At 69.2% G+C, this 57,671-nt stretch carries 46 protein-coding genes (1 of these 46 running past the window's edge); 30 read left to right on the top strand and 16 right to left on the bottom strand.

Features of this window, described 5'->3' with window-relative positions:
• Positions 1-339, top strand: partial view of an amidohydrolase family protein gene (locus tag DJ74_RS11220; protein ID WP_094527305.1) — the 3' end only. The gene continues 825 nt to the left of window position 1, outside the view; the window shows 339 of its 1,164 coding nt (coding positions 826-1,164); its start codon lies beyond the left edge, outside the window; the stop codon is at positions 337-339.
• Positions 340-432: 93 nt separating this feature from the next.
• On the top strand, positions 433-2,613 hold the full coding sequence (gene ligA / locus DJ74_RS11215; protein WP_094527304.1) for an NAD-dependent DNA ligase LigA: 2,181 nt from the start codon (positions 433-435) through the stop codon (positions 2,611-2,613).
• Positions 2,614-2,668: 55 nt separating this feature from the next.
• Here the strand turns inward: ligA and DJ74_RS11210 are convergent, their stop codons facing one another.
• Positions 2,669-4,084: a GntP family permease gene (locus DJ74_RS11210; protein ID WP_094523772.1), complete on the bottom strand. Its 1,416-nt coding sequence runs from the start codon at positions 4,082-4,084 to the stop codon at positions 2,669-2,671.
• 306 nt (positions 4,085-4,390) lie between these two features.
• Here DJ74_RS11210 and DJ74_RS11205 point away from each other — a divergent pair, with 306 nt between their 5' ends.
• Both DJ74_RS11205 and DJ74_RS11200 read left to right on the top strand, forming a co-directional pair.
• The gene (locus DJ74_RS11205) at positions 4,391-5,419 is read left to right on the top strand and encodes an ABC transporter ATP-binding protein (protein ID WP_254921635.1); all 1,029 of its coding nucleotides are present in this window, start codon (positions 4,391-4,393) and stop codon (positions 5,417-5,419) included.
• Positions 5,416-6,246, top strand: a complete 831-nt coding sequence (locus DJ74_RS11200) for an ABC transporter permease (RefSeq protein WP_094527303.1) — start codon at positions 5,416-5,418, stop codon at positions 6,244-6,246. Before DJ74_RS11205 ends, DJ74_RS11200 begins: the two co-directional genes overlap by 4 nt.
• A 25-nt stretch (positions 6,247-6,271) precedes the next feature.
• Here the strand turns inward: DJ74_RS11200 and DJ74_RS11195 are convergent, their stop codons facing one another.
• On the bottom strand, positions 6,272-7,576 hold the full coding sequence (locus DJ74_RS11195; protein WP_094523770.1) for an O-acetylhomoserine aminocarboxypropyltransferase/cysteine synthase family protein: 1,305 nt from the start codon (positions 7,574-7,576) through the stop codon (positions 6,272-6,274).
• Between the two features lie 143 nt (positions 7,577-7,719).
• Here DJ74_RS11195 and DJ74_RS11190 point away from each other — a divergent pair, with 143 nt between their 5' ends.
• Positions 7,720-8,949 carry an SPFH domain-containing protein gene (locus tag DJ74_RS11190; protein ID WP_094527302.1) on the top strand — a complete coding sequence of 410 codons (1,230 nt, stop codon included), beginning with the start codon at positions 7,720-7,722 and terminating at the stop codon, positions 8,947-8,949.
• A 183-nt stretch (positions 8,950-9,132) separates the two neighbouring features.
• Here the strand turns inward: DJ74_RS11190 and DJ74_RS11185 are convergent, their stop codons facing one another.
• The 5 genes from DJ74_RS11185 to uvrB all read right to left on the bottom strand — a co-directional run bounded on the left by DJ74_RS11185 (position 9,133) and on the right by uvrB (position 15,885).
• Positions 9,133-10,821, bottom strand: coding sequence for a ribonucleoside-diphosphate reductase subunit alpha (locus DJ74_RS11185; RefSeq protein WP_094527301.1), 1,689 nt, complete (start codon positions 10,819-10,821; stop codon positions 9,133-9,135).
• A 2-nt stretch (positions 10,822-10,823) separates the two neighbouring features.
• On the bottom strand, positions 10,824-11,852 hold the full coding sequence (locus DJ74_RS11180) for a ribonucleotide-diphosphate reductase subunit beta (protein ID WP_094522870.1): 1,029 nt from the start codon (positions 11,850-11,852) through the stop codon (positions 10,824-10,826).
• A gap of 548 nt (positions 11,853-12,400) precedes the next feature.
• Positions 12,401-13,000: a hypothetical protein gene (locus DJ74_RS11175; protein WP_094527300.1), complete on the bottom strand. Its 600-nt coding sequence runs from the start codon at positions 12,998-13,000 to the stop codon at positions 12,401-12,403.
• Between the two features lie 124 nt (positions 13,001-13,124).
• A complete protein-coding gene (locus tag DJ74_RS11170) occupies positions 13,125-13,655 on the bottom strand; it encodes a hypothetical protein (protein WP_094527299.1) in 531 nt (176 codons plus the stop codon).
• A gap of 175 nt (positions 13,656-13,830) precedes the next feature.
• Complete coding sequence (gene uvrB, locus DJ74_RS11165) at positions 13,831-15,885, bottom strand: excinuclease ABC subunit UvrB (RefSeq protein ID WP_094522864.1); 2,055 nt, start codon at positions 15,883-15,885, stop codon at positions 13,831-13,833.
• Positions 15,886-16,012: 127 nt separating this feature from the next.
• Between uvrB and DJ74_RS11160 the strand changes: the two genes are divergently transcribed.
• Positions 16,013-16,420, top strand: a complete 408-nt coding sequence (locus DJ74_RS11160) for a hypothetical protein (protein WP_094527298.1) — start codon at positions 16,013-16,015, stop codon at positions 16,418-16,420.
• A gap of 482 nt (positions 16,421-16,902) precedes the next feature.
• Positions 16,903-17,793, top strand: a complete 891-nt coding sequence (hisG, locus tag DJ74_RS11155) for an ATP phosphoribosyltransferase (RefSeq protein ID WP_094527297.1) — start codon at positions 16,903-16,905, stop codon at positions 17,791-17,793.
• 49 nt (positions 17,794-17,842) lie between these two features.
• On the opposite strand, the gene DJ74_RS11150 is transcribed toward hisG, so the two are convergent.
• The 3 genes from DJ74_RS11150 to larB form a co-directional block, all read right to left on the bottom strand.
• Positions 17,843-18,115, bottom strand: a complete 273-nt coding sequence (locus DJ74_RS11150; RefSeq protein ID WP_094522858.1) for a GIY-YIG nuclease family protein — start codon at positions 18,113-18,115, stop codon at positions 17,843-17,845.
• Positions 18,116-18,232: 117 nt separating this feature from the next.
• Positions 18,233-18,385, bottom strand: a complete 153-nt coding sequence (locus DJ74_RS19210; RefSeq protein ID WP_170938278.1) for a hypothetical protein — start codon at positions 18,383-18,385, stop codon at positions 18,233-18,235.
• A 125-nt stretch (positions 18,386-18,510) separates the two neighbouring features.
• Entirely contained in the window at positions 18,511-19,296 is a 786-nt protein-coding gene (gene larB, locus DJ74_RS11145; protein ID WP_094522856.1) for a nickel pincer cofactor biosynthesis protein LarB, read from the bottom strand.
• A gap of 188 nt (positions 19,297-19,484) precedes the next feature.
• Between larB and DJ74_RS11140 the strand changes: the two genes are divergently transcribed.
• Complete coding sequence (locus tag DJ74_RS11140; protein WP_004047560.1) at positions 19,485-19,652, top strand: DUF1931 family protein; 168 nt, start codon at positions 19,485-19,487, stop codon at positions 19,650-19,652.
• A 94-nt stretch (positions 19,653-19,746) separates the two neighbouring features.
• On the opposite strand, the gene rpiA is transcribed toward DJ74_RS11140, so the two are convergent.
• From rpiA to DJ74_RS11125, 3 genes are all read right to left on the bottom strand, one after another.
• Positions 19,747-20,469 carry a ribose-5-phosphate isomerase RpiA gene (gene rpiA / locus DJ74_RS11135; RefSeq protein WP_094527296.1) on the bottom strand — a complete coding sequence of 241 codons (723 nt, stop codon included), beginning with the start codon at positions 20,467-20,469 and terminating at the stop codon, positions 19,747-19,749.
• Between the two features lie 43 nt (positions 20,470-20,512).
• Positions 20,513-21,640 (bottom strand): ORC1-type DNA replication protein, encoded by a 1,128-nt coding sequence (locus tag DJ74_RS11130; RefSeq protein WP_094522852.1) that lies wholly within the window; start codon positions 21,638-21,640, stop codon positions 20,513-20,515.
• A 168-nt stretch (positions 21,641-21,808) separates the two neighbouring features.
• Positions 21,809-22,921, bottom strand: a complete 1,113-nt coding sequence (locus DJ74_RS11125) for a methyltransferase domain-containing protein (RefSeq protein ID WP_094522850.1) — start codon at positions 22,919-22,921, stop codon at positions 21,809-21,811.
• 87 nt (positions 22,922-23,008) lie between these two features.
• Between DJ74_RS11125 and DJ74_RS11120 the strand changes: the two genes are divergently transcribed.
• Positions 23,009-23,566, top strand: a complete 558-nt coding sequence (locus DJ74_RS11120; protein WP_094527295.1) for a TATA-box-binding protein — start codon at positions 23,009-23,011, stop codon at positions 23,564-23,566.
• A 72-nt stretch (positions 23,567-23,638) separates the two neighbouring features.
• Complete coding sequence (locus DJ74_RS11115; RefSeq protein WP_094527294.1) at positions 23,639-23,998, top strand: hypothetical protein; 360 nt, start codon at positions 23,639-23,641, stop codon at positions 23,996-23,998.
• Positions 23,999-24,102: 104 nt separating this feature from the next.
• On the opposite strand, the gene DJ74_RS11110 is transcribed toward DJ74_RS11115, so the two are convergent.
• Entirely contained in the window at positions 24,103-26,328 is a 2,226-nt protein-coding gene (locus DJ74_RS11110) for an ATP-dependent DNA helicase (RefSeq protein WP_094527293.1), read from the bottom strand.
• Between the two features lie 201 nt (positions 26,329-26,529).
• On the opposite strand from DJ74_RS11110, the gene DJ74_RS11105 reads away from it, so the two are divergent.
• The 15 genes from DJ74_RS11105 to DJ74_RS11035 all read left to right on the top strand — a co-directional run bounded on the left by DJ74_RS11105 (position 26,530) and on the right by DJ74_RS11035 (position 45,925).
• Complete coding sequence (locus DJ74_RS11105; RefSeq protein ID WP_094522842.1) at positions 26,530-27,009, top strand: histidine kinase; 480 nt, start codon at positions 26,530-26,532, stop codon at positions 27,007-27,009.
• A gap of 86 nt (positions 27,010-27,095) precedes the next feature.
• A complete protein-coding gene (locus DJ74_RS11100; RefSeq protein ID WP_094527292.1) occupies positions 27,096-27,596 on the top strand; it encodes an ACT domain-containing protein in 501 nt (166 codons plus the stop codon).
• A 206-nt stretch (positions 27,597-27,802) separates the two neighbouring features.
• Positions 27,803-28,834: a DNA repair and recombination protein RadA gene (gene radA, locus DJ74_RS11095; RefSeq protein WP_094522838.1), complete on the top strand. Its 1,032-nt coding sequence runs from the start codon at positions 27,803-27,805 to the stop codon at positions 28,832-28,834.
• 505 nt (positions 28,835-29,339) lie between these two features.
• On the top strand, positions 29,340-31,058 hold the full coding sequence (locus tag DJ74_RS11090) for an ammonium transporter (RefSeq protein WP_176451168.1): 1,719 nt from the start codon (positions 29,340-29,342) through the stop codon (positions 31,056-31,058).
• Positions 31,059-31,228: 170 nt separating this feature from the next.
• Complete coding sequence (locus DJ74_RS11085; RefSeq protein WP_094527291.1) at positions 31,229-32,566, top strand: glutamate-1-semialdehyde 2,1-aminomutase; 1,338 nt, start codon at positions 31,229-31,231, stop codon at positions 32,564-32,566.
• Between the two features lie 381 nt (positions 32,567-32,947).
• Positions 32,948-34,177 carry an argininosuccinate synthase gene (locus DJ74_RS11080; protein ID WP_094527290.1) on the top strand — a complete coding sequence of 410 codons (1,230 nt, stop codon included), beginning with the start codon at positions 32,948-32,950 and terminating at the stop codon, positions 34,175-34,177.
• The gene (gene argH, locus DJ74_RS11075) at positions 34,178-35,650 is read left to right on the top strand and encodes an argininosuccinate lyase (protein ID WP_094527289.1); all 1,473 of its coding nucleotides are present in this window, start codon (positions 34,178-34,180) and stop codon (positions 35,648-35,650) included.
• A gap of 223 nt (positions 35,651-35,873) precedes the next feature.
• Complete coding sequence (gene lysW, locus DJ74_RS11070; protein WP_094522830.1) at positions 35,874-36,062, top strand: lysine biosynthesis protein LysW; 189 nt, start codon at positions 35,874-35,876, stop codon at positions 36,060-36,062.
• A gap of 41 nt (positions 36,063-36,103) precedes the next feature.
• Complete coding sequence (gene lysX, locus DJ74_RS11065) at positions 36,104-37,012, top strand: lysine biosynthesis protein LysX (RefSeq protein ID WP_094527339.1); 909 nt, start codon at positions 36,104-36,106, stop codon at positions 37,010-37,012.
• The gene (gene argC / locus DJ74_RS11060; RefSeq protein WP_094527288.1) at positions 37,009-38,097 is read left to right on the top strand and encodes an N-acetyl-gamma-glutamyl-phosphate reductase; all 1,089 of its coding nucleotides are present in this window, start codon (positions 37,009-37,011) and stop codon (positions 38,095-38,097) included. Before lysX ends, argC begins: the two co-directional genes overlap by 4 nt.
• On the top strand, positions 38,094-39,020 hold the full coding sequence (locus DJ74_RS11055) for an acetylglutamate/acetylaminoadipate kinase (RefSeq protein ID WP_094527287.1): 927 nt from the start codon (positions 38,094-38,096) through the stop codon (positions 39,018-39,020). The genes argC and DJ74_RS11055 overlap by 4 nt, the downstream gene beginning before the upstream one ends.
• The gene (locus DJ74_RS11050) at positions 39,017-40,144 is read left to right on the top strand and encodes an aspartate aminotransferase family protein (RefSeq protein WP_094522824.1); all 1,128 of its coding nucleotides are present in this window, start codon (positions 39,017-39,019) and stop codon (positions 40,142-40,144) included. The genes DJ74_RS11055 and DJ74_RS11050 overlap by 4 nt, the downstream gene beginning before the upstream one ends.
• Complete coding sequence (locus tag DJ74_RS11045; RefSeq protein ID WP_094527286.1) at positions 40,144-41,337, top strand: [LysW]-lysine hydrolase; 1,194 nt, start codon at positions 40,144-40,146, stop codon at positions 41,335-41,337. The genes DJ74_RS11050 and DJ74_RS11045 overlap by 1 nt, the downstream gene beginning before the upstream one ends.
• 75 nt (positions 41,338-41,412) lie before the next feature.
• Positions 41,413-42,312: an ornithine carbamoyltransferase gene (argF, locus tag DJ74_RS11040; RefSeq protein ID WP_094527285.1), complete on the top strand. Its 900-nt coding sequence runs from the start codon at positions 41,413-41,415 to the stop codon at positions 42,310-42,312.
• Positions 42,313-42,820: 508 nt separating this feature from the next.
• Positions 42,821-45,925, top strand: a complete 3,105-nt coding sequence (locus DJ74_RS11035; RefSeq protein ID WP_094527284.1) for a hypothetical protein — start codon at positions 42,821-42,823, stop codon at positions 45,923-45,925.
• 382 nt (positions 45,926-46,307) lie between these two features.
• Here DJ74_RS11035 and DJ74_RS11030 read toward each other — a convergent pair whose 3' ends face one another.
• Positions 46,308-47,489, bottom strand: a complete 1,182-nt coding sequence (locus DJ74_RS11030; RefSeq protein ID WP_094527283.1) for a twin-arginine translocase subunit TatC — start codon at positions 47,487-47,489, stop codon at positions 46,308-46,310.
• Between the two features lie 124 nt (positions 47,490-47,613).
• On the opposite strand from DJ74_RS11030, the gene DJ74_RS11025 reads away from it, so the two are divergent.
• The 4 genes from DJ74_RS11025 (at position 47,614) to DJ74_RS11010 (ending at position 54,459) form a co-directional block, all read left to right on the top strand.
• Positions 47,614-49,860 (top strand): twin-arginine translocase subunit TatC, encoded by a 2,247-nt coding sequence (locus DJ74_RS11025; RefSeq protein WP_094527282.1) that lies wholly within the window; start codon positions 47,614-47,616, stop codon positions 49,858-49,860.
• Positions 49,861-50,039: 179 nt separating this feature from the next.
• Positions 50,040-52,991 carry an excinuclease ABC subunit UvrA gene (gene uvrA, locus DJ74_RS11020; RefSeq protein WP_094527281.1) on the top strand — a complete coding sequence of 984 codons (2,952 nt, stop codon included), beginning with the start codon at positions 50,040-50,042 and terminating at the stop codon, positions 52,989-52,991.
• A 97-nt stretch (positions 52,992-53,088) separates the two neighbouring features.
• Complete coding sequence (locus DJ74_RS11015; protein ID WP_094527280.1) at positions 53,089-53,961, top strand: hypothetical protein; 873 nt, start codon at positions 53,089-53,091, stop codon at positions 53,959-53,961.
• A 117-nt stretch (positions 53,962-54,078) separates the two neighbouring features.
• Entirely contained in the window at positions 54,079-54,459 is a 381-nt protein-coding gene (locus DJ74_RS11010) for a RidA family protein (protein WP_094527279.1), read from the top strand.
• A gap of 17 nt (positions 54,460-54,476) precedes the next feature.
• On the opposite strand, the gene DJ74_RS11005 is transcribed toward DJ74_RS11010, so the two are convergent.
• Positions 54,477-56,486 (bottom strand): helix-hairpin-helix domain-containing protein, encoded by a 2,010-nt coding sequence (locus DJ74_RS11005; RefSeq protein WP_094527278.1) that lies wholly within the window; start codon positions 56,484-56,486, stop codon positions 54,477-54,479.
• Between the two features lie 104 nt (positions 56,487-56,590).
• Here DJ74_RS11005 and larE point away from each other — a divergent pair, with 104 nt between their 5' ends.
• Entirely contained in the window at positions 56,591-57,616 is a 1,026-nt protein-coding gene (gene larE / locus DJ74_RS11000; protein WP_094527277.1) for an ATP-dependent sacrificial sulfur transferase LarE, read from the top strand.
• Positions 57,617-57,671 lie beyond the last annotated feature (55 nt).

Raw genomic sequence — 57,671 nt, 5'->3', positions numbered from 1 at the left:
AAGGCCGAAGACGCCGCCGACCGCTTCGACGACGCGTGGGACCACGCGCTCGACGCCGACGTGCCGATCGCGATGGGCACCGACGCGGGCACGCCGTTCAACTTCTTCGAGGACATTCCCCAAGAGCTGGCGTACATGGTCGACTACGGCCTCTCCCCGGAGGCGGCGCTGGAGGCCGCCACCGTCAACGCCGCCGACCTGCTCGGGCTCGACGACGTCGGCCGGGTCGAGGCCGGGTACCGCGCCGACCTCGTCCTCCTCGACGCGGACCCGACCGAAGACGTCGAGGCGTGGCGGGAGCCGGCGGCGGTGTTCGCCGCCGGCGACCGGGTCGCGTAGGGCGGGGACCGGACCGCGACCGGGGGCGGTCGACTGGAGTCCGATCGCCCGCGAACGGTCGCTTTTAACCCGAGCCGCCGCAAGGATCGGTCGATGACGAGCGCGCAATCCGGGTCGTCGCCCCGGCACGCGGACCCGGACGAGAACCCCTACGTCGAGTCGCCGCCGACCGACTTCGAGCCGGTCGAGGAGCTCTCGACCGAGGACGCCGCCGAGCAGGCCTCCCTGCTCCGGGCGGCGGTCCGGGAGCACGACCACCGGTACTACGTCGAGGCGGACCCGCTGGTCTCCGACGAGACGTACGACCGGCTGTTCGCCCGGCTCGAGGAGTTGGAGGACGCGTTCGACCTCCCGACCGACGGCTCGCCTACCCGCCGCGTCGGCGGCGAGCCGATCGACGAACTGGAGACCGTCGAGCACGTCGCGCCGATGCGCTCCATCGACAACGCGACGGAGGCGGAGGCGGTCCGCGAGTTCGACGAGCGCGTCCGGCGCGGGCTCGACGCCGAGGGGGTCGACCCCGACGACGTCGCGTACGTCTGCGAGCCGAAGTTCGACGGCCTCTCCGTCGAGGTGGTGTACGAGGACGGCGTCTACGCCCGCGCCGCGACTCGCGGCGACGGCCTCGAGGGCGACGACGTCACCGAGCAGGTGCGGACGATCCGCTCGGTTCCGGGCCGGCTCCGCGGTGACCCGCCGGGGACGCTGGCGGTCCGCGGCGAGGTGTACATGCCCCGCGACGCGTTCGACGCGTACAACGAGGAGCGGATCGAACGCGGCGAGGAACCGTTCGCGAACCCCCGCAACGCCGCGGCCGGGACCCTCCGACAGCTCGACCCCGCGGTCGTCGCCGAGCGCCCGCTCGACGTCTTCTTCTTCGACGTGTTGGCGTGGGAGGCCGGCGACGGGGCGGCGGAAGGGGCCGAGGGCGGCGACGACGCCGAGCCGCCGGAGCGCCCCGACACCCACTGGGCGGAGTTCGACGCGTTCGACGCGTTCGGGCTCCGCCGCGCCGACCGGGTCGAGCGCGTCGGCGACATCGAGGGCGCGCTCGACTACCGCGAGCGCCTCATGGCCGAGCGCGACGACCTCGACTACGAGATCGACGGCGTCGTGATCGCGGCCGACGACCGGGCGCACCGCGAGGCGCTCGGGTCGACCTCGCGGGCGCCGCGCTGGGCGTTCGCGTACAAGTTCCCGCCCCGAACCGCGACGACGACGGTGGAGGGTATCACCGTGCAGGTCGGGCGGACGGGCCGGCTCACCCCCGTCGCCGAGCTCGCCCCCGTCGACGTCGGCGGCGTCACCGTCTCGCGGGCGACCCTCCACAACCCCGCCGAGATCGAGACGCTCGGCGTGAACGTCGGCGACCGCGTGCGGATCTACCGCGCCGGCGACGTGATCCCGTACGTCCCCGAGGTCGTCGAGAAGCGCTCCGAGGGCGCGTACGAGTTCCCCGAGGCGTGTCCGGTCTGCGAGGCCCCCGTCGAGCGCGACGGCCCGCTCGCCTTCTGCACCGGCGGGCTCGGCTGCCCGGCGCAGCTGGAGCGGGCGGTCGAACACTGGGCGCGGCGGGACGCGCTCGACGTCGAGGGGCTGGGTCCCGAGCGCGTCGAGCAGCTCCGCGAGGCCGGGCTCGTGGAGTCGCTGCCGGACCTCTACGACCTGACCGTCGAGGAGCTCGCCGCGCTGGAGGGGTGGGGGGAGACGAGCGCCGAGAACCTCGTCGCGGAGCTGGAGGCGACGAAGGAGCCGCCGCTCGGCGACTTCCTCGCCGGGCTCGGGATCCCGGACGTGGGCGCGACGACCGCCCGCGCGCTCGCGGCGGCGTTCGGCGACCTCGACGCGGTCCTCGACGCCGACGAGGCGGCGCTTCGCGAGGTCGACGACGTCGGTCCAGAGGTGGCCGAGTCGATCCGGACGTTCCTCGACAGCGACGAGAATCGGGCGGCCATCGAGGGGCTCCGCGAGCGCGGCGTCGAGCCCGAGTCGGTCGAGGTCGAGGCCGGCGACGCGCTCGACGGGCTCACGTTCGTCTTCACCGGGTCGCTGTCGACGACGCGGAGCGAGGCGCAGGCGCACGTGGAGGCGCACGGGGCGAACGCCACGTCGAGCGTGTCGGGCAACACAGACTACCTCGTCGCCGGCGAGAGCCCCGGGCGGTCGAAGCGAAGTGACGCCGACGCGGAGGGCGTCCCCGTGCTCGACGAGGACGCCTTCGCCGACCTCCTCGCCGAGCGCGGGGTCGCGTGGCCGCCCGAGGACGACGGGTAGCGCCGAGGGTCACCCGGTCGGCGTCGGCGGGAAAACGGACGCCGAGTCGGCCGCGTCAGGCCAGGGGGAGGACCGCGGAGACGATCAGCACGGTGACGAGCCCCGTCACCGAGATGATCGTCGTCAGCGCGGTCCAAGTCTTCAGCGTCTCCGTCTTGGTGAGCCCCCCGATCTCGCTGACGAGCCAGAACCCGGAGTCGTTGAACCACGAGAAGATGTTCCCGCCGGCGCCGATGACCATCACGAGGTAGGCCGGGTGGACGGTCAGCTGCCCGGTAAGCGGCGCCATGATCCCGGCGGCGGTGAGCATCGCGGCCGTGGCCGACCCCTGTGCGATGCGCACGATCGCGGCGATGAGCCACGCCGTGACGAGCAGACCGACCCCCACCTCTTGGAGCGCGCCGGCCAGGTAGTCACCGATGCCGGAGGCCGCGAGCAGCGCGCCGAACGCGCCGCCGGCCGCCGTGATCGCGGCGATGTTCCCGCCGCTTTTCAGGGCCTCGGTGAGCTCGTCGCTCCACTCGCTCCGGCTCATGGTGTCGTAGCGGTAGAACGTGTACGCGGCCGCGAGCGCGGCGACCGTCAGCGCGACGTTCTTGTTTCCGATGAAGTCCGTGATCGGCTGTACCGAGGCCAGGGCCGGAATCGCCTCCTGGAACGTGTTAACGAACGTCGACGACGCTATCAGCAGGACCGCCAGTAGGATCGGCGCCAGCGATTCGAGCATTCCCGGAAGCTCGCTGGTCGGCCGGTCCGCGACCGCCTGTAACTCCTCCGTCGAGGTCGCCATCGTGTCACGCAGCGGGATGTCGAGTCGGCTGTTGATCCAGCGTCCGTACACGAGCCCGGAGACGATCGCCGCCGGAATGGCGGTCACCAGTCCGATGACGATCGTCGTGAACAGGTTGCTTCCGATCTGGTCGGCGACCGCGAGCGGGCCGGGCGTGGGCGGGACGAACACGTGCGTCGTCGCGGCCCCCGCGCCGACGACGACGATGAACAGGGTGTAGTCGCGGCCGACTCGGGCGCGCATCGACCGTGCGAGCGGCGCCATCAGGTAGAACACGCTGTCGAAGAAGACCGGAACCGCGAGCACCGAACTGCTCCCGAGCAGCGCGATATCGGAATTACTCTCGCCGAGTACGCCCTGGAACCCGCGAACGACCCGCTGTGCCGCGCCGCTCTCCAGCATTCCCTTCCCGATGACCGCCGCCATGAGGATCGGTATCCCGATCCCAGCCATTCCGTTCCCGAACGCCGTCGCGACCTCACTCCCGGCGTCCGCGGCGGTGAAGTCCGCGACGAAGATCGTGTTTACCACGCCGACTAGGAACGCCGAGATGATCAGCCCGATGAACGCCGGGAGGTCCAGCCACACGAGCAGCGCGACGACAAGTATCAAACTAATTATAAATGTTAATAATGGACTGTGAGCGAACTGAACAGTCGACTGGAGTGGTACGGGAAGCATCCCGATCGACCTCCCGAAGAGTATTAATTAAAATTTGTGGACTCTACCCGCCGAGTCGGCCTAAAGGTCTCAAATTCTAAATGCGTTCGATCCGTCGTCGAAGCGTCGACGGTGAGGTACGAGTAATAGTCATATTATGTAGGTGTATTTTTTACTTCAACTGAGCAATCACTTTCGGTTTCCGAGTCCGAGCGTCGCGGGCGTCCGGCGCGTGCTGCACCGCTCGGCTTCGCGACGCCGCTACGCGCCGCTGCCTCGCCGACGAGACCCGCAACCCTTTATCGCGAGACGCGGGAACGGGAATGTATGACCGCCATCGAGCTGCGTGGCGTGCGGAAGGAGTTCGGCGACGTCACGGCCGTCCGTGACCTCGACCTCACCGTACAGGAGGGCGAGGTGTACGGGTTTCTCGGCCCGAACGGCGCCGGCAAGTCGACGACGATCGACATGCTGCTCGACCTCGTCCGCCCGACCGCGGGGACGGTGCGCGTCCTCGGACGCGACGCCACCGGCGACGGGGTCGCGATCCGGCGGCGGACCGGGGTGCTCCCGGACGGGTTCGCCGTGTACGACCGGCTCTCCGGGCGGAAGCACGTCGAGTTCGCGGTCCGATCGAAGGAGGCCGACGACGACCCAGACGCCCTGTTAGAGCGCGTGGGGCTGCTCGACGACGCCGACCGGAAGGCCGGCGGCTACTCGAAGGGGATGCGCCAGCGGCTCGCGCTCGCGATGGCGCTCGTCGGCGAGCCCGACCTGCTCGTCCTCGACGAGCCCTCCTCCGGGCTCGACCCCGCGGGCGCGAAGGAGATGCGAGAGATCGTCCAGCGCGAGGCCGACCGCGGCGCGACCGTCTTCTTCTCCTCGCACATCCTCGAACAGGTCGACGCCGTCTGCGACCGCGTCGGGATCCTCCGCGACGGCGAGCTCGTCGCCGAGGACTCCGTCGAGGGCCTCCGCGAGGCCGTCGGCGGCGAGGAGACGCTGGAGATATCGGTCGGCGACGCGAGCGGGACGGGCGGTGCGAGCGACGCGGCAGTCGAGGCGGTCCACGCGGTCGACGGCGTCAGCCGCGTCGACCGCGACGGCGACGCGCTCGTCGTGAGCTGCGCCGACGGCGCGAAGACACGCGTCATCGCCGCGCTGGAGGACGCCGGCGTCGACGTCGCCGACTTCCACACCCGGGAGGCGTCGCTGGAAGACCTGTTCCTGGCGTACACGGAAGGCGACGCGGCGGAAGGCGACGCGGCGGAGGGCGACGCGGCTGAGGGCGACGCGGCGGGATCCGACGGCGGACGGCCCGGCTCGGTCGCTCCGGACGAGGAGGTGGCCGAATGACCCTCGCCGCCATCGCGGAGAAGGACTTCCAGGACGCGGTGCGCTCGCGGGGGATGATCGCTCTCGTGGCGCTGTTCTCGCTACTCGTCGCCGTCTTCGCGTTCGTGATCAGGCCGACGGGACAGGGCGAGCAGTTCGCGACGGAGCTCCTCCTCCGCTTCTTCGTCAGACCGTTCCTCGTGACGACGCTCGTCCCCCTCGTCGCGGTCGTGATCGGCTACAACGCCGTGAGCGGCGAGCGCGAGTCCGGCTCCCTGAAGCTGCTCCTCTCGCTGCCGCACTCGCGGGCCGACGTCGTCTTCGGGAAGGTCGTCGGCCGCGGCGCCGCGCTGTCGGTCGCGGTGTTCGTCGGGTTCCTGCTCCCCGCCGCCGTGCTGGCCGTGCTCGCGCAGACCGGGGGGATCGCGGCGTTCAACGTCGGCTCGTACTTCGGGTTCACCGTCTTCGCCGCGGTGCTCGGGGTCGTCTTCGTCGCGATCGCGGTCGGCTGCTCGGCCGCCGCGTCGACCCAGCGGCGCGCCCTGATCGGCGGCGTCTCGATCTACGTCCTGTTCGTGCTGCTGTGGGGTGCCGTCACCGGCCAGTTCCTCGGCGCTGCCGGCGGGATCGTCGACCCGCTCCCGGTGTCGACGGAGCAGGTCCGGGCGTTCCTCCGGGTGTCGAACCCGACGACCGGCGTCGAGATCCTGTCGAACGCGTTCCTCGGCGGGCAGCTGTTCGCGGGCGAGACCGTCAACCGACAGATATCGGCGGCGTCGATGCTCGTGTTCTGGACGGTCGCGCCGCCGCTGGTCGGGCTCTGGAAGTTCGACGCCGACGACTTATAAACGAAGGCGGCCGTCTCGCGGCCGGTTACGCCGTCGCGCGCTCGATCGCCGCTTCGAGGTCGGCGACGATGTCGGCGGGGTCCTCGATGCCGACGGAGAGCCGCACCATGTCACCGGTGACGCCGGCGTCCTCCTGTTCTGCTTCGGTCAACTGCTGGTGAGTCGTCGACGCCGGGTGGATGACGAGCGTCTTCGCGTCGCCCACGTTCGCCAGCAGCGACGCGAGGTCGGCGTTCTCGACGGTGCCCTTCGCGGCCTCGTAGCCGCCCTCCAGCCCGAAGGTGATCATGCCGCCGTAGCCGCCCTCCAAGTACTCGCTCGCCTCCGCGTGGGTCTCGTGGCTCTCCAGTCCGGGGTAGTTCACCCACGCCACGTCCCCGTGCTCGTCGAGGTACTCCGCGACGATGCCGGCGTTCTCGCAGTGGCGGTCCATTCGGAGGGGAAGCGACTCCGTCTGCTGGAGCGTGTTCCACGCGTCGAACGGCGACTGCTGGTTCCCCAAGTCGCGCAGCCCGCGGGTGACCGCCGCGAAGGTGAACGCCGCCTCGCCGAACGCGTCGACGTAGTTGATCCCGTGGTACGCGGGGTTGTCCTGCGCGATCTCCGGGAACTTCTCGGGGTACTCGCCCCACGGGAAGGAGCCGCCGTCGACGAGGACGCCGCCGACGGTGGTGCCGTTGCCGGTGAGCCACTTCGTCGTCGACTCCCAGACGAGGTCAGCGCCGTGGTCGAGCGGGCGGCAGAGGGACGGCGTCGCGAACGTGTTGTCGACGAACAGCGGGGCGCCGTGCTCGTGGGCGATGTCGGCGATCCGCTGGATGTCCGGCGTGACGAGGGCGGGGTTCCCGATGGTTTCGATGTGGACGTAGGCGGTGTCCTCGTCGATGGCGTCGGCGTATCCCTCGTAGTCGAGCGGGTCGACGAACCGCGTCGAGACCCCGCGCCGCTCGACGGAGTGGGTGAGGTAGGTGTAGGTGCCGCCGTACAGCGCCGACGAGGAGACGATGTTGTCGCCCGCGGACGCGAGCATGAACGTCGCCAGGTCGAGCGACGCCATCCCGGAAGCGGTGGCGATCGCGCCGACGCCGTTCTCCAGGGAGGCGAGCCGCTCTTCGAGGGCGCCGTTCGTCGGGTTCATGATCCGGGAGTAGACGTTGCCGGCCTCCTCCAGCGCGAACAGCCGGGCGGCGTGGTCGGCGTCCTCGAACTCGTAGGACGTCGTCTGGTAGATGGGCGTGGCCCGGGCGCCGGTCGCCGGGTCCGGGTCGGAGCCGGCGTGGACGCTTCGGGTGCGGAACTCGCGGTCGGGCTGGTCCTCGTCGGATGGCATGGATCGACGTGGGCCCGCCACGTATTTAACTGCGCCCGCAGTTGCCGGCGTTACCGGTTTCTCGGAGACGGCATCGTGGCGTGGCACCGCTGCCGCGCCCGACTCGTGCGAACCGTTAACAGCGTCGAACCGTAACTCAAGTTATGGGAACCCAAGGTCCGCGCGGCGAGACCCTCGAGCTAGAGGACGCGGTCGGCGGTATCCCGGACGCCGTCTGGCAGTACACGGCGCTCGGCGCCGCCCTCCTCGTCGGTTTCGCCCTCCTCAGCCAGAGCCTCGTCTTCGGCGTCGGAGCGCTCGCGGTGTTGCTGGCGGCGGTCACGGTCGTCAGCGCGGTCGAGATCGTCGACGCCTACGAAAAGGAGGCGCTCACGGTGTTCGGCGAGTACCGGAAGCTCCTCCAGCCGGGCGTCCACCTCATTCCGCCGTTCGTCTCCCGGACGTACGCGTTCGACATGCGGACGCAGACGCTCGACGTCCCGCAGCAGGAGGCGATCACGCGGGACAACTCGCCGGTGACGGCGGACGCGGTCGTCTACATCAAGGTGATGGACGCGAAGAAGGCGTTCCTCGAGGTGGACGACTACAAGAAGGCGGTCTCGAACCTCGCGCAGACCACGCTCCGGGCCGTCCTCGGCGACATGGAGCTCGACGACACGCTCTCCCGTCGCGACCAGATCAACGACCGCATCAACGAGGAGTTAGACGAGCCGACCGACGAGTGGGGGATCCGCGTCGAGGCCGTCGAGGTCCGCGAAGTGAGCCCCTCGCAGGAGGTCCAGCGGGCGATGGAACAACAGACCGGTGCCGAGCGCCGCCGCCGCGCGATGATCCTCGAGGCGCAGGGGGAACGCCGCTCGGCGGTCGAGCAGGCCGAGGGTGACAAGCAGTCGAACATCATCCGGGCGCAGGGTGAAAAGCAGAGCCAGATCCTCGAGGCGCAGGGGGACGCGATCTCGACGGTCCTCCGGGCGCGGTCCGCGGAGTCGATGGGCGAGCGCGCCATCATCGAGCGCGGGATGGAGACGCTCGAGGAGATCGGCAAGGGCGAATCGACGACGTTCGTCCTCCCGCAGGAGCTCACCAGCCTCGTCGGCCGCTACGGCAAGGCGCTCTCCGGCTCCGACGTCCAGCAGATGGAGGGGTTAGAGAGCAAGGAGTTCGACGAGGAGACGGAGAAGATGCTCGGCTTGGAGGACATCGAGAGCGCCCTCGAACAACTCGACACCGTCGCCGACAGCGATCTACGGACCGACGAGACCCGCGACGCGGACACGGCCCGCGACGTCGACCTCGCCCGTCAGGAGGGAGAGACCCGCGAGGCCGACCGGGATGTCGAGCTGGAGGCCGAGAGCGAGCGCCCGGGGACGTAAGCCCGACTCGCGGCTGCCGCACGTCGTCGACAGAGAAGCTCGCCGGAACCACGATCGCGCCGCCGCACGGGTCGCTGACGTTCCCAGAGCCGAAGACGCCCACCTCGAGGCGGACCGGGACATCGATCTGGAGTCGGAGTCTGGGAGTGACTGAGACGGTAGGCGAGCCGCCACGAGTAGCGATCAGCTTTCACAGGCTCTACACTCGAGAATATCTCGACTGAATTTCTGTGCGGCATTCACGCTGTGCTGATAGTAGAGGCTCTTGACCCCTTTTTTCCAAGCTTCTATGTAGAGCTGATTGATCTCCTTGACGCTCACTTCACTCGGATCGATCGAGATGTTCACGCTCTGTGCTTGGTCTATGTGTTTCTGTCTCTGTGCCGCCTGATTGATGATCGCCATCTGCGGTATCTCGGCGAAGGTCTTGAACACCTCTTTCTCTTCGTCCGTCAGACACTCGAGATGTCGAACGCTCCCGTCCTTATTGGCGATGCTGTCCCAGACTTCGCGGGTGTCTTTGCCCCGCTCCACCAGTATCGCCTGAAGGAATCTGTTTTTTTGCGTCGACTTTAGCTTCGCACCGTCTCGCACGAAGTAGTTCGATTTCAGCGGCTCGATGCTCGGACTGACCTGACCCAGAATGACGCTGCTCGATTTCGTCGGAGCCACGCTCATCGTCGTCGTGTTCCGCCTGCCGTAGCCCTCGAGAACCTCCGGCTCCCCGAACTCATCCGCAAGCGCTTCACTCGCCTCGTAGCTCCGCTCTTTGATGATCCGGAAGATCTCCCCGTTCTTCTCCATCGCCTCCATGCTGTCGAAGGGGATCATGTTGCTCTGGAGGTAGCTGTGCCACCCGAGGACGCCGATCCCTATCGCTCTGTGTCTCTTCGCGAACCGCACGGCCCGCTCCATGAACTGTACTCCCTCCGTGCGCTGGATGAATTCCTCCATCACCGCGTCCAGGAATCGCGTCAGAGTCTCCACTGCATCGGTATCCTTCCATTCGTCGTAGTGGAGAGCGTTCATACTTGAGAGACAGCAGACGAAGCTCTCGTCCGCCGTGGCCGGCAGCGCTATCTCGGTACACAGGTTGGACGCGTTTATCTGGTAATCCTTGTCCTTGTAGACCTGTGGCTTCCCCTCGTTCATGTTCCCCCGGAAGATTATATACGGAACGCCGATATTGATCCGGGTCTCGATAATGTCCGCCCAAGTCTCTCGCTTCTCTTCATCGCCGTCAATCATCGCCTGAAACCAGTCGTCACCGATGATGACTCCGTAGTAGATGTCCTGTACTGGGTCCCCTTCGGTTTTGATGTTAAGCCATTCTTCCAGGTCGTCGTGTTCGACGTCGATGTAGCCGGCGAACTGCCCCCGCCGGGTTTCGCCCTGGCTGATGACGTTGATGATCGTATCGAACAGCTCTGTGAAGCTGTAACTCCCGTTGCTCTTGCCGTTGTTCGTTATCGGACTGCCTCGCGGCCGCAGCTCACCGAAGTACCCGCTCGTGCCGCCGCCCTGCTTGGTCATCTCACCCACCTCGGCTTGGGTGTAGAGAATGCTCTCGATGCTATCCTCCATGTAGCTGCCGAAGCAACTGATAGGAAGGCCTCTGTCCAGTCCGAAGTTGGACCACACCGGGCTCGCGAGACTATAGAAGCCCCGACTCATGTACTCGTAAAACTTGTCCGCGAAGCCCTCCTCACCGAGGATCTCTTCGGCGCGCTCCGCTATCTGTCTGACTCTCTCTTCCGCTTCGACGCCCTCGATCAGGTACCCCTCTCTGAGAAACTCCCTACTGTCCTCGTTCAGCCAGTAGAACGGTTCCGTATGCTGTTGCTCAACGCTTTCGAGTTCTGTTTGTGCCATTGTTAGAACATGTCCTCGGCGGTAACGCTCTGCGTGTGTTTGTTGTACGTGGTCGACCGCTTGCTGAAGAAGTCGTTATCCTTGGTCATCATAATGTCCTCGTCGAACCAGCGCGTCTCCTCAAGCAGGTCGTCGTCCGTCTCGAATATCGGTTCCACGCCGACGGTTTCTAGGCTCTGATTGAACCGGTCTCGCAGAAACGCGTCGACGTGCGCTCGAGGAAGGAACTCCAGCTCGCCGTCAGCGAATATCCAATTCAGAATCTCCAGCTCTGCCTCGTAGGCCTGCCGACAGGCCTCTTGGACGTCCTCCTCGAAGTCGTCATCGAAGAGGTCCGGGTTCTCCTCGCTGATCGTCTCCACCAGCTCAATCCCGAACAGACCGTGAATCTGCTCCTCTTTGCTGGTTGCTTCGACGGCGTTCGCTATCCCCGTGAACTTCTTTTCGTGCTTGTCGAAGCTCGTCATTATGAGGAACTGGCTGAATAGCGAGACGTGTTCGACGAACGTACTGAACAGCAGGATGCTCATCACGTACTCCCGTTCGTCGTCGCTCTCGCTCTTCTCCAGATACTCATCGAGATACTCGATCCGCTCTTTGATCGCCGGCTCCTCAGTTACCTGCTCGAAATCGTCCGTGATTCCTAAGACGTCGAGTAGGTGACTGTAGGCGTCCATGTGCCGCACCTCGCTTTCCGCAAAGGTCATACCCACGTTCCCGACCTCGGCTTTGGGCATCTCCTCGTAGATATCCGACCAAAACGTCTTCACTTGCACCTCGATCTGCGCGATAGCCAACATCGTCCGCTTGATAACGGTCTGCTCAGCAGGAGTCGTGTTGACCCTGAAGTCTTGGACATCTCCGTCGAAATTAAACTCCGTGTGTACCCAGTAGCTGTTCCGGATCGCCTCGACGTAGTCGAGAAACTCGCTGTACTCGTAGGGCTTCAGCTGTTTTCTCTCCGAGAAGATGTCCGTCTCTATGTCTGCGCCTGTACTCGCGTTCGTGTTTGCGTTTTCGCTTTCACTCATCGTTGGTCATCTCAAACGTGACCGATTGCGTTGGATTGGCTCTGCCACTGTCTAGCATCAGTCTGGTGAGTCCGACCGCAGTCGTGTCGCTCGGGAGACGGTCTTACAGCGTGACGTGAGTGTAGCCGTGTGAACCGTATCGGACCACACAGACTCCACCGGTATAAGTATTACCAACAAAATTGCAGTATAACAAGTTCACTTTCACACTAGAAGGGCGGAGTCGTTCCTCCGATCCACGAATGGGCGGTGCCGAGACGGGGACTGAGCGGTAATCTCCGGTTACGGGTGGTCGCTACAGTGCCCAACTGGCGGCGTCAAGCACCCGCGTAGTCCAATCGCGATGACTCCGCCGAGCAGTTCGGCGAGGAGCGCGAACCCGGAGCCGGGCGCGAGCGAGAGACCGACGAGACGTGAGACTCGGACGACGTCGACCTCACCCGGCAGGAGGAGGAGACCTGCGAGGCCGACCGCGACGTCGAGCTGGAGGCCGAGAGCGAGCGCCCGGGGAACTAGGGTCGGAGTCGGCCTCGAACGAACCCGGGCCGTCAGGGGCGCCAGTTCGCCGGATCGACCGCCCAGAGCGCGCCCACCGCGAGGACGCCGGCGACGCCCCCGGCGACGAGAGCGAGCACCGAGCCGGGGACGGCGACGACCGAGGCGAGCAGCAGGACCGCGGCGACGAGCAGCGCGACCGTGTCCTCCGTGGTCGACGCGCGCACGACGGGCGCCACCGCCCCGCCGACGACGGCGCCGGCCGCGACCGCGGCGGGCGGACCGGAGCGCAGCGCCGCGAGCGACTCCGGAAGGCCAAACGCGGCGAGGGACGCCCCGGAGCCCGCACCGATCCCCGCGCCGAGCGCGAGCGCGCCGACGGCACCGAGCGCGGGCGCGAGGAGGGCGGTCCGCGCGGAGAGGTCGGCGTCGACGAGCGCGGCCCCGCCGGAGACCACCAGTACCGATCCGGCCGCGAGGAGCGCGGGCGCGACCAACAGCGAGACCGGGGACGGCACGACGAAGTCTGGGGTGCCGGACGCGGTCGCCGATCCGGGGACGACCGCGGGCGCGACGGTGGCGGCGCCCGCGAACGCGGCGCCGGCGACCGCGAGCAGGACGAGTCCGAGGAGGCGGCGGCGGAGAGCTGTCATACCGACGGGAACGCCGCCGGGACACAAAACGATCGCGGGACTGAGACGGGATCGGTGCCGGGATGCGAGGGGCGCGACGCGGGTCGGCGGCGCGCGATCTGAACGCGTCGCCCGCGGCGGGGCCCTACACGGTCACGCCGGCGCGGTCGCCGTCGATCGAGACGACGACGCGCTCGGGCGGTCCCCGCTCGTCCGTCAGTCGGATCAGGAGGGTCTTGACGACCGGGTCGTCGGTGTCGACGTCGCCGCGGACGCCGACTCGGTCGACGGCGATCCGGAGCGAGCGGTCGCCGATGCGGCTGATCGCACCGAGTCGGAGCGCGACGGCCGGCGCCGTGAGCCGCTGGGCGACGACGAGCACGGCCTCCCCGTCGTCGTCGACGAAGGCGGTCGCGTCGACGAACGCTCGCGTCTCCGTCGCGTCGGGACGGAGCGCGCTCCTCGCCTCCGCGCTCGATCGGAAGGAGGCGGCGTGGGTGATGATCTCCGCGGGACGGTCGAGGACGCTCTGTCCGTCGACCAGCGGGTTCCCGTCGATGGAGCGGCTCCGGACGCCGAGGTCGCGGGGCGTCGACGCCGCGAGGTCGTGGAGGCGGTCGACGCACCCCGCCGTGGCGGCGGTGAGGGCGCCGACGACGACCGCGCGGCGGTGCATGTGACGGGCTCTGACGGTCGGGAATAAAACCCCGTCGTCGCGCGTCTCGGCGCGTGAGAATCGGGCGGACGCGGGGCGATCGGAGGCGTCGAACCGAGGGCGTGGAAGCGGGACGGTCGAGCCGGGTCGAGCGAGACGGTCGAGACGGACGGCCGAGACGGATCGGCGCGCCGGCCTACTCGTCGACCATCGGCGCGGGCACGCCTCCGTCGTCGGCGTCGAGTTCGAAGGCCCGGCGGAGCTCGGCGATCCGGTCGCGGATGTCCGCGGCGAGTTCGAACTCCAGGTTGCTCGCGGCCTCCTCCATCCGGTCTTCGAGCGCCTCGATCTGCGCTTCGGCCTCGTCTTCGCTCTCGACGTCGCCGACGCTGACCGACGAGGTGTCCGTCTTCGACCCCGGGAGGTTCGTCTCGCCGACCGGCTTGTCGATCGTCGTCGCCTCGTAGCCGTGCTCGGCGTTGTACTCCAGCTGGATCTCGCGGCGGCGCTGGGTCTCCTCGATCGCCGCCTCCATCGAGTCGGTCATCCGGTCGGCGTAGAGGACGACCTCGCCGTTGACGTTGCGGGCGGCCCGCCCCATCGTCTGGACGAGAGTCGTCGTCGAGCGGAGGAACCCCTCCTGGTCGGCGTCGAGGATCGCGACGAGCGAGACCTCCGGAATGTCGAGCCCCTCGCGGAGCAGGTTGATCCCGACGAGCACGTCGATGTTGCCGAGCCGGAGGTCGCGGATGATCTCGTGGCGCTCGAGGGTGTCCGTCTCGTCGTGCATGTACGCCACGTCGACGCCGGCCTCCTCGAAGTACTCCGTGAGGTCCTCGGCCATCCGCTTGGTGAGCGTGGTGACGAGGACGCGCTCGTCGCGCTCGATCCGGTCGTCGACCCGATCGAGGAGGTCCTCGACCTGCCCGGTCGCCCCCGTCACCTCCACCTTCGGGTCGACGAGATGGGTCGGCCGGACGATCTGCTCGACGATGCGGTCGGAGGTCTCGCGCTCGTAGTCGCTCGGGGTCGCCGAGACGTAGAGGGTCCGGTCCGTCTTCTCCTCGAACTCCTCGAAGGTGAGCGGACGGTTGTCGTAGGCGGTCGGGAGCCGGAACCCGTTCTCGACGAGCGAGTCCTTCCGGGACTTGTCCCCCTCGTACTGCCCTTTGATCTGGGGGATCGTCTGGTGGGACTCGTCGATCACGGTGAGGAAGTCGTCGGGGAAGTAGTCGAGGAGGGTGTAGGGGGCGTCGCCCGACTCCCGGTCGTCCATGTGCACCGAGTAGTTCTCGATCCCCGAGCAGTAGCCCGCCTCCCGGAGCATCTCGATGTCGAAGGTGGTCCGCTCCTCGATGCGCTGGGCGGCGACCAGATCGCCCTGCCGCTCGAAGTAGCTGACCCGTTTCTCCATCAGGTCCTCGATCTCCGCGATCGCCTGCTCCAGCTGGTCGTCGGGGATCGAGTAGTGCTCGGCGGGGTGAAGCATGACCGCGGGCTCCTCGCTCACGACCTCGCCTTTCATCGGGTCGACCTTGATCATGCGGTCTATCTCGTCGCCCCACAGCTCCACCCGGACCGCGTACCGCCCGTACATCGGGTAGATCTCGACGGTGTCGCCGCGGACGCGGAAGGTGCCCTGCGTGAAGTCCACGTCGTTGCGCTCGTAGTTCAGGTCGACGAGCCGGGCGAGCAGCTCCTCGCGGCCGACCTCCTCGCCGACCTCCAGGCGGAGCGCCATGTCGCGGTAGTTCTGCGGGTCGCCGAGCCCGTAGATGGCCGAGACCGAGGCGACGACGATCACGTCGTCGCGGGTGAGCAGGGAGCGGGTCGCGGAGTGGCGGAGGCGGTCAATCTCCTCGTTTATCGACATCTCCTTGTCGATGAACGTGTCCGTCTGCTCGACGTACGCCTCCGGCTGGTAGTAGTCGTAGTAGGAGACGAAGTACTCGACGGCGTTGTCCGGGAACAGCTCGCGGAACTCCTCGTACAGCTGGGCCGCGAGCGTCTTGTTGTGGGCCAACACGAGCGTCGGCTGGTCCAGCTCCTCGGCGACCCACGAGACGGTGTTCGTCTTCCCGGAGCCGGTGACGCCGAGGAGGGTCTGCTTGTCGGCGCCCGACTCGTACCCCTCGACCAGCTGTTCGATCGCCTCGGGCTGGTCGCCCGCGGGCTCGAACGGGGCGTCGACCCGGAGCGGGCGGTCGACGGTCGGGCGGTCCTCCGAGAGGGGAGAGTCGGCGTCGCTCACGATACGCGTCGTTGGGTGGCGAGACACTTGAGCGGCGCGGCTAGGTAAGTGACTGCGGCGAAATCGTCTCGCGCGGACGGTTCCGCTCCGGAGAAGACCCATTATCGATCGGGCTGAACACCAGATCGTGTCCCTCCCGTTCTCACCCGCCGTCGCGTTCGGCATGGCCCTCTTCCTGTTCGTTCTGTTGGCGACAGGCGTCTGGGTGAACTTCGACGCACACGCTCGCGGAAGCGATTATCCGACCGTCTGGGCCGTCTTCGCACCGCTCTCGGGGATCGTACTGGCGTACTACCTCCTCTGGTGGCGTCGCGGGCGGCCCCGCGAGCGGCCGCCGGGCCGAGTGGAGCGAGCCGCCGTTACCGTCGTCGTCGCCGGAATCGGCGGGATGATCGCCGGAAGCCTCGTGTCGCCGCCCGACCCGGCCGCGCAGCTGACCGTCTGGCCGATCGCGTTCGCCTGCTGTCTCCCCGTCGCGTATTGGGTGGTCAGACGGCGGTTTGGCGCGGCCGGAGGCGGGAACGCCGGTCGGTAGAGAGGATCGAGGTCTCCAAAGTCCCGGCCGCTCGGTTATAAACCGTTGGCTGCCGATCGACGGTGAACACCGCCGAAGCCCCAGCCGCGAGGACTCGCGCGCTTTGCTGCGCTCCTCACTCGCGTTGTTCGCTGCGGTGCTTGCTGCAGCGTGCTTCGTCCTCGCGACAGCGAGGCGCTTCGCGCCTCTGGCAGCCGGCGGCGACTGCCCCTTTGAGTCCCGCCCCCGCACGGCCACCGTACCTCACGCCTCCCCAGCCTCGTCACCGGCGCTACGCGCCGGTTGCAAGCGAGAGCTTTGCTCTCGCCCTGTCGCTGGCGCGTCCCACGCCAGCGACTCCCTCGCGCGCGCTGACTCACGGCCTGTCGGCCGCTCGTCGGCACGCGCCGCCGCCACGGTGTCTGATTAGTCGGCTGCGCATGGATCCCGTCCGCCGCTCACCGGACGAAAACGTTTCCCCGTCGCCCCGCGACGCTCTCCGTATGCGCATCGCCGTCCCCAACAAGGGCCGCCTGCACGACCCGACGCTCTCGCTGTTAGAGCGCGCGGGGCTCCACGTCGAGGAGACCGCCGACCGCCAGCTGTACGCCGACACCGTCGACCCCGACGTGACGGTGCTGTTCGCGCGCGCGGCCGACATCCCCGAGTACGTCCGGGACGGCGCGGCCGACCTCGGGATCACGGGGCTCGATCAGGCGGCGGAGTCCGGCGGCGTGGCGGACGGCGCCGCGTCCGCGGCCGACGGCGACCTCGTCGACCTGCTCGATCTGGGGTACGGCTCCTGTAAGCTCGTCCTCGCGGCCCCGGAGGACGGCGCGGTCGAGACCGTCGGCGACCTCGCCGGCGGGACCGTCGCCACCGAGTTCCCGGCGGTCACCCGCGACTACCTCGATCGGGTGGGCGTCGACGCCGACGTGGTCACCGTGACGGGCGCGACGGAGCTGACGCCCCACGTCGACATGGCCGACGCCATCGTCGACATCACCTCGACGGGGACGACGCTGAAGGTGAACCGCTTGGCCGTGATCGACGACGTGCTCGACTCCTCGGTGCGGCTGTTCGCGCGCCCCGACGTGGTCGACGACCCGAAGGTCGAACAGGTGTTGACCGCGTTCGAGTCCGTGCTCGCGGCCGACGGCCGGCGCTACCTGATGATGAACGCGCCGACGGAGCGGCTCGACGAGGTCAAAGACGTGATCCCCGGGCTCGGCGGCCCGACGGTGATGGACGTCGAGGCCGACGAGGACGGGAACGGGATGGTGGCGGTCCACGCCGTCGTCGAGGAGCGCGACGTGTTCGCGACGATCTCGGAGCTGAAGGCTGTCGGCGCGAGCGGCATCCTGGTCACCGAAATCGAACGGCTCGTGGAGTAGCCGGGAGCCGACCGACACCGGCCGAGCCCCGCGGATCGGCCGCCGTGATTCAGTCGTTCTCCGCCCCGATCAGCGCCTCCTTCTGCGCGCGGGTGAGCGACTTGATCTCGTGTTCCCGCGACATCGCCGCCGACTTCGAGTCGAACGACTCGACGTGCCGTAAGGTCACGGGAGTCCGTCCCCTGGTGTACTTCGCGCCCTCTCCGGCGTCGTGCTCGGCAACGCGCCGCTCCACGTCGGTGGTGTAGCCGGTGTACAGCGTCCCGTCCGCGCACTCGATCACGTAGACGTGGTGCGGCGCGTCCTGACTCGGCGTCGACACGGCGCCCGGTCGGCGCGGGCGCGAGGAATACCTGCCGGTCTCGGCGCGGTCGGGGAAGCCGGACGCGCGGGCGGCGCGAACGCGGTCGGGTGCGGTGTCGCGGCGGGATCGACCGGGTCAGTCCCCAGTACGAGCGCGTTCTCGGGAGACTTCGGCGATCCCGGCGTTCGCGGAACAGTCCGGACAGGCGTTCAGGTCGCCGTACTCGTCCGCGAAGACGCGTGCGAAGCGGTCCGAGACGTGCGACCCGCAGTGGTCACAGAGTGGCATTCGGTACCGGTGGTTACCGGCGATAGATCGTAAGGTTTCGACGGACAAATACCCTTTCTCACCCCCGCCAGCTTCCGGAAATCTACATATAAAGCCCCGTCATGAGACGGGTGGGGAGCCGGCGGTCAGTCGCGCCGCGCCGCGTCGACCGCGCGCGCTATCAGCCCCGCCTGCGCCCCGGCGACGAAGCCGGCGTCGACGTTCACCGTCGTGAGCACCGAACAGGACTGGAGCGCACCGTGGAGCGCGGCGACGCCCTCGCCGCCGACGCCGTATCCCGTCGACACCGGGAGCGCGATCACCGGCGCCGCGACGAGTCCCGCGACGACCGTGGGGAGCGCCCCCTCGCGGCCCGCCGCGACCACGACGACGTCGGCCTCGCGGACCCGGTCGCGCTGGTCCAGGATCCGGTCGAGGTTCGCGACGCCGACGTCGTCCACGCGGTCGACGGTCGCGCCGATCTCGCCGGCGACCACCGCCGCCTCGCCCGCGGCCGCCGCGTCGGCGGTGCCCGCCGCGACGACCGAGAGCGTCGCGTCGAGCGCGGGCGGGTCGAAGTCGGCGGCGTGGACGACGACGGTCCCGGCCCGCTCGTCGTGGTCGACGGTGGGGTCGAGCGACGCCGCGGTCTCGAGATCGAGGTCCGCCATCGCCGTCCGGATCGCCGCCGCGTCCTCGGCGTCGGCCCGGGTGACGAGCGCGCGGCCGGTCGTCTCGACCGCGGTCGCCGTCAGCGCCGCGACCTCCGCCGGCGTCTTCCCCTCCGCGAGGATCGCCTCGGGGATCCCTCGTCGGTGCTCGCGGGCGGCGTCGAACCGGCCGGCCGCCGTCGTCGCGTAGCCCGCGAGCCGCGATTCCGCCTCCGCGACGCCGATATCGCCGGCGTCGAGCGCCTTGAGCGTGTCGCGCATGCGTCCCCGTCAGGGGCCGAACGGGTCGAACCTATCGGTCCGCGGCGGGCGAGCGGCCCCGCTCGCCGAGCGGTCTCACAAAGCTTATAAGGAAGCATTCCGGCACCCCCTCGCGAACGGGCCGCAGGGCGCCCCTCGCGGTCGAATTCAGGAACTCTTATTAACTGTCGATGGATATCACCGATCGCATGGCAGACCTTATTGTCAAAGCGGCCGTCAAGGAAGCGCTGGACGACAAGAACGTCGCTTCGGACTTCTACGACGCGCTCGACGACGAAGTGGACGAGCTGCTCGAAGACGCCGCGCGCCGCGCCGAGGCCAACGACCGGAAGACGGTCCAGCCGCGCGACCTCTAAGGCGGACGCGACTCTCGACCCGATTTTTTGACCGCGCGCCGACCGCAGAGCGGCGCGACCGCCGCGCACGTCGGTAGCGACCGCGTCCCGGAGATCAGCGCGTGAGCACCCGAACCCCCGAGTCCGTTCCGACGTGGACCTCGTCGGCGAGGTCGACGAAGAGGCCGTGTTCGACGACGCCCGGCGTCGCGGAGAGGGTCGTCGCGAGCGCCGAGGGCTCCGCGATTTCGCCGAACGAACAGTCGAGCACGAGGTTCCCGTTGTCGGTGACGACCGGGCCGTCCTTCCGCTCCGCGCGGCGGAGGGTCGGCTCGCCGCCCGCCGCGCGGACCGCCTCGGCCACCGCGGATCGGCCGGCGGGAAGCACCTCTACCGGAACGGGGCGGTCGAGAGCCGCGGCCTCCTTCGACGGGTCGGCGACGACGAGGAAGCGGTCGGCCGCGGCGTCGACCAGCTTCTCGCGGGCGTGCGCGGCGCCGCCGCCCTTTATGAGCGGGCCCGCGGTCGGCCCGCCGTCGCCGACCGCGACCTGGTCCGCGCCGTCGATCGCGACGTCGATCCCGGGCGCGTCGGGCCCCGTCGCCTCGTCGAGGCCGAGCAGCGGGATCCCGCGGTCGGCGGCGAGTTCGCGGCTCGCGAACGAGGTCGGAACCCCGCGGACGTCCAGCCCGGCGTCGACTCGTTCGCCCAGTCTGCGGATCGCGTGGGCCGCGGTCGAGCCCGTTCCGAGGCCGACGACGTCGCCGTCGTCGACCGCCGCCGCCGCCGACTCGCCGGCGCGTCGCTTCGCCGCGTCGCTCCCGCCGCTCGTCTTCATACCACCGACTCGACGGGGAGAACCGAAAAGGCGTCGGCGTCGATCACTCCAGCCGGTCCAGCACCGCCTCCGCGTCGTAGGCCAGGGAGAGCTCGCGGGAGCGGCCGCGCCCCTCGACGTCGGCGTACTCGGCCTCGATCACGCCGAGCTGGTCGAGCTTGTTGATGATCTCGGAGTAACGGGTGTAGCCGAGGTCGGTCTCGTCGCGGAACGCCTCGTACACCGTCCCGGCGCGCTCGCCGTCGTTCTCCGCGAGGACGCGGACGAGGGCGCGCTCGGACTCCGAGAGCCCGCGGAGCGACCGCGAGAGGTGGACGTGTTTCGACTTGTCGTACGCCGACTCGACGTCCTCGTCGGCGATCGTCTTCGAGGCGCGCATCTCGGCGTTCAGTCCGGCGCGGCGGAGCAGGTCGATCCCGACCCGGAGGTCGCCGCTCTCGGCGGTGAGGTCGGCGACGCGCTCCAGTTCGGCGTCGGCGATGACGCCGTCGTGGAAGCCGCGCTTCGCGCGCTCGAAGAGGATGTCGTAGATCTCGGTGGCGTCGTAGACGGGGAAGTACACCTCCTCCGGGCGGAACACCGACTGCACGCGGGTGTCGAGGTCGTCGATCACGTCGAGCCCGAGGTCCGAGGAGACGACGATGACGCCGATCTTCGCGCCCGAGTGCGCCTCGTGGGCGCGCAGAAGCGAGTAGAGGGTGTCCGACGCCTCGTTCTCGTAGAAGAGGTAGTTCACGTCGTCTAAGGCGACGACGAGCACGTCGTCCTCCTCGACGAGCCGGTCGGTGATCTGACCGAACAGCTTCTTGAAGGAGATCCCCGAGGAGGGCGGCTCGTAGTCGAAGATCCCCTCGAACAGCCGGGAGAAAACGGCGTACCGCGTCGAATCGACCTGGCAGTTGACGCGGACCGTCCGGACGTCGGTGCGGGCGCCGAGCTCGCCGAACAGCTTCTGGACCGCGGTCGTCTTGCCGGTGCCGGGCGGGCCGCGCACCATCGTGTTGAGGGGGCGAGAGCCGCGCACCGCGGGGCGGAGCGCGTACTTCAGGCTCTCCAGCTGGCTCTCACGGTGGCGGAACGTCTCGGGGACGTGGTCGATCTCGAACACCGACTCGTCGCGGAACACCGACTCGTCCCACGAGAGCATGTCGCCGCCGGCGTCCCCGGTCATGTGCACACCACGAGAGGCCGTCCACTTAACCGTTGCCCGGAGGGAGAGTGAAACTGAAACTTGTCGGTTGCGACGCTCAGATGCCGAGTATCACCGACCGGTCGTTCACTCTCGGGACGGTGCGAACGCGGCGTTGTCGCGGCGGTCACGGGCCGAGATCGGACGCGCTCACGACCGATCGAGCACCAGCACGTGTCGGGTGAGCGATCGGTGGACGCGGCGCTCGAAGGCGGCGTCGACCGTCCAGCCCGCCGCGCGGGCCGACCCGCGCCAGTCCCGGTCGGCGACGACGACGGCGCGGGGCGCGACCCGGGCCGCCTCCGCGAGCGCGCCCGAGACGAGGTCGGCGAGGTCGTGGGTGGCGATCTTCGACTGGCGGCCGTACGGCGCGTCGAAGGCGACGCCGTCGACGGCGTCGTCGCGGAGCGGGAGGGCCGTGGCGTCGCCGCGGGCGACGTGCCAGCTCGGGTGCTCCGGGGAGTCACCCACGTACTCGCGGAGGTTCTCCCGCGTCCCGCGGACCATCTTCCGCTGGGCGTCGCAGGCGACGACGTCGGCGCCGACGAGCCCGGCCTCCAGCGGGAGCCCGCCGGTCCCGCACATCGGGTCGAGCAGGGTCCGGCCGGGCGCGGCGCCCGCGAGGTTGGCGTACGCGCGGGCGTCGGCCGGCGCCATGCTCCCCGGCTGGAAGAACGGGCGGTCGGTCGGTTTGGGGGCGAAGTCGCGAGCGGCCTCCGCGGCGACCCAGCCGAGCGCGCAGACGGACGCGTCGCCGCCGTCGGCGCCGGGAATCGCGTCGTGAACGGCGCGCTCGCCCGCCGCGAACAGCGCGCGCAGGACGTGGTCGGGGTCGTCGAGGTCGACGTCGAACCCGCGGTCGACGAGGACGCCCCCGAGGGCGCGCTCGGCGTCGCTCGTCGAGACGGTCGCCGTGTTCCGGACGTTCCGGGCCCGCACCGCGACCGTCCCCGAGCGGTCGAGCGGCGCCGCGTCGAGCGCGGCGACGGCGGCGGCGAGGTCGGCGTCCGTGCGGGCGACCGCCTCGTGGGCGGCGCGGGTGTAGGCGAGCCGGCGCACTCCGGCGCGATCGGTCGCGGCACTCGCGGCGCCCGGGGCGTCGCCGCCGGCGCGTGGGTCGTCGCCCGCCGCGTCGCTACGGGTGAGTCCGACGCTGCCGGCGGCGGCGACCCCGGGCGCGAGCAGCTCCACGCCGGTCGCGGCGGTGGCGGCCTCGCGGGCGGCGAAGGCGTCCGTCTCCCCGGCGAGTTCGAGCCAGTACACGCCCCGGAGTCGGGGAGCCGCTCGCAAGAGGATAGCGGTTCCGACCACGCACCTTTTTAAATGAATCAACCGATCGTGTTAGTAGTAATGGCCGATCCGAAGGAGACGATCACGATAGAGAACGTCGTTGCCTCCACGGGGATCGGGCAGGAGCTCGATCTCCAGAGCGTCGCGATGGACCTGGAGGGCGCCGACTACGACCCCGAGCAGTTCCCCGGGCTCGTGTACCGCACCACGGACCCGAAATCGGCCGCGCTGATCTTCCGGTCCGGGAAGATCGTGTGCACGGGCGCGAACTCGATCGACGCCGTCCACGAGAGCCTCGCCATCGTGTTCGACGAGCTCCGCGCGCTCCAGATCCCGATCGAGGACCCCGAGATCACGGTCCAGAACATCGTCACGTCCGCCGACCTCGGCGAGAGCCTCAACCTCAACGCGATCGCGATCGGGCTCGGGCTCGAACACATCGAGTACGAGCCGGAGCAGTTCCCCGGGCTCGTCTACCGGCTGGACGAACCGGACGTCGTGGCGCTGTTGTTCGGCAGCGGGAAGCTCGTCGTCACGGGCGGGACGAGCCCGGACGACGCGGCGGCCGCCGTCGACGTGATCGTCGAGGAGCTGGACGGCCTCGGGCTGTTGGCGTAGGCGGGCGACGCCGCGCCGCTCGCGACGGACCGATCCCGCGACCACTTTTACCCGCCGTCCCGTAGGTCGGGTATGCTTCTTCAGACGGTGACGCCGATCACGGTGCTGGGGACGACCATCCTGTTCGCGCTGTTCCTCTCCGTGACCGCACACCTCGCCGCCCGGAACGTCCTCGGCGACGTCGACCCGCGCCGCGCCCTCTACGTCGGTCCGCTCCCCGCGGTGATCGGCGTCGTCGGTGGGGCGTTCGCCGTCTCCGAGGCGCTCCTCGTCCCGGCCGCGCTCCTCGTCGACGGCGCGATGTTCGCGTGGAGCTACGACCAGCCCCGGCGGGTCGTGGCCGGGATGACCGTGATCCACGCCGTGATCACGACGCTGCTGTCGATCGTGCTGTTCGGGATCACGGCGCTGCTCGCGACGATGCCGGGGTAGCCGACGTCCGGTGCGGATCCGGCACGGCCGCGGCCCCACAGCCTCACCCCCGGCGCGGCGGCGGCCCCACAGCCCATCCCCTGCTCGGCGGCGGCCCCACAGCGTCACGGCTCCGGTGGCGACCCGTCGTACGCGTCGTGGTCACCGTAGAAGTTGAGCATCGCGAACTTCAGCTTCTCGGGGTCGACGTCGAGCAGCTCCTCCCGCTCCTCCGGCGGGAACGCGCTCCGGACCGAGTACTTGCCCATGTCCGCCGTCGTGTACCGGCGGTCGGCGAGGATCCGGACGCCGAAGTCGTCTGGACCGCGGACCACGCGGCCGAGCGCCTGTCTGGTCTTGCGGATCGTCGGGATCTCGACGGCGTACGCCCAGCCGGGGTCGCGGGCGCGGTCGCGATCGGCGAACGCCCGGTCATAGGCGTCCTGAACCGCCTCCGTCCGGTCGGAGAGGTACGGGTAGGGAACGCCGACGACCACCACCGTCCGGGCGTCGTCGGCGTCGAAGCTCACTCCCTCCGCGAGCGTTCCCCACAGCGAGGTGAACAGCGCGGCGTCGTCGCTGTCGACGAACGTCCGGCGCAGGTCCTCCTCGTCCTGATCGGGCCCGTCGAGGTAGAGGGAGCCGAGGTCGGCGCCCGCGAGTCCGGCTCCGGCCCCGACGTCGCCTCCGGCACCGGTCCCCGCCGAGCCGCCGAGCCGCTCGTAGTACCGTTCGGCCTCGGCGTACGAGGGGAAGAAGGCGAGCGTGTTGCCCGGAGTGAAACGGATCGCGTCGCGCAGCAGCGACGACACCGCCTCCTGGGTCTCCGGGTCGTTGCGCTCGGAGGCGAACAGCGGCGGGGCGTCGACCGCGAACGTCCGACGGTTCTCCTCCGGGTATCCCATCTCGTACGCGAGCGACACCGCGTCCTCCAGCCCGAGCACGTCCTCGGTGACATCGAAGGGGCGGAGCGTCGCGCTCATCAGCACCGAGGCGGCGACCTCGTCGAACAGCGCCTCGGTCACTCGACGGGGGATGCAGGTGTACAGCTCGGCGCGGCCGTACACCTCGTCGGTGGCGCCGTCGCGACGCACGGAGACGACCGGGTACTGACCGAGCTCGGTTCCCTCCTCCATCCACGTCGAGACGAACCGAGCGACCTGCAGGGTCTGACACTCGGTCCGGGTCGTCGTCTCGCCGTCCCGGTAGCGCCGCTCGTACTCCTCGTCTAACGCCTGCCCGAGCTGGACGGCGAGCTCCGTCTCCGTGTCGATCCCCTTCCCCTCGTAGTTCCGGAGGAACGCCAGCGTCAGGTCGTCGCGGCGGTCGTCGTTGGCGACGGAGAGGTCCTCCCAGTTCTCGCCGACCGACTCGCGCTCGCCGAACCCGAGCGCGTCGTCGTACGTCTCGACCACGGCGTCGCGGAACGCGCGGACGACGTTCTCGGCGGCCTCGGCGCGGGAGTCGTCGCTGTCGGCGAGCTCCTCCAAGGCGGCGTCGAGGGTGGTCTCCGTGAGCGTGCGGGTGGCGTGGTCGCGGGCGGCGTCCTCGACGTTGTGCGCCTCGTCGAAGACGGTGATTATCTCCGACGGGTCGCGGTCGATCCACCGGAAGAACTGCTCGCGGATGTTCGGATCGAGCAGGTGGTGGTAGTTGCAGACGACCAGGTCCACTCCCTCCATTCCCTCCTTGAGCAGCTCGTAGCCGCAGAGCTCGCGCTCGTCCGCGTACGCGTACACGTCCTCTGGGGTGCGGACGTCGTCGAACAGCCACCCGAAGAACTCGTCGGTGTCCTCGACGAGGTTGTTCCGGTAGTGCGCGCAGACGTTCGCGGCCTCGTACTCGTCGATCGCCGTCTCCAGCTCGTCGAGCTCGTCCATGATCGCCTCGCGGGCCTCGGCCGCGCCGGCGTCGCCCTCGCGGCTCTCGGCGAGCAGCTCGCGCTGGCGGGTCTCCAGCTCGCGGACTTCGCTCTCCGTTTCGACCAGCTCGCGGGTGGTGTCGCGGAGGGTCTGACACTCCTGGTAGTCGACGTCGATGTGACACATCGACGACTTCCCCTTGAACACGACCGCGCGGATGGGCTCTTCGCCGGTGATCGCGCGGGCGTCCTCGACGAACTGCCGCATCTGCTGGTGGACGTTAGTCGTGATCACGACCGTGCGGTCGTGCTCGCGGGCGTGCTCTAAGGCGGGCACGAGCGCGGAGAGGGTCTTGCCCGTTCCGGGCGCCCCCTCGAACAGCACGTCCTGTCCCCGGTCCAGCGCGTTGGCGATCCTGTCCATCGCCTCGCGCTGGTTCGGATACGGCTCCTCGTACGGGAAGAACCGCAGATGCGGCGACTCTGACACGGGCCGAGGTTCGTCGCCATCGGCTAAAAGGGGTGGGGTGCCGCGGCGGAAGTGGTCGAGGGACGATCGGCGTCGCTGACGGGGTATCGGAGTATTAATTTACTAACGAAAACCTAACGAAGATATAAGTTTGGGTCGAGTGTACGGCGAACGCATTTTACCAGCACGTATTACCGGTTCTTTCGCGAGGTAGGAGACGACATGGCGACTGAAACCGCGACAGCGACGAGCGAAGTATCGACCGAGGCCGGTAACTGGAAGGCGGGCGTGGCGAGCGGGCTCGTCGGCAGCGTCGTCTTCGGACTCGTGATGACGTACGTGATCCCCGCGCCGCTGTTGGAGGTCGTGATCCCGTCGATGTACGGGCTCGCGCCGCCGGCGGCGCCGTTCCTCGGCTGGGTGGTCCACATGTCCCACGGTGCGGTCATCGGCGTCGGCTTCGCCGCGCTCGTCGGGGTGCGGCCCTCGATCGGCGAGAGCACCGGAGCGTCGCTCGGCGCCGGCGCGGCGTACGGGCTCGCGGTCTGGGTCGCGCTCGCCGTGCTGGTGATGCCGGTCTGGCTCTCCGCGGTCGGTTCCCCGGCGAATCCCCCGCTTCCCAACGTCAGCGCGCTGAGCGCGATCGGTCACCTCGTGTACGGCGTCGCGCTCGGCGGCGCGTACGCCGGGCTGGTCGACTGAGGCCGGTCGTCGCTCCCGCGACGCGAGCCGACGGGCGCGACGCACCGTCATTTATACCGGCGCGCCGCGACCGCCCGTAGTAACGAATGTTCGACGAGATCCTCGAGAAGTTCGAGGGGTCACCGAGCCAGCAGGCGGTCATCCGGCTGTTCTTAGAGCGCGGTTTCTCCGTCAACGAGGAGGGCCGCGTCGTCTCGGGCGGAATCGAGATCCCGTACACCGGGATCGCGCGCGAGCTCGACGTCGACCGGCGGGTGGTCGACTCGACGACCGACGCCATCCTGGACGACCCCGAACTGAAGCGCATCTTCACCAACATCTCCTCGGTGCCGAGCCTGATGGACCTGGCGCCGGTCCTCGACCTCACGGTCCTCACCATCGAGGTCGCCGCCGCCGACGAGGCCGGGATCGTCGCCGAGGTGACCGGCATCCTCGCCGAGCACGACATCTCGATCCGGCAGGTGCTGAGCGAGGACCCCGAGTTCACCGACGACCCGAAGCTGTACGTGATCACCGACGCGGAGCTGCCCGGCGAGCTGCTCGTCGATATCCGCGAGCTCGGATACGTCCGCCGCGTGGGGTTCTGACCCGAAGAGCGGCGTGACGACCGCGTCGGACGCCGAGACCGGTTTACCCGTGAGCGACCAGTTTCGCCCGCGGATCGGTGGCCCGGTCTCGTCCGGAGCCTTACGAACGAAGCCGACGCAGCACCGAGCGCGTCTCCGGCGGACGTTTCACTTTCACTCGGGTGTAAACCAGTCTTTATACGGGATGGCGAACAAGAGTCGTGTACATGCCAGAAGACGAACTCGAGGACCTCCCCGGAGTCGGCCCAGCGACCGCGGACAAGCTCGTCGAGAACGGGTTCGAGAGCTACCAGTCGATCGCCGTCGCCAGCCCCGGCGAGATGTCGAACACCGCGGACATCGGCGAGTCGTCCGCCAGCGACATCATCAACGCCGCCCGCGACGCCGCCGACGTCGGCGGCTTCGAGACGGGCGCGACCGTGCTCGAACGCCGCGAGGAGATCGGGAAGCTCTCCTGGCAGATCGACGAGGTGGACGAACTGCTCGGGGGCGGCATCGAGACGCAGTCGATCACCGAGGTGTACGGCGAGTTCGGGTCCGGGAAGTCGCAGGTGACCCACCAGATGGCCGTCAACGTCCAGCTCCCGCCCGAGCACGGCGGCCTCAGCGGCGGCTGTATCTTCGTCGACTCCGAGGACACGTTCCGGCCGGAGCGGATCGACGACATGGTCCGCGGACTTGACGACGAGATCCTCGCCGACGAGATGGAGCGGCGCGAGATCGAGGGCACGCCGAGCGACGAGGAGGCGATGGAGGAGCTGATCGGGGCGTTCCTCGACCAGATCCACGTCGCCAAGGCGTTCAACTCCAACCACCAGATCCTGCTCGCGGAGAAGGCCAAGGAGCTCGCCGGGGAACACGAGGAGAGCGAGTGGCCCATCCGGATCGTCTGTGTGGACTCGCTGACCGCCCACTTCCGCGCCGAGTACGTCGGCCGAGGCGAGCTCGCCGACCGCCAGCAGAAGCTCAACAAGCACCTCCACGACCTGATGCGGATCGGCGACCTGTTCAACACCGCCATCCTCGTCACCAACCAGGTCGCGTCGAATCCAGACTCTTACTTCGGTGACCCGACGCAGGCGATCGGCGGCAACATCCTCGGTCACGCCTCCACGTTCCGGATGTACCTCCGCAAGTCGAAGGGCGACAAGCGGATCGTCCGCCTCGTCGACGCGCCGAACCTCGCCGACGGCGAGGCCGTGATGCGCGTGCAGGGCGAGGGGCTGAAGCCGGAGTAGCGGAACCCGATCCCGGTCCGGCGCCGTCTGTACCCGATTCGAACGCGAACGTGCGGCCCTGCTCCCGGATCCGGAATTCGAATGCGGATCCGGTTGACAAACGTAAACTTCCCTTCGGAACGCCCGAACTGCTCGAAATCGGGGGTCTGACACCCCCACGACGGTAACGGCGGAGATCCCGCGTGGCAAAAATCGCCAGAAGCGGCCGCGCCCGGCGCCACGCACCCCGATATCGCCCGATCCGTCGCTTATTGCCAATAATTTTACAAAACGTCCGTCCGATTCGATCGCAAGGATTGCAATAGATCCGCCGAGAATATAACCTTATACACCATGTATCCGTCCTTATATCTGACATCCGCCGTATTATCAAAGCAGTTTTTTGTGAAACCCAACTCGAACGTTTATATATCCCTGTTACTCCATGCCAGAACGTGATTCAGCACATGAACACGGACGAAACGCGCAGTTCGAAGGACGTATGTTCAGTTGAGGTGGTCGAATCGTGACGACCAGCGTACTCGCGACGATCGATCCGAGCACGTTCGCGTCCGCGATGAACGGGACGTGGATCCTCATGGTGACGTTCCTGATTTTCTTCATGCACGCGGGCTTCGCCATGCTCGAGGCCGGGCAGGTTCGCTCGAAGAACGTCGCCAACCAGCTGACGAAGAACCTCCTAACGTGGAGCGTCGGAGTGGCGGTGTTCTTCCTGATCGGGACCGCGTTCACGAGCGTCATGAGCGGCTCCGGCGGCCCGGTCTCCGCCGCGGGGACGCTGTTCTCCGGGGGCGAGCTCGCCGTCGAGTCCGGCGCGGTCGGACCGTACGTCAACTGGCTCTACGGCGCGGTGTTCGCCATGACCGCCGCGACGATCGTGTCCGGCGCGGTCGCCGGTCGCGCGAAGCTCCGCGCGTACGTCACGTACACGTTCCTGCTGGCCGCGGTCATCTACCCAATGGTCATCGCGTTCACCTGGTCGGCGTCGGGCGACGGGCTCGTCGCGCAGCTGACCGGTGTCGCGTTCCACGACTTCGCCGGCGGCATGATCGTCCACGGCATGGGCGGTATCGCGGGTCTCACCGCCGCCGCCGTGCTCGGTCCGCGGATGGACCGCTACGCCAAGGACGGCTCGACGAACGTCATCCCCGGCCACTCGCTGACGTTCGCCGTGCTCGGGACGCTCATCCTCGCGTTCGGCTGGTACGGCTTCAACGTCGGGACGGCCTCCGTGGTCAGCGGCGGCGTGTTCAACACGCTGACCGTCAACCTCGTCGCGATGGGCACGACGATCGCGATGGCGGCCGGCGGAATCGGCGCCGCCCTCGTCGTGTGGCTCCGCACCGGGAAGGTCGACACGCTGTACGTCGCCAACGGCCTGCTGGCCGGGCTCGTCGGCATCACCGCCATCCCCGACACCACGGCGTGGTGGGGCGCGCTGGTCGTCGGTCTCCTGGCGGGCGGACAGCTCCCACTCGTCTTCGAGTTCGTCTCGGACACGCTCAAGATCGACGACGTCTGCGCGGTGTTTCCGGTCCACGGCAGCGCCGGCGTGCTCGGGACCCTGCTGTTCCCGTTCGTCGCCGCGCCCGGCGCCCTCAGCGCCGGCGTCGGCGCCCACTTCGTCGCCCAGCTGACCGGCGTCGTCATCATCGGCGGCTGGACGCTCACCGCGACCGCGGCCGTCTGGTACGCCCTCAAGCTGAGCGGCGAGGCCCGCGTCACGCCCGAACACGAACAGGAGGGGCTCGACATCTCCGAGCACGGCGTCGAGACCTACCCCGAGTTCGGCGGCGACCGCGTCGCGACCGACGGCGGCCCCGCCGTGGTCGACACCACGGACGACTCCCCGCGCGCCGACGGCGGCGAGGAGGCGGGCTCCCAGATCAAGATGGTCACCGCGGTCGTCCGCCCGGACAAGCTCGGGGCCATCAAGCAGTCGCTCGCGGAGGTCAACGCGCCCTCGCTCACCGTGACGAACGTCTCCGGCCGCGGCAGCCAGCCCGCCAAGAAGGGCCAGTGGCGCGGCGAGGAGTTCACGGTCGACCTCCACCAGAAGGTGAAGGTCGAGGTCGTCGTCGCCGACATCCCGGCCGACGAGGTCGCGGACGCGATCGCGGACGCCGCGAAGACCGGCGAGCCCGGCGACGGGAAGGTGTTCATCATGCCGGTCGAGGACGCGCTGCAGGTCCGCACCGGCGCGACCGGCCCGGAGGCGGTGTAGTCTGGTAGCGGCGCGACCGGCCCGGAAGCGGTTCGGAGCGGCGAGCGAGCGGTTTCGACGACGCCACGGCGCCGAGCCGCGGCGCCCTTCGACGCGGGGTCCGACGGCGCGTCGCCGCTCTCGGCGGTCGGTCGGCAACTACTTTCATCCCGCCGTCCCAACCGATCGGTATGAACCACGAGCGCTCCCGCGGGCTGTACGACCGCGCGCTGTCGGTGATGCCCGGCGGGGTCAACTCCTCCGTTCGAGCGACGATGCCGCACCCGTTCTTCGTTGAGCGCGGGGACGGCGGGCACGTGATCGACGCCGACGGGAACCGGTACGTCGACTGGGTGATGGGGTACGGCCCGCTCCTGTACGGCCACGACCTGCCCGGCCCGGTCGAGGCGGCGATCCAGTCGCACGTCGCGGAGGGGCCGATGTACGGCGCGCCCACGGAGATCGAGGTCGAGCACGCCGAGTTCGTGGCGCGGCACGTCCCGAGCGTCGAGTCGATCCGGTTCGTCAACTCGGGGACGGAGGCGACCGTGTCGGCGGTGCGGCTCGCGCGGGGCCACACCGACCGCGACAAGATCGTCGTCATGCGGGGCGGCTACCACGGCGCGCAGGAGTCGACGCTCGTCGAGGGGGCGCCGGGGGACGCGCACCCGTCGACGGCCGGGATCCCCGAGGAGTTCGCGCGGCACACCCTCCCGATCCCGTTCAACGATCCGGAGGCCGCCAAGGAGGTGTTCGAGGAACACGGCGACGAGATCGCCGCCGTCCTCGTCGAGCCGATCCTCGCCAACACGGGGATCGTGGCGCCGATCGACGGCTACCACGAGACGCTCCGGGAGCTGTGCGACGGCCACGATTCGCTGCTGATCTTCGACGAGGTGATCACCGGGTTCCGCGTCGGCGGCCTCGGCTGCGCGCAGTCGAAGTTCGGCGTCACGCCGGACGTGACCACCTTCGGTAAAATCATCGGCGGCGGGTTCCCGGTGGGCGCGATCGGCGGGCGCGCCGACGTGATCGAGGGGTTCACGCCCGCGGGCGACGTGTTCCAGTCCGGCACCTTCTCCGGGCACCCGGTGACGATGGCCGCCGGGAAGGCGAACCTGGAGTACGCCGCCGAGAACGACGTGTACGAGCATGTCGACCGGCTCGGCCGGAAGCTCCGGGAGGGGATCGCCGAGATCTGCGCGGAGCGCGCGCCCGAGTACACCGTCGTCGGCACCGACTCGATGTTCAAGACGGTCTTCACCCGAGAGGCGCCGGACGACCCGGACGCCTGCTGTGCGGGCGGCTGTCGGCAGGACCCCGACTGCGCCCGGTACGACAGCTGTCCGAAGACCGGCGCCGACGTCGCCAGCGCCGCGACCGACCGCTGGGAGCGCGTGTTCTGGCAGGAGATGAAAGAGCGCGGCGTGTTCCTCACCGCCAACCAGTTCGAGTGCCAGTTCACCTCCTACGCGCACACGGAGGAGGACGTCGAGCGGACGCTGGAGGCGTATCGGGAGGCCTTGTAGGCGCGGTCGGTCCGCTCGTCGACCGACGCGGCCGGACCTCGCCGCGGGCGGCAAGGCTTGCGATCGGGCCGCCGGTGCGGAACGTTTTTATCTCGGAACGAAACTAGGTACTGGTGATGACCGCGGAGGCTCGTCTCGACGCCGCCCTCTTCCGAGGCCGACGAGCCCCGCGACCGCGACGAGGCGTCCGACCGCCGCGACCGGCTTCCGGCGCGGCGCGACGACGGGCCCCCTCGGGCCAGTAATCTTCATCCCTCGTCGCGTTCGCGCCGTTTCGTCCCGTAGAGTGACAGCTGTGTCCGCCGATAGCGTCGCCGCTGCTTTTTTCTTACTACATCTAAAGCGGTGAATTTAAGAGTGTGAACCCAGTGTACTCCTGTAATGGCAACCGTTGCACTCGCGTTCAGTGGGGGACTCGACACCACAGTCTGCGTGCCGCTGTTGAAAGAGGAGTACGGCTACGACGAGGTCATCGGCGTCAACGTCGACGTCGGGCAGCCGACCGAGGAGTTCGACGAGGCCGAGGAGACCGCCGAGGCGCTGGGGCTCGACCTCCACGTCGTCGACGCGAAAGCGGAGTTCGCGGACCTGTGTTTCGACGCGGTGAAGACGAACGCGACGTACCAGGGCTACCCGCTCGGGACTGCCCTCGCGCGCCCCGTCATCGCCGAGGCGATCCTGGGCGTCGCCGAGGATCAGGGCTGTGACGCCATCGCGCACGGCTGCACGGGGAAGGGGAACGACCAGCTCCGGTTCGAGGCCGTCTGGCGCGGCTCGGATCTGGAGGTCATCGCGCCCGTCCGCGAGCTCGGGCTCACCCGCGAGTGGGAGATCGACTACGCGGCCGAGAAGGACCTGCCCGTCGAGGCCGGCGACGGCGGCGTCTGGTCCATCGACGAGAACATCTGGTCGCGCGCGGTCGAGGGCGGCAAGCTGGAGGACCCGGACTACGAGCCGCCGGAGGACATCTACGAGTGGACCGCCGAGCCGGAGGGCGAGACCACCATCGAGGTGACGTTCGAGGAGGGCGTCCCCGTCGCCGTCGACGGCGAGGCGATGGACCCGGTGCCGCTCATCCAGCACCTCAACGAGTACGCCGGCGGCTACGGCATCGGCCGCACCGACGTGATGGAGGACCGCATGCTCGGGCTGAAGGTGCGCGAGAACTACGAGCACCCGGCCGCGACCGTCCTGCTGACGGCCCACCAGGCGCTGGAGGACCTCGTGCTCACGAAGAACGAGCGCTCGTTCAAGAAGGGGATCGAGCAGGAGTGGTCCGAGAAGGCGTACCAGGGCCTCGTGTTCGCGCCCGTCGTCGACGCCCTGAACGCCTTCGTCGACGAGACGCAGGACGTGGTGACCGGCACGGCCACGGTGAAGGTGTCGGGCGGGAACTGCCGCGTCGTCGCCCGCGACTCCGAGTACGCCGTCTACTCCGAGGAGATGGCCTCGTTCAACACCGAGGACGTCGCCGGCATCGCGCAGGCCGACGCCACGGGCGTCGCGAAGTACCACGGGCTCCAGGAGCGCCTCGCAAACGACGTGAAGAAAGCGGTCTCGAAGCCCGAACTGGCGACGGACGGGAGCGGAACCGACGACGAGTCCGAATAGATGACCGACGACGATCCCGGCACCGCCGTCCGGCGCGACCGCTTCAGCGGCGGCCCCGCCCGCGAGTTCCTGTCGAGCCTCGCGGCCGACGCGGCCATCTTCGAGGCGGACCTCGCGGTCGACCGCGCGCACACGGTGATGCTCGCCGAGCGGGCGATCGTCGACGACGCGGTCGCCGGCGAGATCCTCGGCGCGCTCGACGACGTGGAGGCCGCCGGTCACGGCGACCTCCCGGACGGCGAGGACGTTCACGAGGCGATCGAGACGGCCGTCATCGACCGCGTCGGGCCGGACGGCGGGCGGATGCACACCGCCCGCTCGCGCAACGACGAGGTGGCGACCTGCATCCGGTACCGGCTCCGTGAGGACCTGCTCGCGGCCGCCGAGGCCACGGTCGCGCTCCGCGAGGCGCTCGTCGAGGTGGCGAGCGAGCACGCCGAGACCGTGATGCCCGGCTACACGCACCTCCAGCCGGCCCAGCCGACGACGGTCGCGCACTACCTGCTGTCGTACGAGGGCGGGGTCGCGCGCGACACCGAGCGCCTGCTCGACGCGTACGACCGGGTCAACCGGTCGCCGCTCGGCGCGGCGGCGTTCACGGGCACACCGTTCGACGTCGACCGCGACCGCACCGCGGAACTGCTCGGGTTCGACGGGACGGTCCGGAACTCGACCGACGCGGCGTCGGCGCGCGACTTCCTCGCGGAGGGGGCGACCGCGTGCGCGACGCTCGCGACGACGCTGTCGGGGCTCGCCGAGGACCTCATCCTCTTCTCGAACAAGGGGTTCGTGGAGCTGTCGGACGCGTATTCGTCCACGTCGTCGATCATGCCGCAGAAGAAGAACCCCGACACGCTGGAGCTGACCCGCGGCGTCGCCGGCGACGCGATCGGAGAGGCGACGGGGACGCTGAGCCTGCTCAAGGGGCTCCCGCGCGCGTACAACCGCGATCTCCAGCGCGCCCACGCGGGCGTGTTCGAGATCGCCGACGACGTGCGGGAGGCGACCGAGGTCGCGGCGGGCGCGGTCGCGACGGCCGACTGGGACGCGGCGGCGCTCGCGGGCGCCGCGGGCGACGGCTTCTCGACGGCGACGGGGGTCGCCGACCTGCTCGCGATGAGCGGGCTGCCGTTCCGGACGGCCCACGAGATAGTCGCGACGGCCGCGGAGACGGTGGGTGACGACGACTCGCCAGACGCGGCGGCCGCAAAAGTTGACGAGGCCACTCGAAACGTGACCGGTGAGCCCCTCTCGGCGTACGTGAGCCGCGAGGAGTTGGAGTCGGCGCTCGACCCCGCGGCCAGCGTGGCGAGCCGCGACTCCGCCGGGGGACCGGCCCCCGAGGCGGTCGCCGAGGAACTCGCCGTCGTCGAGTCCGGGATCGAGGCGGACCGCGACGCGCTGGCGGCGGAGCGCGACGCGCTCGCCGCCGCGAGCGAGGCGCTGGGCGCGGAGGTCGATCGCTATGTCTGAGCCGCGACGACCGCTCGGCGTTCGTCGCCTCGGTCGGCGCCCCCCCGACCGACGTCGACGACCGTCCCCGTAAGGGGAACACATTTACTACCGAGATCTGACATCCGATCTCGATACGGCCCGATTTCGCCGAACTGCTTCCGTTAGCGGCCGATCCATTTTATGTAAACTATCCAATAAGTTCGAAGCCTTTATCACCGTTCGCAGTCGAGTGTCTGCCACGATGACGACCGACACCGACACGCTGCTGGCAGAGGACCCGATCACGGGCGAGGAGATCGAGCTTCCGGCCGACGTCGAGGTCGGCGAGATCATCGACAGCCCGGTCACCGGGACCGAGCTGGAGGTCATCTCGCTGGACCCCGTCGTGTTAGAGGAGGCCCCCGAACTCGAGGAGGACTGGGGCGAGTAGATGGCGACGATCGCCGCGACCGCGACTCCCGAGTGGTCGACATGCGCGTAGGGATCCTCTACTCCCGGATCCGGAAGGACGAGAAGCTCCTGCTCAACGAGCTCCGCGACCGGGACCACGACGTCGAGAAGATCGACGTACGCAAGGAGCGGTTCGGCCTGGAGTCGACGACCGCGAACGTCGACGGCCTCGATCTGGTCGTCGACCGCTGCCTGTCGACGAGCCGCTCGCTGTACGCGGCGCGGTTCCTCGACAGCTACGGCGTCCCGGTCGTGAACGGCCCGGAGACGGGCGACGTCTGCGCCGACAAGGCGAAGAACTCGCTCGCGCTCGCCGAGGCGGACGTCCCGACCCCGGCGACCGAGGTCGCGTTCACGAAGGAGGCCGCGCTGGAGGCGATCGAGTCGTTCGGCTACCCCTGCGTGCTCAAGCCCGTCGTCGGCTCGTGGGGCCGGCTGATGGCGAAGATCGACACCCGGGACGCGGCCGAGGCGATCTTAGAGCACAAGGAGACGCTCGGCCACTACGAGCACAAGGTGTTCTACGTGCAGGAGTTCGTCGACAAGCCCGGCCGCGACATCCGCGTGCTGGCGGTCGACGGCGAGCCGATAGCCGCGATGACTCGGTCGTCTGACCACTGGCTCACGAACGCCGCGAAGGGCGGCGAGACGGCGTCGTTCGACCTCGACGACCGCGCGCTGGAGCTGGTCGAGCGCGCGAGCGAGGCGGTCGGCGGCGGGATGCTCGGTGTCGACCTGATGGAGGTCGGCGGGACCGACTCCGGCGAGTACACCGTCCACGAGGTGAACCACACCGTCGAGTTCAAGGCGCTCGACGCGGCCACCGACGTCGACGTCCCCGCGGAAGTCGTCGACTGGCTGGAGGCGAAGGCCGCCGCGGCCGCCGACGGCGACGCCGCGGACGACGACGCCACGGAGGCGACCGCATGACGGCGGAGTCCGGAGCGACCGCCGCGGACGACGCGACGCCCGACGAGACGTACACCGCGAGCGTCGTCGGCGGCACCGGGTTCACCGGCGGCGAGCTGCTGCGGCTCCTCGCCGGCCACCCCGCGTTCGACGTGGTGCAGGCCACGTCGCGGTCGGCGGACAACATGACCGTCGGCCGGTCGCATCCGAACCTGCGCGGGCTCGACCTGCGTTTCTCCGACCCGGACAACTTGGAGTCCGTCGACGTGCTCTTCTCGGCGACGCCGCACGGCGTCTCGATGGGGCGGATCGACGAGTACTTCGAGGTCGCCGACACCGTCGTCGACCTCTCGGCCGACTTCCGGCTGCCCGAGGCCGACGCCTACGACGAGTGGTACGACGGCCACGAGTCGCCGGAGTACCTGGAGCGCGCGGAGTACGCGCTCCCCGAGATCAACCGCGAGAACCTCCCCGGCGCCGACCTGATCGCCGGCGGGGGCTGCAACGCGACGGCGACGATCCTCGGGCTGAAGCCGCTCGTGGACGCCGGCGCGCTCGGCCCGGACGCGGGCGAGGTCGTCGTCGACGTGAAGGTCGGCTCCTCGGAGGGCGGCGCCGGCGGCGGCGCGGCCTCCTCGCACCCGGAGCGCTCCGGCGTGGTCCGCCCGTACGCCCCGACCGGACACCGCCACGAGGCGGAGATCGAGGCGTACCTCGGACTCGACGTCTCCTTCACCGTCCACGCGGTCGACATGGTGCGCGGCGCGAGCGCGACCTGCCACGTCTTCCCCGACGAGCCGGTCTCGAAGGGGGACCTGTGGACGGCGTACCGCGGCGCGTACGCCGACGAGCCGTTCATGCGGATCGTCTCCGGCGGGGGCGGCGTCTACCGTTACCCAGAGCCGAAGTCGGTCGCGGGCACGAACCACGGCGAAGTCGGCTTCGAGCTCGACCCCGGCAACCGGCGCGTCGTCGTCTTCTCGGCGATCGACAACATGACCAAGGGGTCGGCGGGCCAGGCGGTCCACGCGGCGAACGTCGCGCTCGGACTGCCGGAGACCGCCGGTCTCGAGTTCGGGGGACTCCACCCGGTGGGATCGCCATGAGTGGCGGGCGCGACGCGACGGTCGCGGTCGCCGACGGCGGGGGCGACCCCGCCGACGAGCCCCCCGTCGTCGTCAAGATCGGCGGCGCGAAGGCGGTCGACCCGGCCGGCGCGGTCGGCGACGTCGCCCGCCTCGCCGCCGACGGGCGGCGGATCGTCGTCGTCCACGGCGGCTCCACGGTCGTCGACGAGACGATCGAGCGGCTCGGCATGGAGCCGGAGTACGTCGAGTCCGCCTCCGGCGTCACGGGCCGGTTCACCGACGCGGACGCGATGGAGGCGTTCACGATGGCGATGGCCGGGAAGCTCAACACGGAGCTGACCGCCCGGTTCCGCGAGGCCGGCGTCGACGCGGTCGGCCTCTCGGGCGTCGACGGCGGGCTCCTCTCGGGGCCCCGCAAGTCGGCGGTCCGCGTGGTCGAGGACGGGAAGAAGAAGATCCGCCGCGGCGAGCACTCCGGGCGGATCGAGTCGGTGAACGCCGGTCTCCTCTCGGGACTGCTCAGCGACGGCTACACTCCCGTCGTCTCGCCCCCGATGGAGGGGAGAGAGAGCGACGGCGGCGTCACGCCGGTCAACGCCGACGCCGACCGGGCGGCCGCCGCGGTCGCCGGCGCGCTCGGCGCCGACCTCGTCCTGCTGACGGACGTGGCGGGCGTGTACGCTGACCCCGACGACCCCGACACGCTGATCGAGTCGGCGTCGACGCCCGACGAGCTGGCGGCGGTCGAGGACGCCGCCGAGGGGTTCATGGGCAAGAAGGTGATGGCCGCGACGGAGGCGCTCTCCGGCGGCGCCGGGCGCGTCGTCGTCGCCGACGCCAACGTCAACGACCCGATCGTCGCCGCGCTCGGCGGCGAGGGGACGGCGATCGAGCGGTCGGCGGTCGCAGATCAGGCCGAGAGCGGAGGTGAGACCGCGTGAGCGGCTTCGTCTTCTCGGAGAAGCCGATCGAGATCGCCTCGGGCGACGAGGTGTACGTCACGGACACCAACGGCACCGAGTACCTCGACTTCGGGGCGAGCTACGCCTGCACGCCGGTCGGTCACTGCCACCCCGAGGTCGTCGACGCCGCGACGAGCCAGCTGGAAGAGCTCATGTACGTGCAGGCGTCGTACCCGCACGCGGCGCGGACGGCGCTGTACGAGCGGCTCGCCGAGACTGGGCCGGTCGACGTCGACAACGTCTGGCTCTGTAACTCCGGCACGGAGGCCAACGAGGCCGCGCTGAAGTTCGCCCGGCACGCGACGGGCCGCGAGAAGATCGTCGCGACGACCCAGGGGTTCCACGGTCGGACGATGGGCGCGCTCGCGACCACCTGGAAACAGAAGTATAAGAACGGGTTCGAGCCGCTCGCGGGCGGCGTCGAGTTCGTCGAGTACGGCGACGCCGAGGCGATGCGCGAGGCCGTCGACGACGAGACCGCCGCGGTGATCCTGGAACCCCTCCAGGGCGAAGGCGGGATCAACCCCGCCGACACCGAGTACCTGCAGGCGGTCCGCGTCGCGACGGCGACGTCGGGCGCGGCGATGATCCTCGACGAGATCCAGACCGGGCTCGGCCGCACGGGGTCGCTATGGGCGGCCGATAAGCACGACGTCGTCCCGGACGTCCTCACGACCGCGAAGGGGCTCGGCAGCGGGCTCCCGATCGGCGCGACGCTGTGCCGCGACTGGATCGCCGAGGACGCCGGGAACCACGGCTCGACGTTCTCGGGCGGGCCCGTGGTGTCGGCGGCGGCAGGCGCCACGCTCGACGTCATCGAGCGCGAGGGGCTCCCGGACCACGCCGCCGAGGTCGGCGCGTACCTCCGCGGGCAGGTCGAGGAGCGCCTCGGCGACGAGGTCCGCGACGTGCGCGGCGACGGCCTGATGATCGGCATCGAGGTGAAGCGCGGCTCGAACCGCCTGCTTCGCGACCTCGCGATCGACCACCAGATCCTCGCGCTGCCGGCGGGCCGGACCGTGTTGCGCCTGCTCCCGCCGCTGACGATCGAGCGCGAGCACGCCGACGCGGTCGTCGACGCCCTCGCGGAGGTGATCGGGTGATGGCGACCGGGAAGGGACGCGAGAGCGGCGCGGAGTCGGACGCCGAGGACGCGGCGGCCGAGTCGTCCGCGGCCGGGACCGACGTCGTCGCCGGCGGGGGCTACCCCGCCGCCTGCGACACGCCGGCCCGGAAGCTGCTGTACGACATGGTGTCGATCCCCTCGCCCTCGGGCGAAGAGGAGCGGGCCGCGGAGCGGCTCGTCGACTTCTTCGAGGCGAACGGTCGGGACGCGTGGGTCGACGACGGCGGGAACGTCCGGGCGCCCGCCGACGACGCCGTCCTCCTGACCTCGCACGTCGACACGGTCCCGGGCGACATCCCGGTCGAGGTGCGGGCGGCGCCCCCCGAAGGCGAACTGCCCGAACCGTCCGACGTCCGCGTCGGCAAGCCCGGCGAGCCCGTGCTGTGGGGTCGCGGGGCGGTCGACGCGACGGGACCGCTGGTCTCGATGGCGGTCGCGGCGGTGAAGACGGGCGTCTCGTTCGTGGGCGTCGTCCGCGAGGAGGTCGACTCCGGCGGCGCGAGACACCTCATCGACGACCGCGACGCGCCGGAGGCGGTGATCAACGGCGAGCCCTCCGGCTGGGCCGGGATCACACTCGGCTACCGCGGCCTGCTCGAGGGGACGTACGTGAACACGAGCGAGTCGGGCCACTCCTCGCGGCCGGAGCCGAACGCGATCCAGCACGCGATCGACTGGTGGCACGGCGTCGAGGAGGCGTTCACCCCCGAGGACCCGGAGACCGCGGTGTTCGATCAGGTGACGACCAAGCCCATCTCGATCGACGGCGGGCTGAGCGACGACGGGCTCGCGGTGGAGACGACGATGGACGTCCAACTGCGGGTGCCGCCCTCCCGACCGGTCGACGAGATCCACGAGCTCGCGGAGGCGGAGCTGTCGACCGGGTCGGTCCACTGGGGCGACCCGATGCCGCCCGTGATGGAGAGCCCGCGGACCGGCCTGGCGCGGGCGTTCCGCGTCGCGATCCGGGGCGCCGGCGGCGACGTGCGCCTGCTCCGGAAGACCGGGACGAGCGACATGAACCTCTTCGCGGCGGCGTGGGACTGCCCGATGGTCACCTACGGCCCCGGGAACTCGGACCTGGACCACGCGCCGGACGAGCGGCTCCCGCTCTCCGAGCTGGACCGCGCCGTGACCGTCCTGACCGACGTCTGTCGGAAGCGACTGTAACCCGACGCCTCGCGAGCACCGACACGCGACCGTTTTCGAACGACACCACGGACCACACGCACCACACACCACACGATGCCACTCGCCACCGACGACTTCCTCGACATCGACGACGTGACGCCCGCCGAACTGGACGCCCTGCTCGACCGCGCCGCCGCGATGAAGGCGGGCGAGACCGACCCCCGACTGGGCGACGCGACGCTCGGGATGATCTTCGAGAAGCCCTCGACGCGCACGCGGGTCTCCTTCGAGACGGGGATGACCCGGCTCGGCGGCCACGCGATGTTCCTCGGGCCGGACGACATCCAGCTCGGCCACGGTGAGCCGCTGAAGGACACCGCGCGCGTGCTCGGCCGGTACGTCGACGGCGTGATGGCCCGGCTGTTCGACCACGGGGACGTCGAGACGCTCGCCGAGTACGCCGACTGCCCCGTGATCAACGGGCTCACCGACGAGGCGCACCCCTGCCAGACGCTCGCCGACCTGCTCACCATCCGCGAGACGGTCGGAGAGGACGCCACCGTCGCGTGGGTCGGCGACGGCAACAACGTCGGGCAGTCGTTCGTCGTCGGCGCCGCGATGGCCGGCGTCGACGTCTCCGTCGCCACCCCAGCCGACTACGGGATGGACCCCGACGTCTTCGACCGCGCCGCCGAGTTCGGCGCGGACGTGGAGCCGACCACGGACCCCGAGGCCGCGATCGACGGCGCCGACGTCGTCTACACCGACGTGTGGATCTCGATGGGGCAGGAGGACCTGCGCGAGGAGAAGCTCGCCGCCTTCGACGGGTTCCAGCTGAACGCGGACCTGCTGGCGGGCACCGACGCGAAGGTGATGCACTGCCTGCCCGCGCACCGCGGCGAGGAGGTCACCGACGACGTGCTGGAGTCAGACCGCGCCCTCGTCTGGGACCAGGCGGAGAACCGGATGCACGCGCAGAACGCGCTGCTCGTCGAACTGCTCGGCGGGGAGTGAGGAGGAGCGGAAGCCGAGCGTGGCACGGGACTATTGATAAGTGATGTGCGGTGGCGCGTGCCTGCGAGCGCCCCACGGCCGCGAGCAGCACGCACGAGGGAGGCGGCGAACGTAGTGAGCCGCGGGGTAGGGGGGCGTGAGGTACGGGGCGGTGCAGTCGGGTGAGACTCAAGGAGACAGCGGCGAGGACGAGGCGCAACGAATGAGATTGCTGGCGGTCAAACCAAGAGATCAGCCACTGGTTTCTCGCCATTGCGCTGGTCGAACCCGGTTGCCAGAGCCGGTCTGTGCAGCCGAAAATTCGTTAAGCGATTTACCAAACGCTCCTCTATCACCGAATCGGGTGAAAGCCGGGTATCCACCGGTTAGCACGTTTCTAACAGCGGGCGTTCTCTGAACGCTCCGATTAGCTTAAGACGGATAGGTGAACAATTGAGGTTCTTATCACATGAATTATCTGATGAAGTGTCAAATAATTATATAATGTGCGACAGTGTCGTTTGTTAACATGGTAGAACAGCTATCAGGGCGAGTGGCAGCTTCGCACGAATGGGGCGAACTCGAGCTACCGTCGGCAGCATCCGACCGGGTCGTGCTCGCGTCGATCGACACGTACGCCGGCCACAACACCGCCGACGTCCGCATGCGGAACGCCGAGTCCGAGACGATGGAGCTGTTCGTCGAGGAGGAGCGGTCGGCGGACGACGAGATCAGACACAACGTCGAAGAGATCGGCTTCTTCGCGACCGAGGCCGGCCCGATTACTGACCAATCGGGGACGACCATCGGCGAGGCCGGAGTCGTCACGACCGACCAGACCGACGAGGGCGAGTGGCACACCGTTAGCCTAGAACGGGAATTCACGAGCCCGGTCGCGTTCGCGCAGGTGATGAGCTACAACGGCTCGGACCCGTGTCACGTCCGGCTCCGATCGGTCAGCGGCGGCTACGGTTCCGAGTTCGAGTTCCAGATTGAGGAGTGGAATTACCTCGACGGCCAGCACACCACCGAGCGGATTGGGTACGTCGTGCTGGAGTGGGGGACCCACCAGCTCGACGGCGGCGTCCCGCTCGTGGTCGGGACGAGGTCCGAGACGGATGCCTGGTCGGACGCCCTCTTCGGCGAGGACCTCGGAACAGACCCGGTACTCATTACGCGGTGTCAGACCCGGAACGGAGCTCATGAGGTCGTCACGCGGAATCGCCGCGTCTCCGGGTCCGGTGCGGCGGTCCGGCTGCAGGAGGAGGAGGCACGCGGCGGCGCCCACGTGAGCGAGACGGTCGGCTACCTCGCGATGCCGCAGCTCCGCTCGGCGATGCCCGCCGAGCACGTCGCTACCACGCACGAGAGAGCGGGTGTCCGTTTCTCCGGGTCCAGACCGTCCGACCCCGTCGTGCTCGCGTCGATCGACACGTACAACGGGACCGACACCGCCGACGTTCGGCTGCGAAACGTCCACCGCGGCGGGATGGAGCTGTTCATCGAGGAGGAGGCCTCGAAGGACGACGAGATGAACCACAACGAGGAGGCGATCGGCTACCTCAGGACCGGGACCGGACCGCTGTACGACGACGCCGGCGCCCGGATCGGCGAAGCGGGCGTGCTCAGAACCGACCAGCCGGGGCGCGGAGAGTGGCATGCGGTCGATCTCGAGGGGAGCTACGCGAACCCGGTCGCGTTCGTGCAGGTGATGAGCCACAACGGTTCGAACCCGTGTCACGGCCGCATCCGAAACGTCTCCGCGAACCGGTTCGAGTTCCAGATCGAGGAGTGGGATTACCTCGACGGGCGACACGACGAAGAGGAGATCGGGTACGTCGTGATCGAGGAAGGCGTCCACGACCTCGCCGGCGGTGAGACCGTCGAGGTCGGGACGACACGGGGCGACGACGGCTGGACGAACGTCGGCTTCGGCGGCCCGGTCGGACACAGCCCGGTCTTGGTGTCGCGATCGCAGACGTATAACGGGACGAACGAGATCGTCACGCGACACCGGAACGTGTCGGCGAGCGGCGCGGAGATCCGCGTGCAGGAAGAACAGGGTCGTGACGACGAACACAAAACCGAGACGATAGGATACGTCGCCGCACCGCGGAGCACGCCCCCCGTCACGACGGGGCTCGTGGAGGCGACCGAGGAATGGGTCGACAGCAGCCTAGCCGGCGTGCCGTCGACCGACCCGGTTGCGCTCGCATCGGTCGAGACGTTCAACGGCGGTAATCCTGTGGGGGTTCGGATGCGCAACGTCGGCTCCAGCGGGTTCGAGCTGTTCCTCGAGGAGGAGCAGTCCGCTGACGACGACATGGCTCACACGATCGAGGACGTCGCGATCTTCGCGACAGCCAGTGGGCGGATCCACGACGACGCCGACACGCTCATCGGCGAGGCCGGCGTACTCGCGACAGACCAACCCGATCGTGAGACGTGGCACACCGTGTCTCTCGATGGCAGTTACGCGAACCCGGTCGCGTTCGCGCAACTCATGACGTACAACGGGGAGAACCCGTCGCACACCCGCATACGGAACGTCGACTCGGGCTCGTTCGACGTCAAGATCGAGGAGTGGAACTACCTCGACGGCAGCCACGATCGAGAGGAGATCGGGTACGTCGTACTCGAGGAAGGCGTCCACGAGCTCGAGGGCGAGCTCCCGATCGAGGCCGGCACCACGGTCGCGGACCACGAGTTCGACGACGACGAGGACAACAACGACTACTCGTACGCCGAGACGTTCGAGTGCAACCCGGTCCTCGTCAGTCACTGCCAGACGTACAACGGATGGCACGAAATCGTCACGCGAAATCGCAATGTGAACAGGCGCGGCGCCGATGTCCGGGTTCAAGAGGAGGAGAACCGCGACGGCGCCCACAACGACGAGACGATCGGCTACTTAGTCGCGCCGCAGCTCGTGCTCGGCAATCGCCGCCCGATCGACGAGTTCCGGCCGAGCTGTCACGGCTTCGAATTCGGCAACTCGTTCAACGAGATGCCGAACATCCCGGATCTGCCGGCGAACATCGACAACCAGATCGAGAACATCGACCGAGAGTACGGGCTGTGCGGCGGAATGGCTCTGGCCGCCAAGGACTTCTTCATGCACGACCGGGCGATTCCGGAGGGAGTAAGGACGCCCCAGTCCGGTCGGCTGTTCAACTACCTCTGGGAGCGCCAGCTCGATACGTTCGACCACGCCAGCGGATGGAACGACCTCGCGAAGTTCCTCAAGTTCTACCTCCCGTCGACGTTCACACGCGCCAAGTCCGTCTCGGAGTTCCGCCGGGTGAAGGACGCGCTCGACACCGGCCGGCCCGTCGTGGTCGGACTCGTGTACGTCCGCGCGGGTGACGGCCAACTCTGGGACAACCACCAGGTGCTCGCGTACGACTACACGGAGTCGGGCGGCAAGACGTATATCAATATCTACGACCCGAATCACCCCGGCGCTAACGACGTCGTCATCCGCGTCGACGTCGAGGACCAGAACTGGTACGACCCGGCGCCCGGCGGTGCCAAGATCAGCGCCGAACAGCGGCGCGGTAACACCAAACAGCACAACGTCATCGGGATGATCTACATGGACAAGCCGGCACAGAACCCGCCACAGAGCCTGTGAGATCGAGCCGCACGGGGCGGCGGCAAACCGACTGAACCGGATCTCAAGGGGCATCGGGCCCCACCGGTCACGGCTCCGTAAGCGACGGGAGCTCACCGACGTATCCCAGCCTCTCCCCCTTCGTCGATCGCGAATCAGCCATCGGAGAGCACGTCGACCGTGTCGTTTGGCGCCTCCAAGGCGATACCGACGAGGAGCGACCGCGTCCAGAGATAGGCGACGTCCGGGACTTATCTTCGGACTTATTTGCCTGATCGAACTTGCGAGTGATTCCGTCTGACACGCGCGCACCGTGTTCGCGTTCGACCGACACTAGGGATTCAGTACCGAAACCGATCCACCGTATGGGGGTACTAACGAGGCCAGAAATTCGAACCGCGATCTAGTTCCCGGTCCAGCGCAGTATCGCGAGCGTCCCCTCGTACAGGGCGATCATCGTGAGCGTCACGATGATCGGCGCCATCCCGGTCGGGTCGGGGCTGAACAGGAACGCGATCCCGAGGAACGCCCCCCAGAACAGCAGGCGCTTCGCCTCCAGCCACTGCCGGGTGACGAGGTTCATCATGATCGCGAGCATGATGAACAGCGGGATCTGGAAGACGATCGCCATGAACGCGAGCATGATGACGATGAGGTTGAACGTCTCCGCGAGCCCGAACGCGATCGTCGCGGCGTCGGAGGTGTAGGTGGTGAAATACGAGAAGATGGCGGGCAACACGAGGAAGTGCGCGAACGCGATGCCGATCCCGCCGAGAATGAGGCTCGTCGGGACCGCCGCGAGGTAGTAGCGCCGCTCGTTCTCGTAGAGGCCGGGCTTCATGAACCGGTAGGTCTGGTAGACGAACGCCGGGAGCCCGACGACGACGCCCGCGAGCCCGGCGACCTTCAGCCGCGTGAGCGGGAGTTCGAGGGGGCCGTACAGCCGCGGGCGGTTCTCCAGCGGCGCGGGAATGTGGTAGCTCCAGAAGTAGTTGATGAGCTCCGTCGACTCCGTCACCACGACGAGCGTCGCGAGCCCGCCGAAGAGGAAGACGACGGCGAGCCGCCGCATCATCTCCTCGATGTGGGCCGCCAGCGGCATCTCCTCGTCCGACTCCGGCGCCTCTAACCCCTCGAAGGAGTCGTCGGCGCCGTCGTCCACGATCGTGGCGTCCTCGACCGCACCGGCCGCGGCCGCGTCCTCGGCCGTCGCCGGCGTCCCGCCGTCGCCGAGGCTCTCCGCGGTCGCGGCGTCGTCGTCGGGGACGAAGGACGGATCGTCGGGGTCCTCGCTCTCGTCTCGCTCGCCCGTCTCACCGGTGGCGTCGTCAGCGCCGTCGGTCCCGCTCCCGTCTTCGTCGTCGGTCGCATCGGCGTCCTCGGCCGCGTCGCCGGCCTCGTCCGTGTCCGAGTCCCCGTCGACTTCGGTCGTGACTTCCGGGGACACCTCGGGCTCGACGGAGTCCGTCCCGACGGAGTCCGGCTCGTCTCCGCCCGTGTCGGTGCCGCCGTCGCTGGTGGCGTCGTCGACCGAGCCGTCCTCGGGGGCCGATGGCTCGTCGCGCGACCGGTCCGAGTCGTCCATTCACTTCACCTACGCGACCGGGCGACTATAGGCCTTTTCGGATGGAGCCGAGCGCGACCCCGCGGCTCGCGGCGCGCGGGGCGGGTCGAAAAGGTTGATAACGGGGACGGACATCCCCTTTCGTATGGCGAGTGCCCTCGACGAGGATACCCAGCAGTCGCTCGCGGAGGGACGCGAGTCGGCGAAGGCGTTCCTGCGGTCGATCCAGAAGGACCTTCAGAAGGTGTTCGTCGTCTTCCTGCTGGGTTTCCTCGCGACGTTCTGGGCGCTCCGCACGTACATCTGGGAGTTCCTGTACACCGTCACCAAGTCGAACATGTCGCCCGCGGTCGCCGCCGAGGCCGACGTCATCGCGACCACCCCGTTCGAGGTGATCCTCCTCCAGGCGAAGATCGGACTGATCGTCGGCGCTATCGTCGCGATCCCGCCGCTGATCTACGTCTCCCGCGACGAGCTCCGCGCCCGCGGCGCGTGGCCGCAGTCGCCGATCCCGCGCTGGAAGCTCGCGGGGATCGGCCTCCTCGGCGGCGGCCTGTTCAGCGTCGGCGTCGGCTACGGGGTGTACGCGTTCTTCCCGATCATGTTCTCCTTCCTGGCCGGCTTCGGGCTGGAGGCGGGGATCCAGCCGACGTACTCCATCGTCATGTGGACGGAGTTCATCGTCTTCCTCTCGCTGTCGTTCGGCCTCGCCGGTCAGATGCCGCTCCTGATCACCGGGCTCTCGTACTCGGGGATCGTCCAGTACGAGACGTTCCGCGACAAGTGGCGCTACGCGGTCGTCGCCATCTTCGTCTTCGGCGCGGTGTTCTCGCCGCCGGACCCGTTCACGCAGCTGATGTGGGCGTTCCCGCTGATCGCCCTCTACGGCTTCAGCCTCTACCTCGCGAAGCTCGTCGTGACGGCCCAGCGGAGCTCCGACCGCATCGACGTGCTCGGCGCGGCCCGGAACCACTGGAACGTCGTCGGCGGCGCGGCCGTCCTCGGCGGCGGGCTCGTGTACGCCTTCTACGAGTACGGCGGTCGGACCGCGGTCAACGACCTCCTCCGGCTGGTCAACAGCGACTGGCGGTTCCTCGAACCGGGCGCCGGCCTCGGCGTCGACACCGCGACCGCCGCGGGGATCTACGCCGCCGTCTGGGCGCTGGTGTTCGTCGCCGTCGCGACGCTGTGGGCCGTCTACGCCGACCTCGACACGACGAGCGCGGGGTACCAGTACGGCGATCCGGCCGCGATCGACGTGGGCGAACTCGACGCCGCGGGCGTCCGGGCCGCGCCCGCCGCCGCCTTCGCGGAGATGGACGAAGAGGAGTCGCTCGCGCTCGCGCAGGCCGCCATCGACGACGACGACCCGACGAAGGCGCAGGCGATCCTCGACCGCTTCGACGAGGTGAACGGGGACGGCGACGGCGGAGACGAGAGCGCCGACGGCGACGAGAGCGGCGACGCCGACGCGACCGGGTCGGGCGGGACCGGCGGCGCGGGCGGCGGCGACCAAGGCGGGCTGATGGGGACGATGCAGGACCGGACCTCGCGCGCGAGTTCGACGTTCCTCTCCGAGCTCACCGACGGCGAGGAGGAGGAGGCCGAAGACGACATCGGGGGGTACTACACCGACCTCAAGTTCATCTTCGACTCGCTACGCTCGCGGTCGTTCCGGCTCGTCGCCGTCTTCGGTTCGGTGATGGCGGCGGCGTTCACGTGGCTGTACCTCGGCGGGCTCGAGACGGTGCGCAACGACCTCGAACGGCGCGTCCCGGCCGAGGTCGAGGGCGGGATCAACATCATCACGCTCCACCCCGTCGAGGCGCTGATATTCATGGTGAAGTTCTCGATCCTGCTCGGGATCGTGGCGGTGTTCCCGGTCGCGCTCTACTACGCGTGGCCGTCCCTCCGCGAGCGCGGCTTCGTCGCCGGACGGATCTGGAAGGTGTACCTCTGGGCGGGCGCCCTGCTCGGCGGGCTCCTCGGCGGCTTCGCGCTCGGGTATGCCTACATCGCGCCGGGGCTCATCGGCTGGCTCGTGACCGACGCGCGGCTCGCGGACATGGTGATAACCTACCAGGTGAGCGACTTCCTCTGGCTCGTCGTCTACACGACGATCGGGATCGGCTTCCTCGCCGACATCCCCATCGCCATGATCCTGCTGAACAACGCCGGCGTCCCCTACCGCGTCTTCCGGAGCCGCTGGCGCGAGGTCACCGTCGGGATCATGCTGTTCGCGGCGGTGTTCACCCCCGCGGACGTGATCACGATGATCCTCGCGACGCTCCCGCTGATGGCGGCGTACGGGGTCGGCGTCGGCCTGCTGTTCCTCGTCACGTTCGGCGGGCGCCGGAACCTCTCGCCGCCCTCGCGGGTCATCGAGCCCTGACCGGCGCTGGCGTCGGGGGTAGCTGAGCGCGGGCGTCGGGTAGCTGGGCGCGGGCGTCAAGGGTAGCTGAGCGCGGCCGTCGAGGCCGACCGAGCGCGGGTACCGCGGCCCGCGAGACCGAGCGAGGCGCCGCCGCGACCGACGAGTATTCCCGCGCGCGCACGCTATGAGCGGACGAAATGAGTAAGGACTACATCGAGGTCCGCGGCGCCGAGGAACACAACCTCAAGGACCTCGACGTCCGGATCCCGCGCGAGGAGTTCACCGTCGTCACCGGGCTCTCCGGGTCGGGGAAGTCGTCGCTCGCGTTCGACACGGTGTACGCCGAGGGACAGCGCCGGTACATCGAGTCGCTGTCGGCGTACGCCCGTAACTTCCTCGGGCAGATGGACAAGCCGCAGGTGGAGGCCGTCGAGGGGCTCTCGCCCGCGATCTCCATCGACCAGAAGAACGCCGCGAACAACCCCCGCTCGACCGTGGGAACCGTCACCGAGCTGCACGACTACCTCCGACTGCTGTACGCCCGGATCGGGACCCAGTACGACCCCGTCACCGGCGAGGAGGTCGGCGAGCAGTCCGCGCAGGATATGGTGAGCCAGATCCTCGAACTGCCCGAGGGGACCCGCGCGAAGATCGCCGCGCCGGTCGTCCGCGACCAGAAGGGCGCCTTCGAGGAGCTGTTCGAAGAGCTGGTCTCTGACGGGTACGCCCGCGTCGAGGTCGACGGCGAGCCCGTCGACCTGACGCTCGACGACCCCGAGCTCGACCAGAACTACGACCACACCATCGACGTGATCGTCGACCGCGTGACCGTCTCGCCAGACGCTCGCTCGCGGATCACCGACTCCGTGGAGACCGCCTTGGAGGAGGCCGGCGGCGCGCTCAAGCTGATCGTCCCGGAGCCGCCGGCGGACGTCCCCTTCGCCTCCAACACGCGCTCGACCGGGTCGCTCGCCGAGGACGCCGACGGCGACGACCGACTGGTCGTCGAGTTCTCCGAGGAGCTCGGCAACCCCAACTCCGACTTCCAGTTCTCCGAGATCGAGACGCGCTCGTTCTCCTTTAACAGCCCGTACGGTGCCTGTCCCGAGTGCGAGGGGATCGGCTCCACGAAGGAGGTCGACGAGGACCTCGTGGTCGAGGACCCCTCGAAACCCCTCAAACACGTCTTCGAGCCGTGGAGCTACGACCGCACCTACTACTCCCGCCAGCTCGACAACGTCGCCGACCACTTCGGCGTCTCGCTGGAGACGCCCTTCGAGGCGCTCGACGAGGGGATCCGGCGGCAGTTCCTCTACGGCACCGACGGCCTCGTCCACTTCGAGTGGAGAACGAAGAACGGCACCCGCGAGAAGACCGAGCGGTTCGAGGGCGTCATCCCGAACTTAGAGCGACGCCACGTCGAGACCGACTCCGAGCGCGCCCGCGACCACATCGAGGAGTTCATGGCCGTGACGACGTGCCCGGAGTGCGAGGGCACCCGTCTGAAAGAGCAGTCGCGCCACGTGCTCGTCGACGGCACGCCGATCACCGAAGTGAACCAAATGTCGATCGCCGACGCCCGGGCGCACTTCGAGGGGATGGAAGACCGGCTCGGCGAGCGCGACACGACGATCGCCGAGGAGATCTTAAAAGAGATCCGCGCGCGGCTCGGCTTCATGGAGGAAGTCGGCTTGGAGTACCTCACGCTCGACCGCGAGGCGTCGACGCTCTCCGGCGGCGAGAGCCAGCGCATCCGGCTCGCGACGCAGGTCGGCTCCGGGCTCGTCGGGGTGCTGTACGTCCTCGACGAGCCGTCGATCGGGCTCCACCAGCGCGACAACGACCGTCTGCTCGACACGCTCACCGGGCTCCGCGACCTCGGGAACACCCTCGTCGTCGTCGAGCACGACGAGGAGACGATGCGCCGCGCGGACGAGATCATCGACATGGGGCCCGGCCCCGGTAAGCGCGGCGGCGAGGTGGTCGCGCAGGGCGACTTCGACGACATCGTCGCGGCCGACGAGTCGGTCACCGCCGACTACCTCGCGGGCCGAGAAGAGATCCCGGTGCCCGAGGAGCGCCGCGAGCCGGACGGCGAACTGACCGTGCGGGGCGCCCGCCAGCACAACCTCACGGACCTCGACGTATCGATCCCGCTGGGCACGCTGACGACCGTCACGGGCGTCTCCGGCTCCGGGAAGTCGACGCTGGTCCACGACGTCCTTTATAAGGGGCTCGCCCGCGAGATGAACGACAACACTTCGGTCGACCCCGGCGAGCACGACGCGATCGAGGGGATCGAGAACGTCGAGACGGTGCGGCTCATCGACCAGTCGCCCATCGGGCGGACGCCGCGCTCGAACCCCGCGACGTACACCGACGTGTTCGACTACGTCCGCGAGCTGTTCGCGGAGACGAAGCTCTCCAAGCGCCGCGGCTACGAGAAGGGTCGCTTCTCGTTCAACGTGAAGGGCGGGCGCTGCGAGGAGTGCGGCGGCCAGGGGACCGTGAAGATCGAGATGAACTTCCTCTCGGACGTGTACGTCCCCTGCGAGCAGTGCGGGGGGGCGCGCTACAACGACGAGACGCTCGACGTCACGTATAAGGGCGCGACCATCTCCGACGTGCTCGACATGAGCGTCGAGGAGGCGTACGACTTCTTCGAGAGCCACCAGGGGCTCCAGCGCCGCCTGAAACTGCTGAAAGACGTCGGGCTCGGCTACATGGAGCTCGGTCAGCCCTCCACCACGCTCTCGGGCGGGGAGGCCCAACGCGTGAAGCTCGCCGAGGAGCTCGGCAAGAAGGCGACGGGGGACACCCTCTACCTCCTCGACGAGCCGACGACGGGGCTCCACAAGGAAGACGAGCGCAAGCTGATCGACGTGCTCCACCGCCTCGTCGACGGCGGCAACACCGTGGTCGTCATCGAGCACGAGCTCGACTTGGTGAAGAACGCCGACCGCATCGTCGACCTCGGGCCCGAGGGCGGCGAGGGCGGCGGCGAACTCGTCGCCAGCGGGACCCCGGAGGCCGTGGCCCGCGAGGACGACTCTCACACGGGGCGGTACCTCCGGGACCTGCTCCCCGACGTCGACATCGCCGGGCCGCGCGACGACCGTCGGAAGCCCGCGGCCGCGGACGACGACTGAGCGTCGGAGCGCCGAAGGGCGCGCGGGCGTCTCTGCGGTGAGATTCCGGGCGAAATTGGGAAAATCGTTTTGTTTCAACTATCCGTGGTGTCCCGGTATGGAACGACGTTCGTTCCTCTCTGCGGGCGGCGTAGCGGTCCTCGCGCTCGCGGCCGGACGCACCTCCATCGCCGGCGGCGTCGACGCCGACGGCCCCACGACGGTCGTCGAGGAGTACTACCGGCGGGCGAGCGCGGCCGGAGACACCGAGGCCTTCGCGGACGACGTCCGCGACCTCGCGCACGGCGCGTCTCCGCTCTCGCGTCTCGCCGAGGACGTGCCGATGGCGTTCGACGCCACTCTCCGCCAGGAGCTCGCGGACGCGGCGGTCGTCGCGGAGGACGTCTCGGCCGACCGGATCCGGTCGATCTCCGACTTCCTCGCCGCGTCGCTCGACGATACGGAGGTCGAATCGATCGCGGCGGAGAACGCCGTCGTCTCGGCGATCGTCGCGGACGACGGGGTCGACGGCGGCGAGTTCGAGCTCCGGTGGCTGGTCGCGACCGACGACGACGAGTGGCGGCTCGTGTGGCCCGGCGAACCCGAGGGGCCGGCGGCGGTCGTCAGGGAGTTCTACCGTCGGGCCGAGGCGGCCGAGAGCGCCGAGGCGTTCGCGGACGACGTCGACGAGCTCTCCCACCCCGTCTCACCGCTGTCCGACGTGGCGGCGGACGTTCCGGGCTTCTTCGACGGGGCTCGGCGACAGGACCTCGCCGACGCCGAGGTCGTCTCGAGGGACGTCGGCGCCGAGCGAATCAGGGGCGTCTCCGACTTCTTCAACGCCTGGGTGGACGACGAGGCCGTCGAGGCGATCGCCGCGGAGAACGCCGTCGTTGCGGTGACCCTCGACGGCGACCGGAGCGCGAACGGCACCGAGTTGGAGTGGCTCGTCGCGACCGCCGGCGACGAGTGGCGCCTCGTCTGGCTCTGAACGGTCCCGCCGAGTCGGTCGCGGGTCGTCGGCCGGCGCCGGCGATACCGGTCATCGGGCGATCCGACCTGTGAGCGACCCGCATCTTGATACCTCGGCACGCCGTCGCTCCGACCGATGCGAGAGATAACGACAGACGACGTGCCGGAGGCCCTCGGCCCGTACTCGCAGGGGATCGTCTCCGGCGACACGGTCCACGTCTCGGGGAAGACGGGCGTGGACCCCGACACGGGCGAGGCGCCCGAATCGGTCGCCGAACAGACGACGCAGACGCTCGAAAACGTCGCCGCGATACTGGAGGCGGCCGGGACGACGCCGGACCGCATCGTGTCGGCGACCGCCTACCTCACCGACATGGACGACTACGACGCGGTGAACGAGGCGTACCGGTCGTTCCTCTCGGAGCCGTACCCGGCGCGGACCTGCGTCGAGGTGTCCCGGCTCCCCTCGCCGCTCGACGTCGAGATCACGGTCACGGCGGAGCTGGGCGACGACTGAGGACGACCGCTCCCTGGTCAGAACTTCTCCAGTAAGTCCCCGTAGAACTCGGTGTCGCGGTCGCCGGCGAGCTTCTCGACGATGAGCTCCGGGGTCGACCGCGCGAGGTGTCCTTTCCGCGGGGAGCGGTTCACCCGCAGTTCGCCGTCGACGAGCCCCTCGGCCTCGATCCCGTCGACGGCGACGTCGAAGTCGGCCGCGTCGCGGATCTCGCGGGCGAGGTGGGAGACGAAGACGGCGGTCGCGTTCTGCCCGTCGAGCGCCTCCAGGATGCCCGCGATGATCTTCGCGGAGGCGCCGGGCTCGGTGATCGACTCCAGTTCGTCGACGAGGACGAGCCGACCGTCGGCGCCCTCGACGAGGTCGCCGAAGTCGCGGAGAGTCGCCTCGAACGCGCCCGCGTCGAGGGTGCCCTGCGACTTCGCGTAGTAGTGGATCTCCTCGAAGCGCTCGACCCTCACCGACGCGGCGGGGACGGGCATCCCCATCTGGGCGAGCACGACGACGAGGGCCACGAGGTCCAGCGTGGACGTCTTCCCGCCGGAGTTGACGCCAGAGAGCAGCGTCGCGCCAGACACCGCGTAGTCGACCGGCTCGGCGTCGGCGAAGTCGACGTCGAGGAGGGGGGAGCGACCGCCCTCGATCCGGAAGCCCGAGTCGGACGACTCGGGACCGACCACCTCGGGCAGGACGCAGTCGAAGTCGGCGGCGAACCGCGCGATCGCGAGCTCCACGTCGAGTTCGAGGGCGTCCCGGACGAGGTCCTCGACGGGCTCGCGGAGCTCGCCGAGGTCGCTCGCCAGCTCGGCCTTCAGCCGGGCCGCGCGCCGGTCGCGCGCGGCGGTCAATTCGTTCTTGAGCCGGGAGACGGCCGTTTCGTCGTGGTCGACCGGAAACGAGGGGTCGCCGCCGAAGACGCGGTCTGCGAGCTCCGCCTCCTCGGGCGCCAGACGGAGCGCGTCGGCGAGGTGCTCGCGGGCGCGGGCCATCGCCTCGTCGTACTCGTCGGCGAGCTCGCGGTCAAGCAGGGAGTCGACGCGGGCGCCCTGCTCGACGAGGGAGAGGAAGTCGGTCCCCTCGATCGTCACGTCTCGCTCGCGGATCGCCTCTCGGAGGCGGTCGTCGGCGACCGACTCCGCGGTCGACACCGCGGCGTCGAGGTCGTCGACGGCGGCTGTCAGTCGGGTCAGCTCCTCGTCGCCCACGACGGTTCCGTCGTCGTCGAGCCGGGCGAGGGCGTCGCGGAGACGGTCTGGGTCCGCGGCGGGATCGCCGTCAGAGACGGGGTCGCCCGCGGTCGCGGCCGCCTCGTGGACCGCCGCGGCCGCCTCCAGCCGCTCGCGGTTCGCGGCGAAGAAGGAGAGCAGGCGCTCAGGCACGGTCTCGGCGGGCTCATCGAGCGCGTTCGGGCGAACGTGGACGTCGCCCTCGACGTCGAGCCCCGCGAACTCCTCGTCGAGGACGATCACGGTCGCGTACGACCGGGCGAGCTCGGAGACGTCGCGGGCGTTCTCGACGGTCTCGACCGACAGCTCCGGGGCGGCGGACTCCGCGCGGGCGAGCGTCTCGGCGTCGGCGGTCGCGAGACAGCGGTCTCGCACCCGGACCGTCGGCGGGTCGGCGAGGGGCTCGACGCCGGCGAGCGCCTCGCGGACCGCGGGGACGGGATCGCGCTCGATCGCCGCCTCGACGAACGACTGCGCCTCCTCGATCCGCGAGGCGGATGCGCTCGGATAAAAGGTCTCCAGCCGCTTGGCGGCGTAGTCGGTGACGGTGCGCTCGCGCAGCAGGTCGATCGCCTCTCGGTACACCTCGCGGGCGCGGTCGGTCGCCAGCACGCGGCCGTCGTCGCCGTGTCGCCGGCGGATCGCGCCGCGGGCGATCCGGGCCGCGCGGGCCTCGTTGACGCCGGGCGCGCGGGCGATCGCGGCGACGTCTCCCGACTCGACGGTCCCGGCGGGATCGTCGAGGTCGCGCAGCGCGTCCGCCGTCTTCGCCCCGACGCCGGGGATCGCCTCCAGATCCATCTACTCGCCGCTATCGCGGCGACGCGCAAAAGGATGGGGGGTCGCGATCCCGTCTCCGCGCCGCGGCCGACGCGCTTTTTCCCGCCGCCCGCGAACGCGGGGCCATGAGCCATCACACCCTCGCCGCCGACGGGGACGCGCTCGACCCGGAGACGGCGGCGAAGGCGGCGGCCGCCCGCGACGCCCTCGCCGAGCGCGACGGGGTCCTCGTCGCCTTCTCGGGCGGCGTCGACTCCGCGGTCGTCGCCGCGCTCGCGCGCGACGCCCTCGGCGACGACGCGGTCGCCTGCACGGCGCGGAGCGAGACCCTGCCCGCCGCGGAGCTCGACGACGCGAATCGAGTCGCGGGCGAGATCGGGATCCGCCACGAGACGGTCACCTTCTCAGAGCTCGACGACCCGAACTTCGTCGCCAACGACGGCGACCGGTGTTACCACTGCCGCACCATGCGGCTCGGCCGAATGTACGATGCGGCCAAGGAGCTGGGCATCGGCACCGTCTGCGACGGGACCAACGCCGACGACCCCGGCGAGGGGCATCGCCCCGGCCTGCGGGCGGTCGAGGAGCTGGACGTGTTCTCGCCGCTGTTGGACGCCGGGATTTCGAAGGCGGAGGTGCGGGCGATCGCGGACGCGTACGGTCTGTCGGTCGCCGACAAGCCGTCGATGGCGTGTCTCTCCTCGCGGATCCCGACCGGGCTGGAGGTGACGGAGGAGCGTCTCACTCGGGTGGAGAAGGCCGAGCGAGTGCTCCGCGAGTGGGGGTTCGAGGGGTTCCGCGTCCGCGACCACGACGGGCTGGCGCGCGTCGAGATCGCGCCGGACGAGTTGGAGCGCGCGCTCGACCCCGCGTTCGCCGACGCGGTCCACAAGCACCTGACCGACCTCGGCTTCGACTACGTCACCCTCGACATGGCCGGCTACCGGACCGGGAGCGTGAGCCCGGGCGGCGAGGAGGGAGACGAGGGGAAGGGCGGCGACAAGGAGGGCAGCGAGGGGGGCGTCGACGAGGACGGCGACGACGAGGGCGGCGGCGAGGGGGGCGTCGACGACGAGGGCGAAGAGGATGCGGAGAGCGGCGGCGAAGATGGAAGCAGTGGCCTCGACCTCGGGCGGCAGTACCCGCGCTGATCGGCGGGATCGGGCGGCGGTCGACGAGGCGCCGACCCGGTCGTGTTAACTTAAG

It is taken from the genome of Halorubrum sp. Ea8, from assembly GCF_002252925.1.
In the GTDB taxonomy this organism is placed as follows: Archaea; Halobacteriota; Halobacteria; order Halobacteriales; family Haloferacaceae; genus Halorubrum.
The sequence above is the reverse complement of the archived record's forward strand: the minus strand, read 5'-3'. Positions and strand labels throughout refer to the sequence as shown.

Bases quoted from the DNA above. Each gene is read 5' to 3' on its own strand.
- ligA (WP_094527304.1), top strand. From the start codon at position 433: ATGACGAGCGCGCAATCCGGGTCGTCGCCCCGGCACGCGGACCCGGAC.
- DJ74_RS11210 (WP_094523772.1), bottom strand. From the start codon at position 4,084: ATGCTTCCCGTACCACTCCAGTCGACTGTTCAGTTCGCTCACAGTCCA.
- DJ74_RS11205 (WP_254921635.1), top strand. From the start codon at position 4,391: ATGACCGCCATCGAGCTGCGTGGCGTGCGGAAGGAGTTCGGCGACGTC.
- DJ74_RS11200 (WP_094527303.1), top strand. From the start codon at position 5,416: ATGACCCTCGCCGCCATCGCGGAGAAGGACTTCCAGGACGCGGTGCGC.
- DJ74_RS11195 (WP_094523770.1), bottom strand. From the start codon at position 7,576: ATGCCATCCGACGAGGACCAGCCCGACCGCGAGTTCCGCACCCGAAGC.
- DJ74_RS11190 (WP_094527302.1), top strand. From the start codon at position 7,720: ATGGGAACCCAAGGTCCGCGCGGCGAGACCCTCGAGCTAGAGGACGCG.
- DJ74_RS11185 (WP_094527301.1), bottom strand. From the start codon at position 10,821: ATGGCACAAACAGAACTCGAAAGCGTTGAGCAACAGCATACGGAACCG.
- DJ74_RS11180 (WP_094522870.1), bottom strand. From the start codon at position 11,852: ATGAGTGAAAGCGAAAACGCAAACACGAACGCGAGTACAGGCGCAGAC.
- DJ74_RS11175 (WP_094527300.1), bottom strand. From the start codon at position 13,000: ATGACAGCTCTCCGCCGCCGCCTCCTCGGACTCGTCCTGCTCGCGGTC.
- DJ74_RS11170 (WP_094527299.1), bottom strand. From the start codon at position 13,655: ATGCACCGCCGCGCGGTCGTCGTCGGCGCCCTCACCGCCGCCACGGCG.
- hisG (WP_094527297.1), top strand. From the start codon at position 16,903: ATGCGCATCGCCGTCCCCAACAAGGGCCGCCTGCACGACCCGACGCTC.
- DJ74_RS19210 (WP_170938278.1), bottom strand. From the start codon at position 18,385: ATGCCACTCTGTGACCACTGCGGGTCGCACGTCTCGGACCGCTTCGCA.
- larB (WP_094522856.1), bottom strand. From the start codon at position 19,296: ATGCGCGACACGCTCAAGGCGCTCGACGCCGGCGATATCGGCGTCGCG.
- DJ74_RS11140 (WP_004047560.1), top strand. From the start codon at position 19,485: ATGGCAGACCTTATTGTCAAAGCGGCCGTCAAGGAAGCGCTGGACGAC.
- rpiA (WP_094527296.1), bottom strand. From the start codon at position 20,469: ATGAAGACGAGCGGCGGGAGCGACGCGGCGAAGCGACGCGCCGGCGAG.
- DJ74_RS11130 (WP_094522852.1), bottom strand. From the start codon at position 21,640: ATGACCGGGGACGCCGGCGGCGACATGCTCTCGTGGGACGAGTCGGTG.
- DJ74_RS11120 (WP_094527295.1), top strand. From the start codon at position 23,009: ATGGCCGATCCGAAGGAGACGATCACGATAGAGAACGTCGTTGCCTCC.
- DJ74_RS11115 (WP_094527294.1), top strand. From the start codon at position 23,639: ATGCTTCTTCAGACGGTGACGCCGATCACGGTGCTGGGGACGACCATC.
- DJ74_RS11105 (WP_094522842.1), top strand. From the start codon at position 26,530: ATGGCGACTGAAACCGCGACAGCGACGAGCGAAGTATCGACCGAGGCC.
- DJ74_RS11100 (WP_094527292.1), top strand. From the start codon at position 27,096: ATGTTCGACGAGATCCTCGAGAAGTTCGAGGGGTCACCGAGCCAGCAG.
- radA (WP_094522838.1), top strand. From the start codon at position 27,803: ATGCCAGAAGACGAACTCGAGGACCTCCCCGGAGTCGGCCCAGCGACC.
- DJ74_RS11085 (WP_094527291.1), top strand. From the start codon at position 31,229: ATGAACCACGAGCGCTCCCGCGGGCTGTACGACCGCGCGCTGTCGGTG.
- DJ74_RS11080 (WP_094527290.1), top strand. From the start codon at position 32,948: ATGGCAACCGTTGCACTCGCGTTCAGTGGGGGACTCGACACCACAGTC.
- argH (WP_094527289.1), top strand. From the start codon at position 34,178: ATGACCGACGACGATCCCGGCACCGCCGTCCGGCGCGACCGCTTCAGC.
- lysW (WP_094522830.1), top strand. From the start codon at position 35,874: ATGACGACCGACACCGACACGCTGCTGGCAGAGGACCCGATCACGGGC.
- lysX (WP_094527339.1), top strand. From the start codon at position 36,104: ATGCGCGTAGGGATCCTCTACTCCCGGATCCGGAAGGACGAGAAGCTC.
- argC (WP_094527288.1), top strand. From the start codon at position 37,009: ATGACGGCGGAGTCCGGAGCGACCGCCGCGGACGACGCGACGCCCGAC.
- DJ74_RS11055 (WP_094527287.1), top strand. From the start codon at position 38,094: ATGAGTGGCGGGCGCGACGCGACGGTCGCGGTCGCCGACGGCGGGGGC.
- DJ74_RS11045 (WP_094527286.1), top strand. From the start codon at position 40,144: ATGGCGACCGGGAAGGGACGCGAGAGCGGCGCGGAGTCGGACGCCGAG.
- argF (WP_094527285.1), top strand. From the start codon at position 41,413: ATGCCACTCGCCACCGACGACTTCCTCGACATCGACGACGTGACGCCC.
- DJ74_RS11035 (WP_094527284.1), top strand. From the start codon at position 42,821: ATGGTAGAACAGCTATCAGGGCGAGTGGCAGCTTCGCACGAATGGGGC.
- DJ74_RS11030 (WP_094527283.1), bottom strand. From the start codon at position 47,489: ATGGACGACTCGGACCGGTCGCGCGACGAGCCATCGGCCCCCGAGGAC.
- DJ74_RS11025 (WP_094527282.1), top strand. From the start codon at position 47,614: ATGGCGAGTGCCCTCGACGAGGATACCCAGCAGTCGCTCGCGGAGGGA.
- uvrA (WP_094527281.1), top strand. From the start codon at position 50,040: ATGAGTAAGGACTACATCGAGGTCCGCGGCGCCGAGGAACACAACCTC.
- DJ74_RS11015 (WP_094527280.1), top strand. From the start codon at position 53,089: ATGGAACGACGTTCGTTCCTCTCTGCGGGCGGCGTAGCGGTCCTCGCG.
- DJ74_RS11010 (WP_094527279.1), top strand. From the start codon at position 54,079: ATGCGAGAGATAACGACAGACGACGTGCCGGAGGCCCTCGGCCCGTAC.
- DJ74_RS11005 (WP_094527278.1), bottom strand. From the start codon at position 56,486: ATGGATCTGGAGGCGATCCCCGGCGTCGGGGCGAAGACGGCGGACGCG.
- larE (WP_094527277.1), top strand. From the start codon at position 56,591: ATGAGCCATCACACCCTCGCCGCCGACGGGGACGCGCTCGACCCGGAG.